49 protein-coding genes (1 of these 49 running past the window's edge) are annotated in these 57,671 nt (G+C 55.1%); 29 read left to right on the top strand and 20 right to left on the bottom strand.

The window, feature by feature from the left end:
• The 7 genes in view from GX466_05360 to GX466_05330 are tightly spaced (at most 34 nt apart) and all read left to right on the top strand, a layout consistent with a single transcriptional unit that may run on beyond the window.
• Positions 1–1,179: the 3' portion of a DHH family phosphoesterase gene (locus GX466_05360; protein NLH93633.1), read on the top strand. Its footprint begins 381 nt before the window's first position; only the last 1,179 of its 1,560 coding nucleotides appear in the window; the start codon falls outside the window, past its left edge; its stop codon occupies positions 1,177–1,179.
• Between the two features lie 18 nt (positions 1,180–1,197).
• Positions 1,198–1,803, top strand: a complete 606-nt coding sequence (locus GX466_05355; GenBank protein ID NLH93632.1) for a phosphatidate cytidylyltransferase — start codon at positions 1,198–1,200, stop codon at positions 1,801–1,803.
• 11 nt (positions 1,804–1,814) lie between these two features.
• Positions 1,815–2,771: a glycosyltransferase family 2 protein gene (locus tag GX466_05350; GenBank protein ID NLH93631.1), complete on the top strand. Its 957-nt coding sequence runs from the start codon at positions 1,815–1,817 to the stop codon at positions 2,769–2,771.
• Entirely contained in the window at positions 2,758–3,975 is a 1,218-nt protein-coding gene (locus GX466_05345; protein NLH93630.1) for an ABC transporter permease, read from the top strand. Before GX466_05350 ends, GX466_05345 begins: the two co-directional genes overlap by 14 nt.
• A 10-nt stretch (positions 3,976–3,985) precedes the next feature.
• Positions 3,986–4,651 carry an ABC transporter ATP-binding protein gene (locus tag GX466_05340; protein NLH93629.1) on the top strand — a complete coding sequence of 222 codons (666 nt, stop codon included), beginning with the start codon at positions 3,986–3,988 and terminating at the stop codon, positions 4,649–4,651.
• Between the two features lie 4 nt (positions 4,652–4,655).
• Entirely contained in the window at positions 4,656–8,735 is a 4,080-nt protein-coding gene (locus tag GX466_05335; GenBank protein NLH93628.1) for a hypothetical protein, read from the top strand.
• 34 nt (positions 8,736–8,769) lie between these two features.
• Positions 8,770–9,333, top strand: coding sequence for a hypothetical protein (locus tag GX466_05330; protein ID NLH93627.1), 564 nt, complete (start codon positions 8,770–8,772; stop codon positions 9,331–9,333).
• 315 nt (positions 9,334–9,648) lie between these two features.
• On the opposite strand, the gene GX466_05325 is transcribed toward GX466_05330, so the two are convergent.
• The 11 genes from GX466_05325 to GX466_05275 form a co-directional block, all read right to left on the bottom strand.
• Positions 9,649–10,341: a hemolysin III family protein gene (locus GX466_05325; protein ID NLH93626.1), complete on the bottom strand. Its 693-nt coding sequence runs from the start codon at positions 10,339–10,341 to the stop codon at positions 9,649–9,651.
• Positions 10,331–10,915 (bottom strand): nicotinate (nicotinamide) nucleotide adenylyltransferase, encoded by a 585-nt coding sequence (nadD, locus tag GX466_05320; protein NLH93625.1) that lies wholly within the window; start codon positions 10,913–10,915, stop codon positions 10,331–10,333. The genes GX466_05325 and nadD overlap by 11 nt, the downstream gene beginning before the upstream one ends.
• Complete coding sequence (gene bamD, locus GX466_05315) at positions 10,912–11,631, bottom strand: outer membrane protein assembly factor BamD (protein ID NLH93624.1); 720 nt, start codon at positions 11,629–11,631, stop codon at positions 10,912–10,914. Before bamD ends, nadD begins: the two co-directional genes overlap by 4 nt.
• Positions 11,632–11,640: 9 nt before the next feature.
• A complete protein-coding gene (locus GX466_05310; protein NLH93623.1) occupies positions 11,641–12,219 on the bottom strand; it encodes a hypothetical protein in 579 nt (192 codons plus the stop codon).
• Positions 12,220–12,227: 8 nt separating this feature from the next.
• On the bottom strand, positions 12,228–13,547 hold the full coding sequence (locus GX466_05305) for a tetratricopeptide repeat protein (GenBank protein ID NLH93622.1): 1,320 nt from the start codon (positions 13,545–13,547) through the stop codon (positions 12,228–12,230).
• 29 nt (positions 13,548–13,576) lie between these two features.
• Positions 13,577–14,995 carry an aminopeptidase gene (locus GX466_05300; protein ID NLH93621.1) on the bottom strand — a complete coding sequence of 473 codons (1,419 nt, stop codon included), beginning with the start codon at positions 14,993–14,995 and terminating at the stop codon, positions 13,577–13,579.
• 20 nt (positions 14,996–15,015) lie between these two features.
• Positions 15,016–15,495, bottom strand: coding sequence for a transcription elongation factor GreA (locus tag GX466_05295; protein NLH93620.1), 480 nt, complete (start codon positions 15,493–15,495; stop codon positions 15,016–15,018).
• Positions 15,496–16,305, bottom strand: coding sequence for a hypothetical protein (locus GX466_05290; GenBank protein ID NLH93619.1), 810 nt, complete (start codon positions 16,303–16,305; stop codon positions 15,496–15,498). It abuts the gene before it with no gap.
• Between the two features lie 374 nt (positions 16,306–16,679).
• Positions 16,680–18,575, bottom strand: a complete 1,896-nt coding sequence (locus tag GX466_05285) for an Omp28-related outer membrane protein (GenBank protein NLH93618.1) — start codon at positions 18,573–18,575, stop codon at positions 16,680–16,682.
• A 41-nt stretch (positions 18,576–18,616) separates the two neighbouring features.
• A complete protein-coding gene (locus GX466_05280; GenBank protein NLH93617.1) occupies positions 18,617–19,975 on the bottom strand; it encodes an SUMF1/EgtB/PvdO family nonheme iron enzyme in 1,359 nt (452 codons plus the stop codon).
• A 10-nt stretch (positions 19,976–19,985) separates the two neighbouring features.
• Positions 19,986–20,396, bottom strand: coding sequence for a T9SS type A sorting domain-containing protein (locus tag GX466_05275; protein ID NLH93616.1), 411 nt, complete (start codon positions 20,394–20,396; stop codon positions 19,986–19,988).
• Between the two features lie 378 nt (positions 20,397–20,774).
• On the opposite strand from GX466_05275, the gene rsxC reads away from it, so the two are divergent.
• The 20 genes from rsxC to GX466_05175 all read left to right on the top strand — a co-directional run bounded on the left by rsxC (position 20,775) and on the right by GX466_05175 (position 45,038).
• A complete protein-coding gene (gene rsxC / locus GX466_05270; protein ID NLH93615.1) occupies positions 20,775–22,097 on the top strand; it encodes an electron transport complex subunit RsxC in 1,323 nt (440 codons plus the stop codon).
• A gap of 10 nt (positions 22,098–22,107) precedes the next feature.
• Entirely contained in the window at positions 22,108–23,217 is a 1,110-nt protein-coding gene (locus tag GX466_05265) for an RnfABCDGE type electron transport complex subunit D (GenBank protein ID NLH93614.1), read from the top strand.
• Positions 23,214–23,780, top strand: a complete 567-nt coding sequence (locus GX466_05260; protein NLH93613.1) for an RnfABCDGE type electron transport complex subunit G — start codon at positions 23,214–23,216, stop codon at positions 23,778–23,780. The genes GX466_05265 and GX466_05260 overlap by 4 nt, the downstream gene beginning before the upstream one ends.
• On the top strand, positions 23,777–24,370 hold the full coding sequence (locus tag GX466_05255; protein ID NLH93612.1) for an electron transport complex subunit E: 594 nt from the start codon (positions 23,777–23,779) through the stop codon (positions 24,368–24,370). Before GX466_05260 ends, GX466_05255 begins: the two co-directional genes overlap by 4 nt.
• Positions 24,367–24,969 (top strand): RnfABCDGE type electron transport complex subunit A, encoded by a 603-nt coding sequence (locus GX466_05250; GenBank protein ID NLH93611.1) that lies wholly within the window; start codon positions 24,367–24,369, stop codon positions 24,967–24,969. Before GX466_05255 ends, GX466_05250 begins: the two co-directional genes overlap by 4 nt.
• A 19-nt stretch (positions 24,970–24,988) precedes the next feature.
• The gene (locus GX466_05245) at positions 24,989–26,011 is read left to right on the top strand and encodes an RnfABCDGE type electron transport complex subunit B (protein ID NLH93610.1); all 1,023 of its coding nucleotides are present in this window, start codon (positions 24,989–24,991) and stop codon (positions 26,009–26,011) included.
• 293 nt (positions 26,012–26,304) lie between these two features.
• Positions 26,305–27,654: an aminomethyl-transferring glycine dehydrogenase subunit GcvPA gene (locus GX466_05240; protein NLH93609.1), complete on the top strand. Its 1,350-nt coding sequence runs from the start codon at positions 26,305–26,307 to the stop codon at positions 27,652–27,654.
• Positions 27,647–29,101, top strand: a complete 1,455-nt coding sequence (locus GX466_05235) for an aminomethyl-transferring glycine dehydrogenase subunit GcvPB (GenBank protein ID NLH93608.1) — start codon at positions 27,647–27,649, stop codon at positions 29,099–29,101. Before GX466_05240 ends, GX466_05235 begins: the two co-directional genes overlap by 8 nt.
• Positions 29,102–29,131: 30 nt before the next feature.
• The gene (locus GX466_05230) at positions 29,132–29,746 is read left to right on the top strand and encodes an OmpH family outer membrane protein (GenBank protein ID NLH93607.1); all 615 of its coding nucleotides are present in this window, start codon (positions 29,132–29,134) and stop codon (positions 29,744–29,746) included.
• Positions 29,743–30,780 (top strand): UDP-3-O-(3-hydroxymyristoyl)glucosamine N-acyltransferase, encoded by a 1,038-nt coding sequence (lpxD, locus tag GX466_05225; protein ID NLH93606.1) that lies wholly within the window; start codon positions 29,743–29,745, stop codon positions 30,778–30,780. Before GX466_05230 ends, lpxD begins: the two co-directional genes overlap by 4 nt.
• A 3-nt stretch (positions 30,781–30,783) precedes the next feature.
• Positions 30,784–32,181 (top strand): bifunctional UDP-3-O-[3-hydroxymyristoyl] N-acetylglucosamine deacetylase/3-hydroxyacyl-ACP dehydratase, encoded by a 1,398-nt coding sequence (locus GX466_05220; GenBank protein NLH93605.1) that lies wholly within the window; start codon positions 30,784–30,786, stop codon positions 32,179–32,181.
• Positions 32,178–32,951: an acyl-ACP--UDP-N-acetylglucosamine O-acyltransferase gene (gene lpxA, locus GX466_05215; protein NLH93604.1), complete on the top strand. Its 774-nt coding sequence runs from the start codon at positions 32,178–32,180 to the stop codon at positions 32,949–32,951. Before GX466_05220 ends, lpxA begins: the two co-directional genes overlap by 4 nt.
• Positions 32,952–33,073: 122 nt before the next feature.
• Positions 33,074–34,177 carry an undecaprenyl/decaprenyl-phosphate alpha-N-acetylglucosaminyl 1-phosphate transferase gene (locus tag GX466_05210; protein NLH93603.1) on the top strand — a complete coding sequence of 368 codons (1,104 nt, stop codon included), beginning with the start codon at positions 33,074–33,076 and terminating at the stop codon, positions 34,175–34,177.
• 53 nt (positions 34,178–34,230) lie between these two features.
• Positions 34,231–35,637 carry a hypothetical protein gene (locus GX466_05205; protein NLH93602.1) on the top strand — a complete coding sequence of 469 codons (1,407 nt, stop codon included), beginning with the start codon at positions 34,231–34,233 and terminating at the stop codon, positions 35,635–35,637.
• Between the two features lie 2 nt (positions 35,638–35,639).
• Complete coding sequence (locus GX466_05200) at positions 35,640–36,224, top strand: hypothetical protein (protein NLH93601.1); 585 nt, start codon at positions 35,640–35,642, stop codon at positions 36,222–36,224.
• Between the two features lie 10 nt (positions 36,225–36,234).
• Complete coding sequence (locus GX466_05195; protein ID NLH93600.1) at positions 36,235–36,669, top strand: hypothetical protein; 435 nt, start codon at positions 36,235–36,237, stop codon at positions 36,667–36,669.
• 6 nt (positions 36,670–36,675) lie between these two features.
• Positions 36,676–38,874, top strand: a complete 2,199-nt coding sequence (locus tag GX466_05190; protein ID NLH93599.1) for a UvrD-helicase domain-containing protein — start codon at positions 36,676–36,678, stop codon at positions 38,872–38,874.
• 7 nt (positions 38,875–38,881) lie between these two features.
• Entirely contained in the window at positions 38,882–42,277 is a 3,396-nt protein-coding gene (gene mfd / locus GX466_05185; GenBank protein NLH93598.1) for a transcription-repair coupling factor, read from the top strand.
• A 107-nt stretch (positions 42,278–42,384) separates the two neighbouring features.
• Complete coding sequence (locus GX466_05180; GenBank protein NLH93597.1) at positions 42,385–43,749, top strand: TldD/PmbA family protein; 1,365 nt, start codon at positions 42,385–42,387, stop codon at positions 43,747–43,749.
• Positions 43,749–45,038 carry a TldD/PmbA family protein gene (locus GX466_05175; protein ID NLH93596.1) on the top strand — a complete coding sequence of 430 codons (1,290 nt, stop codon included), beginning with the start codon at positions 43,749–43,751 and terminating at the stop codon, positions 45,036–45,038. The genes GX466_05180 and GX466_05175 overlap by 1 nt, the downstream gene beginning before the upstream one ends.
• 45 nt (positions 45,039–45,083) lie before the next feature.
• On the opposite strand, the gene GX466_05170 is transcribed toward GX466_05175, so the two are convergent.
• The 4 genes from GX466_05170 to GX466_05155 form a co-directional block, all read right to left on the bottom strand.
• Positions 45,084–45,773, bottom strand: coding sequence for a gamma-glutamyl-gamma-aminobutyrate hydrolase family protein (locus GX466_05170; GenBank protein NLH93595.1), 690 nt, complete (start codon positions 45,771–45,773; stop codon positions 45,084–45,086).
• 516 nt (positions 45,774–46,289) lie between these two features.
• Entirely contained in the window at positions 46,290–47,210 is a 921-nt protein-coding gene (locus GX466_05165) for an iron ABC transporter permease (protein ID NLH93594.1), read from the bottom strand.
• Entirely contained in the window at positions 47,211–48,065 is an 855-nt protein-coding gene (locus GX466_05160) for a cobalamin-binding protein (protein NLH93593.1), read from the bottom strand.
• Complete coding sequence (locus GX466_05155; protein NLH93592.1) at positions 48,062–48,571, bottom strand: L,D-transpeptidase; 510 nt, start codon at positions 48,569–48,571, stop codon at positions 48,062–48,064. Before GX466_05155 ends, GX466_05160 begins: the two co-directional genes overlap by 4 nt.
• Before the next feature lie 421 nt (positions 48,572–48,992).
• On the opposite strand from GX466_05155, the gene GX466_05150 reads away from it, so the two are divergent.
• Positions 48,993–50,765: a hypothetical protein gene (locus tag GX466_05150; GenBank protein NLH93591.1), complete on the top strand. Its 1,773-nt coding sequence runs from the start codon at positions 48,993–48,995 to the stop codon at positions 50,763–50,765.
• Between the two features lie 528 nt (positions 50,766–51,293).
• Here the strand turns inward: GX466_05150 and GX466_05145 are convergent.
• The 5 genes from GX466_05145 to GX466_05125 all read right to left on the bottom strand — a co-directional run bounded on the left by GX466_05145 (position 51,294) and on the right by GX466_05125 (position 56,218).
• A complete protein-coding gene (locus GX466_05145) occupies positions 51,294–52,193 on the bottom strand; it encodes a cation transporter (GenBank protein ID NLH93590.1) in 900 nt (299 codons plus the stop codon).
• Positions 52,190–53,221: a hypothetical protein gene (locus tag GX466_05140; GenBank protein NLH93589.1), complete on the bottom strand. Its 1,032-nt coding sequence runs from the start codon at positions 53,219–53,221 to the stop codon at positions 52,190–52,192. The genes GX466_05145 and GX466_05140 overlap by 4 nt, the downstream gene beginning before the upstream one ends.
• A 13-nt stretch (positions 53,222–53,234) precedes the next feature.
• A complete protein-coding gene (ablA, locus tag GX466_05135; GenBank protein NLH93588.1) occupies positions 53,235–54,482 on the bottom strand; it encodes a lysine 2,3-aminomutase in 1,248 nt (415 codons plus the stop codon).
• Between the two features lie 8 nt (positions 54,483–54,490).
• Positions 54,491–55,552 (bottom strand): zinc-binding dehydrogenase, encoded by a 1,062-nt coding sequence (locus GX466_05130; protein ID NLH93587.1) that lies wholly within the window; start codon positions 55,550–55,552, stop codon positions 54,491–54,493.
• A gap of 132 nt (positions 55,553–55,684) precedes the next feature.
• Entirely contained in the window at positions 55,685–56,218 is a 534-nt protein-coding gene (locus GX466_05125; protein ID NLH93586.1) for a hypothetical protein, read from the bottom strand.
• 695 nt (positions 56,219–56,913) lie between these two features.
• Here GX466_05125 and GX466_05120 point away from each other — a divergent pair.
• Positions 56,914–57,671 (top strand): SUMF1/EgtB/PvdO family nonheme iron enzyme (locus GX466_05120; GenBank protein NLH93585.1); only part of this gene is annotated, 758 nt, incomplete at its 3' end.

Genomic DNA, 57,671 nt, shown 5'->3' with positions numbered 1-57,671 from the left:
TCCAGCTATGGGGGGGTGGAAAAGCTGAACGCTCTTGGTTGTGAGGTGGTGATTACGGATCACCATCTTGTCCAGCCGGAAACCCTGCCCAATGCTTATGCCATCCTCAATCCGCAATTGCCAGGCTGCCAATATCCTTTCAAACCCCTAGCCGGGGTAGGGGTCGCCCTGATGCTTGCCAGGTGGCTGGGACGCTCTCTGGAGCATCAAGTGCCGCTATCCTCCTATTTTTGGACGGCGGTGGGCTCGATAGCGGATAAAGTTCCGATGACCGGTGTGAACAGGACCATAGTCCGGCATGTGATCAATCATTGGGACGATATGAACGATCCCAGCGTGGATTTTCTGATGCGTAACCATAAACGCATAGAAAACGACATGGATGTGTTCAATTTTATGCAATACACTTCCCGGCTGATAGCAAACGGCCGAGAGAGTGGAGGGCAGCACACCGCGATGCGTTTTCTTTTGCAGATGGGAGACGCCAAAGCCGAGCTTTTTCAAGCAATGGAAGCCAAACAGAAGAAATGGGAGGGTGAACTGAACCGTGTTTTCAACATTCTGGATAGTGTCACCGCCGGCTTCTCCAGCAACGCCTTCATCTATTTCGATGACGAAGGCGTGATTCCTTATCCCTTGCTGGGAACAGGCGCCACCTACGTTCTGGACAAACTGGGGATTCCCGCCATCCTGCTCAAGCAGCACAATGGCGATATAGTTTGTGAGGGACGCTGCGGAGAGGGATTCAACATGGCGGAGGCTTTCGCTTCCTGTAAGGAACACATGAAACAGTTCGGCGGCCACGCCAAGGCGGCTGGTTTCACCCTGGAACCCCACAATTACGACGCTTTTCTGGAATGCTACAACCATTATCTGGCCGGAAACCTGAGCCACAATACAGAGCCAATTCAGGAAGAACCTGATGCCTGCCTGACACTGGATCAGTTCACACCCGACAACTGGCGGAGCTTGGAATTGCTGCTTCCTTTCGGTCAGCAGCATCCGGAACCACGCATCCTTGTGGAAAACGTCCGGCTTGAGGAGTTGCAGAAGCTCTTCATGCTCGAACACGGCAGCGTTTCCCTTCCTCTTGGCCAAACGGGCAAGGCGCTGCTGCACTGGAGAAGTCCCAAGCAGGTGAGGGTCCTTTCTTTTGAACCAGCAAATTCCACCGCGTGAGGCAGCGCGGAAAAAACAATGCTCAAGGTAAAGGAAACCCTGCGCAAAAGCATTCACCTGTCTTCCCTGGTGATACCTTACGGTTACCGGTTTATCCTGAAGGACAACCGCAAGCTTATGTTTTATGTTATGCTCGCGGCTTTCGCCATTATGCTGGTAGTTGAGTTTTACCGCTTCTGGCAGAAAAGCTTTCGCAAAACTTTCTGGTGGATATTCGGTTTGGTGCTGCGCCGCCATGAATTGCGCGACTTCACTGGTGCGACCTATCTGCTTTTCTCAGCCATGCTTTGTGTGGCCTTTTTCGAGCCTGTGATAGTGTTCTTTGCCTTGTCATTCCTGGCGTTGGGGGATACTTTTGCCGCGATGGTGGGCATCAATTTCGGTAGACGCAAGATTGGCAAAGGGAATAAGTCGCTGGAGGGGAGCCTGGCCTGCTTCGCAGTCTGTTTCAGCTACGCCCTCCTCTTTGGTTTGCATCCTGATTTCTATTTGCATCCAGTTGTGGCGTTCACCGGGGCTCTGGCAGCCACTTTGGCCGAGATGAGCGGGCTGCCGGTTGACGATAATGTGGAAATGCCGCTCGTGTCGGCTCTGGCGATGGCCCTCGCCAAGATCATTTTCTAAAAGGTTTGAACATGTTGCTATCTTTTGTGATCCCGGTTTTGAACGAAGAGGATTCCCTGCTCCGGCTCACCGCTGAGATTGTGGCCAACTGCAAGCCCCACGCCCATGAGATTATTTTCATTGACGACGGCAGCAGGGATAAAAGCTTCTCCATAATGGAGGAATTGGCCAAAGCTGATCCCCAAATCCGGATTGTGAAGTTTCGCCGCAATTTTGGCAAGGCGGCAGCCCTGCAATACGGTTTCAGGCTGGCCCGGGGAGAGGTCGTGTTCACTCTGGACGCCGATTTGCAGGATAATCCTGTGGAGATTCCGAGATTCCTGGCCAAGCTGGATGAAGGCTGGGACCTCGTTTCCGGCTGGAAGCAGAAACGCCACGACCCTCTGCACAAAGTGGTTCCCTCCCGTTTCTTCAATTTCGTCACCGCCCGCGCCTTCCGCCTCAAGCTAAAGGATTACAACTGTGGTTTCAAAGCCTATCGCAGCGAGGTGGTGAAAGAGCTGAACCTCTATGGTGAAATGCACCGTTACATCCCGGCTCTGGCTAATTCTCTCGGCTACCGCATCACAGAGATCCCCGTTGAACACCGCAAACGTGAGTTCGGACGTTCCAAATACGGCTTGGAACGCTATCTGCGTGGCTTTTTCGATCTGCTCACAGTGAAGATGGTGACCCAATACGTGAAAAGCCCGCTCTACCTCTTTGGCCGTGCCGGGCTGCTTTCCGCCCTGCTGGGTGCGGCGATCATGCTCTGGATGGCCGCTTTGAAGATCTTTTACGGCCAGCCGATTTCCAACCGCCTGCCCCTCTTTCTGGGCATAACCCTGATCCTGGGTGGCTTGCAGTTCATCTCTCTGGGCTTGGTTTCGGAACTCATCATCAACCGAATTTCACCTCTGAGAGAATTGCCCGTGTCGGTGGAAAAAACTGTCAACATCAGCGCGGAGGAACTGAGTGAATCCTGCTGAACGGCTCTTCATAGAACGCTATATTAGCGATCCGAAGAGAAACCTGCTGCGTTTCAGCTTTTTGTTCATGATCCTGGGGATTGTGATCTCGGTTGGCATCCTCACAGCGGCTTTGAACCTTTTTGAGGGTTATGAAAGAGCCCTGAAATCCGTCCTGCTCGATTCTTTCGCCCATATCAGGGTTTACGGGGCCGGGGCTGGATCATTGCCGGATTCGCTGGCTGAAGCTACTCTGAACAGGCTTACTGCCTTCCCGGAAATAAAATCGGCCGTGCCGGTGCTTAACAGCAGTCTTATGGCCCAGAATGGCTCCAAAGCCAGAAGTGGTTTGATGCAAGCCTACGCCAAGGGAATCGGGGAAGAGGCGATCCATGCCAAATATGTGACTCAAGGCTCCGCGCAAGTTGCCGCGGGGCAGGTGATTGTGGGGCATTATCTGGCCCGGGACCTCGGCCTGGCCCTCGGCGACACGATGCTGGTTTCATTTCCCCGCCTCGATCTGATCACCCCTCTGGGCTTGTATCCAAACCAACGCTCTCTGAAGGTGACCGGCATCTACAACTCAGGTTTTTACGAATATGACCGCAGCCTGATGATCGGCAGCCTGGCTGATTTGCGGGCTCTTTCAGGATTGGCATCCGGTTTCAGCAACATCGAATTGCGCCTGCAAAACGCCTATGCCGATGACGCCCAGAACCTGGCAGCGAAATATGACCATCTGCTTGGCCCCTATGTTTATGCAGCACCGGTGGTGAACACCACCCTGCTGAGCATGGTCAAGATGCAGAAATGGCTGATCTTCATCGTGTTCAGCTTTCTGGTGCCGATCGCCGGGATCAACGTGATCAGCGGCGTGCTGACCCAGATCCTGGATAAAAGAAACGAGATAGCGGTCCTCAAGGCACTTGGCGCCGCGCCTGGCACGGTGCGCAACATCCTGGGCTCCCAAATCACACTGGTCTGCCTTGCCTCGGTTATACTGGGCCAGTTGTTCGGCTTTCTGCTCTCCTGGCTGATTGTGAAACAAAATGTTTACAAACTCAAGGGCGACGTCTATTTCATCGACCGCCTCGAGCTATATGTATCGCCGTTCAACCAAGCCCTGATCTTTGTTGTAGCCGCCCTGCTTATTCTACTCTGCGTTCGCATCCCCCTGCGCAGGATTGACCGGATGCGCACCATCGACCTGTTGCGTAATACTTAGGAGGTGAGAATTGATCTGTTTAGCCGGCCATTCGCTGTATAAAACCTATGCCGATAAAGGCCAGAACATCCGCGTGTTGATTGATGCCTCACTGGAAGTGGAGGATGGCGAACTGGTCTGCATCACGGGGAAATCGGGCTGCGGCAAAAGCACTCTGCTCCACATTTTGGGGCTTCTGGATGATCCCGACAGCGGCAAGGTGTTCATCAACGGCACCGAAGTCTCCGCCCGTCACGTCAACGCCCATCAGATCCGCAACCGGGATATCGGCTTTGTTTTTCAATTCCATTACCTTATCGAAGACCTCACTGCCAGGGAAAACGTGGCCCTTCCGATGCTTATCGCCGGAACTGGTAGGCAAAAAGCTTTGGCTGAAGCTGACAACTTTCTGGTTACCTTGAGGTTATCGGAACGCGGCAACCACTATCCGAACCAACTCAGCGGTGGTGAACAGCAGCGCCTGGCCCTGGCCCGGGCTCTTATAAACCGTCCCCGTATCGTCTTGGCGGACGAGCCCACGGGCAACCTGGATCCCCAACACAGCGCCGAGGTCTGGGACCTTTTCTTACAGCTAAACCGCGATTTGAAGCAGACCTTTGTGATCGTAACCCACGATCGGGAACTGGCCAGGCAAAGTCCCAAAACTTATGAACTGAGGGACGGCAAACTGTTCTGACGCCATGCGACGCTCCCGCAAATTCCTGAGCTTCATAGTTGTCCTACTGGCCATCAACACCTTGTTTTTTGTGTCCTGGTATGTCTTTGACGTTCAGGGCAGGGTGAAGGGGATAGCGGAAAACGAGGCCGGGAAAGCTCTGAAGGGAGAGTTCCGGATCGGATTCTTCACCATCAGCAGCCAGCAGGTTTACGCGGAAAAGATCAGTTTCGCGGCGGCGGATAGCTTGCTGAATTTTACGGTGGACAATGCCCGGGTGCGTTTTAATCTGCTGCGCTTCATCTTCTCCGGGTTCAAGATGCGCAATTTGATGGACCACATCGAGATAGACAAAGCGGATGTTCAGCTGGCCGTGGTGCCCAAAGCCAAAAAAGCCAAAAAGAAATTCGAAATCCCGGACCTCAAACCCATTTTCAACAAGCTGACCATCACTAATTCCAGCTTCAAGGCGGATGTGAAGGTGCCGCTCAAATTGGGTGAAGAAGGGCTGCTGACCGCGATGGAGGAACTCAGCCAGATCGATTTGACCATACATAACACAAACGTTTCCAATATCGGCCTATCCTCAACCACTTCAAGCGGCGGGACCCTGAATCTGAACGGGATTCTGGATAAGGGGCGGATTGCCTCTTCCCGGGTTGAATTGAGGAATTATGAACCCCTCTACCTTAGCCATCCCCAAATCCGCGATTTCCGCGGCAACCTAGACCTGGCAGCCAATGTTTCTCAGCCGAAGAAAGGCTCGGATCCGGTCCTGAACGCCCATCTGGTGCTGAAGGACGCTTCCGCCTTTGTTTGGCAGCAATATCCGGTGAACATACCCCTGCTGGATATCACCTCAGACGGCAGCAAGCTGAATGCCAGCCTAGCCCAAAGCACAGTTGGCTCCAGCAGCATCAGCGGCGACATCCGCGCCCGCGACCTTTTCGGCGACCTCATCATCGATTCCGGCCAAGTGGACCTGCGGGTCGATTTGTCCATGCTGGGCGCCAATTTCAGTGGCTGGGTGGATGGCACCCTGAACGCGGAGGGGAAACTTTTGGACCCCGTGTTGCAACTGGCGGCGGCTTCGAACAAGCTTTCCTTCTCCGGGCAAACCGTGGAAAACGTTGACCTTATTGCTACTTACAAATTCAAAGAGGTCGACCTGGCCTTGCGGGACCTAATTTGGCAAAACCAGCGGGTGGACCTCACTGGCTCGTTCAGCACAGAAGAACGCAAACTGACCGCCAAGCTGGACACAGAGCCGATACGGCGGGGCATTGCTGACCTCAAAGTGACTGCCTCAGCCGATGTGGAACTGGATTTTTACAGCGCGGTGCCGGAGATTCGGGCCCTGATCCACGGTCTGGATTTCGCCCAGAACAAACTTGATTATCGGGGGCTCTCCGGCTATGCGAACCTGGTTCCGCTCATCACAGATAACGGCCAGAACTACCTGGTGGACGCGGAACTCAGATCGCCGCTGGGCATCGAGCTCAGCCTGGTGGGAGATATCAATGACCGCAATTTCCTGCTGGAAGGCGATTTAAACTCGGTTCAGCTTGCCTCCGTCTATCCTGACAAAAGCATCGAGCAATTCAGGCCGTTGCTGAGCGGCGGGATTTCCGCCTTCCTCGCCGGGTCCAAAGCCGTGCTGTCTGCTGCTTTGTCGGTCGATTTGACCAAGGACTTGAATATCGGTGCAGACATCGACTTGATCGCGTCTTACGACCTCAAAACAAAACAAGGCGATTTGGTTCTGGACACACCATACTTTACTATCAACGGAGAGCCCCTCACCTTGGGGCTGGTGGCTGGTATCCAAGACCAGGAGCTTAAAATCAGCTCTTTTAACCTGAACAAGCAGATCATGGCCAGTGGAGGACTGGACCTCAAAGATATCCAGGACATGCAATTCCAAGTGGTTTTGGCCGACATTGGCAGCGAGATGCTCCAGTCTTATTTCCCGAACCTGCAATTGCCCCAGATCAACGGAGTGAACCTCACTGCCAGCTATTCCAGCAGTGGCACCGATTTCCTGGATGCTGTGCTGAGCGTCGCGGAGGTCAATATCCCCGGTTTGAAGCCCATGTCGGCTGAACTGACGCTGCTGGGGGACCCGAGACAGGTAAACATTCAGGGCGCGATCAGAAATGAATCCACCCAACTGGTAGATCTGGTCGGAGATGCCGTGCTGGACAAGGGCTGGAATCTGCGCCTGAACGCCCTGGCCACCGAACTGAACACAGCAGAGCTGATGTATTCGCCGCCGGTGGAAGGCTCGGTATCCGGAAACATAGGGCTTTTCATTGCTGACGTGCTGACCGGGGAGCGTGAGTTCTCTTTCGACGCCAGACTACTGTCTTCGCGGCTTTCGATCCCCAACGTCGCGGATCTGGATGATGTGCTTGTCTCTGTGGCCCAAACCAAAAACCTGCTGATCGTGGACACACTCTCCGTGCGCAGCAGCGAGTTCGGCAGCTTAAGCGGTTCCGGCGCTTTGGATTACAATATCCTGAACCGCACCATTTTCGAAGGTAACCACACCCTCAACCTTCGCGCTGAAGGAATGCTGTTCGAATGGCTGGACAAAGAATATGAGTATGTTCGCGAAGCCAGCGGCAAAGCCAACCTGGAATGCAACATCAGGACCCTCGATGACCAGTTGATGGTGCAGAGCGGGGTTCTTCGGATCAGCGAAGGCAGGCTGGTTCTGGATGACCAGCCTGAGGATATCCGCAACATCGAGCTTTCAGCGGACATCGAAGAAAACCGCGTGACGATCAGGAACCTCACCGCCCAGATGGGTAACGGGGTGCTGCACGCCATCAACCACTTCGACGGCGATCCCGAATCTCATCTCAAAGCCGCCATGCTCGATCTGGGCACCCTGCTGGTAAAGGTGGACGAGCCCGGCGCGCTGCTTTACGTGCCGGACATCACCGCTCCCCGTAGCCGCGCACGAATCGTTTTGCGTGGGCAAAATGCTGAATACGCGACGGTTACAGGGCCTTTCGACGACATGATGATAACGGCTGAGGCTTTGGTGAGCGAAGCCAGCATCGTTTATCCGCCCCGCACCAACAACCTGTTGAACCTGATTTACAGCTTACGCGGTTCTTTGGGCATGGATTCCGAGCCCAAGCGCGAAGCCATACCCCTGCCTTTCAACCTGGACCTCAAAGTGTTTGTGCAGGACAACGTTAAATACGCCACTTATCCCACCAACTTCATGATCATGCCCGGTGGTTACATGCACATCCTTTTCGATGGCAGCGTCTGGCATCCCCAGGAATCCAGCATCACTTCCGAGCAGGGCAGCATGGATTTCTTCGGCACCAAGTTCGCCATGAAAGAGCTGAACTTCAGCATCACCGGAGCCCAGAAAATGGTGACCATCGAAGGCACCCTCACCCATGAAACAGCCGACGGCACCATTGTCACCCTCAACATCAACACGGACAAGGAAAACCCGGATCAGTCCATCTTAAAGCGTGTCAACTTCACTCTCGACAGCGACAATCCTGACGACAACAACGCTGCCAGCATCCTCAGCCGCATGCGCTACAACGCCAGTTCCGAACAGCTTTCCGCCACCCAACAGGGCAACCTGCTGCAGGACGAGGCTCTGGGGCTGATTTCCGAAAACCTGAACACCTCGCTGCTCTCACCTCTGCTCTACCCTCTGGAAAACAACATCCGCCGCCTGCTGAGGATAGACGACTTCAGCATCCGCGCCGGATTCATCGAAAACCTCTTCACCAAATACACCACCAATCCCAACCAACTGACCGGATATACGGACCTGAACCAGTTTGTGGGTAACGTGTCCCAATTCAGTTCTTCCATCCTGCTCAACAACCTTTCCATCTACATGAGCAAATACCTGGGCCGCAAATTCTTCCTCGACTACACCCTGGGCCTGCAAGAAGCCACCGACCTCCAAAACCGTACCCAGATCGTGGTCTCCCACGAAGCCTCTTTGCGCTGGTATCTTCCGGCGAAGTTCCGCCTTGCCTACACCTTCAAATATGTGCCATGGGACGAACAGATTTCCCACGAACTCATGCTCCAGAGGTCATTCAAATTTTGGGGATTGTAACAAAAGCTTTGACAAAATATGCCGTCTGGAAATAATGCAAAAAACGATAATCATTAGGGAGGAAACCATGCCCGATAACGAGATCAAAGATAAACAGGCCGAAGCCACCAAACCCGCTCCGAAACCAGAGCGCAAGCCCCAGCCTCCACAGGCGGAAAACGAGAAACCACGCAACAAACTGGGCCTCGTGGAAATACTGATGTTCCTGCTGCTGGCAGGGGTGGTCTTCATCTTCATCTTTGGAATGCAGCAGCAAAAACGCGACAAAGAACTGGAACTGGCCATGCAGCAGAAAGTTGAGGAACTGAAGCCGATCTTCATGGATATCGCCAAAAGCGCAAAAGAGTACAAAGCCAATGATCCCTTTGGCGATTGGCCCCTCACCGTCGATGAACTTAACATTGACACGACCAATCTAAAAACCGAAGAATACGCTTTCGAGTGGTTGGATAGCGGCACAGTCGTGCTGACCACCACCGAAAAATTCGGCAAAGAGGGCGTCAAGATCAGCTACGACGTGGAAGGCGATTCCTACTCCATCGAAGACCCAGATGCCGGTTCCCGGCCGCAAATCAAGGAAAACTGGTTCAACCAGTAAAAACCGAATCCAATCCCATGATTTAAAACCCGCCCGCAAAGGCGGGTTATTTTGTGTCTTTAAACGGACGCGCGGATATTATTACAGCTCCGGGGGAAGTTTGTTACTCATTATGTTGAAAAGGGTTATGTCGCAAGCAACCGGAAACATCCTGCCAAAACGCGGATAGGCCCTTTGCCCCTTCCAACTCACATCCCATACACTTCCCGTGGACTTCCCGCCTGCCAAACGGGAACTCAGCGGGAGGCGAAAAGGAGGCGGATTGGAAGGGGCTAAGGACGGGTCAAGCCCAAGTTTGGCAGCAGGCATGTTCTTTCATGCCACCAGGTTAAGCATCGCGAAAAAGTGGCAGATGCTGCCTCCCAGCACGAAGAGGTGCCAGACGCTGTGGGCGAAGGGCAGTTTTTTCAGCACAAAGAAAATTATGCCGAGGGTGTAGCAGGCCCCGCCGACGAACAGCCAGATGAGGGAAGCGGGTTCCAGATAGCTCAGAAGCGGCTTCACGGCAATAACGATCATCCACCCCATCAGCAGATAAATGAGAAGGGAGAGCTTTTTCCTGCGGTCGAGAGCGAAGATTTTCAGGTTGATGCCAACGATCGCCAGAGCCCAGATAACGCCAAACAGCGTCCAGCCCCAGGCTCCGCGCATCACACCGATGGTCACGGGGGTGTAAGTGCCCGCTATCAAAAGAAATATGGAGCAGTGGTCGAGAACACGGAAAAAGCGCTTGAGGCCGGGATGGGTGATGGCGTGATAGAGGGTGGATGCGAGGTAAAGGATGATCAGAGTGGCGCCGTAAACGCTGAAGGAGGCGATCTTCCAGGTATCTCCCTTCCGGGCGGCAAACACGACCAGAATCACCAGAGCGGCGATGCTGAGCCCGACTCCGGTGCCGTGGGTGATGCTGTTGGCGATTTCCTCGCCCAAACTTTGTTTGGTGGGCAGGGGTATCCGGTCAAGCCAGCTGGAGCCCTTTGGTTTGCGGGGCTTGTTTTTAGCGGGCATGGCCGGTCAGAAGCGGCTTGTACAGTCTCAGCACGCGTTTCGCGATCCGCTCCGGAACCAGGTCCGTGATGGGCTCTCCGGCCTTGATCCGGTCGCGGACAAGGGTGGAGGACACCTCACTGGGGCTGATCTTCAAGGTGTTGCGGCGGATGCGCTTGAGGATTTTTTCGTCGGCGGAATGGCCCGGGCGGGGAATGATTAGAAACCGCGCGTTGGCTTTGAGCCATTGGAAGTCATACCAGCGGGGCAGTCCAGCGATGTTGTCGGAACCGATCACCCAGAGGAAAACGTGGTCCGGATGCTTCTGGTAAAGGTGTTTGAGCAGGTCGGCAGTATAGCCGCTGCCTTGGGCGTCGTCATCCCAAACTTCCATGCCCGGTTCCAGCACGGCGGCCACCAGTTCGCGGCGGCGCCGGTAGTCAAGCAACACGCTGTCCCGCTTGAAGTTGTGTCTGGCATTGGGCAGGAAGACAACAGTCTGGGCGATGCCGCTCCGCAAGATTTCCCTGGCGATGTGCAGATGTCCGTTGTGAACGGGGTCGAAGCTGCCTCCGAGCAAGGCCTGGCAAATCATTTGAAGTACTTGGCCAGTTTTTTTGCTTCCTTCGAATCGGGGTATTTGGTTTTCAGACGGTCATATTCGACCGCGGCCTGGTCTTTCAGTTTCTGTTTATAGAGCAAAAGGGCAGAATAATAAAGGGATTCGCGGTCGAGGCGGTCTGTGTTGCCAAGTTCGGCCACTTCCTTGAAATACATCAGGGCGGAGCTGTAATCTTTCATCTTATAGTAGATGTAGCCGGTTCTAAACCTCTTCTCTATCAGCTTGTACTGCGCTTTTTGGATGTAATCGATGGCATCGGCGTAGAGTTCGCTTTTTGGATACTTTTCCAGGAAGCGGCGAAAGGCATCGATGGACTGGATGGTCTCGGTCTGGTCGTACTGAGGGCCGAGGGATTCCTCAAAAAGGCAGACAGCGTAACGGAAAACAGCAGTGGATACCTCGGCATGGGTGGGGAAGGAATCCGAAAATTCCTGATAAAGGAGCCGGGCTTCGGCGAATTTGTTGGCCTTGAAGAGGCAATCGGCCTGGCGCAGCAGGGCGCGGGCAGAGGAAGCGGACTGGCGCTCGAAGTAAACATCGCCATAGAGGTCCGCGGCGCGGGTGTATTTTCCCAGTTCGTAAAGTTCGTCGGCCTTGGCCAGTTTTTCCTCGGTGGTGAGGGTGCTCCGGTTCTGCGCGCAGGCAGAGAGCAACAGGATCAGGATAATCAGGATCAGGGGATATTTCATGCGGATTCCTTATTCGATCGTCCAAAGCAGGAAGATCAGCGAGGCCAGGGCGGTGGTGGCCAATACGGGTTCAAACCATTTGAGGCTGGATATAGAGGTTCCGCTGGATACGAGTTCACGGTCGGTGAAGCTCAGTTCGTCGATACGGAGCAGTTTGTAGCCCGGCAGGCTGATTTGCTTCACCTGGAAGGTGTAGAGCGGAAAGCGTTCACTTCGGTAGGAAAGAAAGTTTTTATGCTCGACAGTGGTGCCGCCGAGTTCCAGGCCAATGCTGACCAGATTGAGGCTTTGCAGCGCGTAGGGGGCAAGGTCAGCCAGGCTGTCCCCCTCCGCTGCTGAAAATGCCAAACCCGACAAAGGGTCGGCTTCACGCAGGTCGGCTCCTTTGGAGAGCAACAGCCCACGGATGAGAAAATCCAGCCGGGGAGTGAGGTCCCCGGCTTGAATATTCAGGATTAGCGGGCGTGAAACGTCGATCAATTCAACGATCTGCTCGCTGATTATTTCCGGCTCCGCGCTGGCGGATTGAGCCTCAGCCGCAAGGCCAAGGCTCATCAGAGCCAATAGCAGGACCAGAAGTTTTTTCATTAGGGTGTTCAGATTCTCTTCAGATACTTATCCACTATCTTCATCTGAGGATAGCCGGGATTGTAGTTTTTGATTACCATCAGTTCGTTGTAAGTGGATTCATAGTCCTGCATCTGGAAATAGGTAAGGCCGATCTTCAACTGGGCGTCCCAAGCCTTGTCGTGGCCCTGATAGCGGTCCACCACTTCCTGGAACTGGCGTAGCGCTTTGGGGTAGTTGCCGGCGCTGTAATAATTCTCGCCGATCCAGTAGTAGGCGTTGGGGCTGAGTTCACAATCGGGATTGGCTTTCAGGAATTCCTCAAAGAGCACGATGGAGTTTTCGTGCCGGCCTCTGTTGTATTCTGCAAGGGCTGCCTTGTACTGCTTGTTAATGGCTTCCAGGCGGCGTTTTTCTGCCGCGGTCCGTTCTTTCGTGATCACAGACTGCAGGTCGGTGGTGAGGCTGGTGAGGTCGCTGTTGACGGCATAGACCCGTTCGCGTAATTCGCTCATCTCGGTCATCACTTGCGTTCTGTCTTTTTTGAGTCCTTCCACGTCGGAACTCAGGGTCTGGCGGATGGCGGTAAGCTCGTTTTGGGATTTGGTGAGTTCACCGCGGATACGGGTGATTTCGGTCCAAATTGCTTCTTTTTCCTGGGCGGCGCTCTTTTGCTGGTCTTCGGTAAGGGTAGTCTGTGAGGCTTGTAACTCAGCCATGGCCTCTTTTTCGAGGTTGATGCCCTCGTTGAAGGCAGCCTGGTTTTCAGCGAATTCACCCAGTTGCTCCAGAATGGCGTCCTGCTCGTCCATAAAGAGGGCGATGGATTCGACTTCGGCGGTCAAGTCATCCAAAACTTGGGCAAGCCTGGTGCTTTCCTCTGTCAATTGGGCTACTTCTTCTTTGGTGGCAAAGCCGGACTGGGAGTCCTTCATCTGTTTGAGGTAATCAGAATAGGCGTCGAAGGTCTCGTTGGTATCGGTGGTGAGGGCGGTGAGTTTCTGCTCCAGCTTGGCGTTGGCCGCGATGGCCTCGTTTAGCTGGCCGCTGATGGCTGCCACTTCACCCTGGAGGTTCACCAGAGCCGTGGCTGAGTTCACGATTTCGTCCTGCATCGGTTCCAGCACCTGCAACTGCTCGTCCACGCTGTTTAGCCTGATGATCAGTTGGTCGAGCTTCTCCCTATTATTGATGATATCTTTGCGCGCCATTTCCAGTTCGGCGTCCTGATTGTTCTGCCGGGCCTCCATGATCTGGACCTTGGCTTGTTGCGCCTTGAAAGTCTTGTTGCTTACGCAGGCTGACAATGCCAGCATCACGATCAGCAGCGCGAATAACGTTTTTCTCATCTTTTCCTCCTTACTTTTAGATAGTTGATCTATTTAGCAATCAGAAATGCTTTGTATCCTGCGAAAGTGGAATACAGGTCGGCTTTGCTGCACAGCTCGTAAAGCGAATGCATGCCCATCAGGCCTGTGCCGCAGTCTATCACTTCTGCGCCCAGGTTGGCCAAAATGTAAGCGATGGTGCCGCCACCGCCTTCATCCACCTTGCCCAGTTCGCCCATCTGCCAGAAAACCCCGGCCGTGTCAAAGATGCGAATAACTTTGGCGGTGAATTCAGCGTTGGCGTCGTTGCAGCTGTATTTGCCGTTACTGCCGGTGAATTTGGAGATGCCGACGCCGTGGTTGAAAAGCACAGCGTTCTGGCGCTCGTGCACGTTTGGATAGTTGGGATCCACGGCCGCGGTCACGTCCCCGGAGAGGATCATGGAGTTCATAAAGGTCTGGCGCAGGTTCGAACTGCTGTCATTTTCGCCGTTGTGCCGGAGAAGGGAGGCTACGAAATCCTGGATGAAGACGGACTGGGCTCCGGTGTTGCCCTGGCTTCCAACTTCCTCCTTATCAGAGAAATAGACCACCATGGTGCGTTTGGGTTTGGCGTCCAGATTGGCCAGCATGGCCTGCAACCCGGCGTAGGCGCAGATGCGGTCGTCTTGGCCATAGCCCACCACCATCGAGGCGTCAAAGCCAGCGTCCCGGGCCGGAGTAGCCGGCACCAACTGCAGTTCGGCGGAGATGAAGTCCTGCTCGACAATTCCGTACTTCTTGTTCAAAAGCTTGAGGGCATAGGCTTTGAGGGCTTCTTTTTCCTCTTTGTCCGGTTCCTGCATGCCGCTGAAGATCAGGTTCATCCTCGAGGCGTCGATGGCGTCTGCCAGATTCTTGGTGTACTGTTCCTTGCGGGCCAGATGGGGCAGCAGGTCCGGAATGATAAAGACCGGGTCGCCTTCATCTTCGCCGATGCAGACATTCAGCAACGAGCCATCGGCTTTCACGATGACGCCGTGCAGCGCCAGCGGTGTGGATACCCACTGGTATTTCTTGATTCCGCCGTAATAGTGGGTGCGCATGCAGGCCATGTCGCTGTTTTTATCCTCGTAGAGCGGGTTTTGCTTGAGGTCCACCCTGGGTGCGTCAACGTGCGCGGCAACCATGTTCACTCCGTGGCTAACGGGCTCGCTGCCGATCACGGCCATGGCGATGGTCTTGCCGCGAAAGATGGAATAGACGCGTTTTCCGGCCTTGGCGGCGGTCAGGGGTTGAAACTTGTTCGCCTTGAGCAGGGCTTCCGTCCAGAGTACGGTTTCGCGCTCGGTCTTGGCTTTGTTCAGAAATTCCTTGTAAGGCCCTGCGAATGCCTGGGCTTCTCTGATTTTCGCGGCGGAAGCTTCTTTCCAGAAGTTTTTCCGCTCATACGTTAGAGTGTTTTTGGCTTTGTTTTTGGTTGCTTTCATTTATTCTCCATTTATGCTTATCAGGATATATTCAGGATTTCAAGGGTCCGTTCGCCCATAGGTGCTTTCACCACGGCGATTTCGCCGGCCTTTTTGCCAAGCAGGGCGTTTCCGATGGGCGACAGCACGGAAACCGGCTGGATGCCTTCTCGGTTGTGGAAGTTAAGCTCATCCACACCCACGATCTGGAAGGTGATTTCCTCGCCGTTGGCAGTGTCGCGGGTTTGGCAAACGCAGCCGAAGCGGGCTTTGTCTTTGGGGATGGAGTCGATGTCGATAACTTTCAGGTGCGAACAGCGACGGCGCAAATGGTCGATTTCACCGTCGATTTGGCGCTGTTTTTCACGCGCAGCCTTGTATTCTGCGTTCTCGCTCAAATCGCCGAATTCGCGGGCGACCATCACGGCCTTCACCACTTCGGGGCGTTCGCCCATCAGCTTTTGTATGCGGCGCTGAATTGCTTCCATGCCAGCGGGGGTTATCAGAATGCTGAGGTCCATTCAGGCAGGCTTCTTCTTTAGCAGGATGCGTTGGGCGGCCACGGCGGCCTTTTTGAGCCGGGCGTTGCCGCTTTTGGTCCAGTTCTCGACGGTCTCCTCGATTTCCGGATGATAGCTTTGCAAGGAGGCGCAGAGGATTTCAGCGCTTTGGGGATCGCGGCTCTGGTCATGTTGGCGCCAGACGTCCAGATAAAGCTCCCAGTCCAGCTTTTGAACCGCCTTGAGCAGGGTCACGTGGTTGGAGGCAAGATCGTCGAGAGGTTGCAGCCACTGGTTAACGAAGTGCTGCACCACCTCTCCGCTCAGTTCCGGGTTCCTTTTCAATAGCTTTATCAAAAGGTTCACGGCTTGTTTGCGCACCAGTTCCTTGCCGCTGCGGGTCCAGTCGTAGGCATAACTGAGGTATTCTTCCGGTTGCTTGCGCAGCAGCGGCAGCATCACTTTTTCAAAAATCGATGCCAGATCGGCATCATGGGCGTTGTTCACGGCTTTTTGCACCATGGGCAGGTACACCGCCGGTTTTTTCTGCACTAGCTTGGCCATGATGGCGATGAACGCGGTTCTGCCGGTTTCGCCTTTTTTATCCCAAAGGTGTTTGTAAAAATGCAGGTATTTCTCGTGATTCTTGCCCAGCTTCTTAACGATGCTATTGGCCACGTGCACAATCACTTGGGGAGGTATCTTTCCATTGACCCGTTCGGGATAGGCGATGAAGATTATTTCAAAGTCAAAGTCGTTTTGGGGCAGCTTCTTCTGCAGATACTCGATCGTGTCCTTTCTGAGCCTTTCCTTCCAGTCGATGGTAAGCATCTTTTCTCCTTTTCAATGGTTTTCTTCTCAAAATGCCAAAGGCAATCAGGGCAGGAAAATGTCAAGGGAAAATCGTTCGGTTCTCATACAAATCAGGTGGTTTTACCCGGGATGCTGAACACGATGGTGGGACTGTGTATTGGTTAGTGACCCTTTGGAGGAATGAAGCGAGGCGGTCTGGCCGTTAAGGCCCTGTCCAGTGGATCTAATACGCCTCCCGCATAATGCCCGCATTTGATGCGAGTATCTTGCGGGAGGCGGGGGAGAGGGCTGGTTGAAAGCGCTCAGGACCTGACAGGCAGGGCCTCTTGGCGGCTAAACATTTCTATCTAAAGAATCAAGTGGGTGCTCAATCAGAAAGCGGCCCGCAAGACTTACCTGATAAGGACGACGCGGCCGGTCCTGAACCTGCCGGCGCTGGACATCCGGTATTGGTAAACACCGCTGTTCACAGGGCTGCCTTGGGCATCAGTTCCGTCCCAGGTGAAGCCTGCCTTTCCTGCATTGTCCGCGGTGAGGTTCACGTTTTTCACCAACTGGCCGCGGATGTTGTAAATGGCAAATTCCACTCTGGCCCCGGCTTCGCTTTTGATGCTTATCCCGGTGCCGCCGTGGAAGGGATTTGGGGAAACCCTCACCCCAACTTCCACGGGGGCCAGCTGGTCGTCTGTGGCCACGCTGACCATCACGGAGACAGTGTTGGACGGGCCGGAAAGCATCGGGGGATCGTCAAAGACCGAGCGGACCCAGTATTCATGGGTGCCGAGGGAAACCCCGGTGTCGCTGAAAGAGAGGATGCCCGGATCTGAGAGGCTGGAGATGCTGTTGCTGTCACGGTAAATGCGGTAGCCTGCCAGGCCTCTTAAGCCAAAATGTTGGGGCGTTTCCCAGCTTAGCTGCACGGTGTCGGGCGGGATGCAGGTCCCCTGCAGGTTTTGAGGTGGCGGCAGCACCTCGATGGGAAGGGTGGGAGGGCTCATTACCGGCATTCCAGCCATTCCGTTTTCGTCCACCGGGGTCACCTGGATGGCTATGGGATAGCCCAAATCTTCATTCACGGCCCTGTAAACCACCTCGTTCGCGTTGGCAATGGCCTGGGGAATATCATTTATGAACCTGTACCACTGATAAGCGGTGTTGCCTTCGGCATCACCGTCCGCGTCGATGAAATCATAGCTGGCAAACTGCTGTTGATACAGAACCGGTGGCCCCGTGACCTGGAGGTTTTCAACAGTCGGGGCCAGGTTGGAATATCCAGTCCCGGAAAGTGTAACGCTGAGGTTTGGGTGGTTGTGGAGGTTACTGCTGACGGTGAGGTTCCCTGCGTAGGTTTGAACTGCGGCGGGGGTGAAAGTAACGGTGGCAGTGAGGGATGAAGAACCGGGGATGCTGAAGTTCGTCACGCTGCAGGTAAAGACCGGATTGTCGCTGGTGATTGTGCCGGAAACCGGGGTGTCAAGGTAGTTCGTGATCGTCAGCGGAAGGGTGGCCGCTCCGGAAAGGTAGGTGTCCGGAAAGTCCAGGGTGTTGGTGGAAAGCGGATAGTAGCCCGCCAGGTCAGCCAGGGGGTACTTCACTGCCTGGAGGATTTCCTTGGAATTCATGTTCTGCAAGAAGAAGATCATCTCGCAATTGGCCAGTTGCCAGGCTGGATTCGGGGTGAAGCTGAGGTTGATGGTGGTGGAGCCTCCGGTGCTGAGGTTGATGTCTGTTCCGTTCTGATCCGGCAACATGAGCCGGTTGACGTTTTCCAGCGTTGTCTGGTTTTGCCAGGGGAAAGCGATGTTGGATTCTGTGAGGACGGCGTGCAGCTTCACGTTTGTATTGCTGTCCGTCTCCGGCTTGGTAACCGTCACGGACAAATGGACTTGGGGTCCCTCCTGAGTGCCCTGGGCACTGATCGTGAAGTGGGAAGGCACGCCCAGCCGGGCTGTCACCCTGGGCAGGTATGTGGTGTAGAGGGATTGGGTGGCGCTGCCTCCGGAACTTGGGTTCAGGCCGTCAAACCAGGCTGTGGGGACTCCGGTGGGGTTGTAAAAGTTGTTGCGGGCCTCGGAATACTGGTTGGTGAAGGCGTCGCCGGTGTGGTTCTTGATGACGGCAACCGGATGCCCGTTTTGCAACAGGTCGTGGCAGGCCATGGCGGCGCCGGGGCAATACTGGCACCAGGTCCCCGTGACAACCTCCACCACCACCAGTTCGCGGGGTAGTGCACACAAAGCTGGCAGCAGCCCCAGCAAAGCCAGGAAAAGCAGGGTTGTTTTACGCATTTGGACCTCCTTTCAGGCAGAACAGCGGGAAAACAGGAATATCACATACCAGACCGGGCGAGGCGGAAACCGAGGTAGAAGACGGGGTCGTGAACGAAACTGCTGTAGCGCTTCGAGACGCGGCACCAAGCCGGGCTATTCAGAAAGAAGCCGCTGCGGATGATTCTGGTATCCCCGGCGGCAGGTCCGGTGGGGTTGGTCTGGGCTGTGCCAGAGTAATCGCCATTCCAGTCCCAGCACCATTCCCAGACGTTGCCGCTCATGTCATAAGCGCCGATGCCGTTGGGGGCTTTGGTCCCGACAGGATGGGTGTTTTCAGCCGAGTTTGATAAATACCAGGCCACGGAATTGATATCATCCGAACCCGCGTAGAGATAGTCTGGGCTGTTAGTTCCGCCGCGGGCGGCATATTCCCATTCTGCCTCTGTGGGCAGGCGGTAGCCGTTGGCGGTCCAGTCGCAGACCGCGGCGTTCCAGTTGTCATCCCAGCTGGAGGGAACGTTGCCCCAGTTGGCTGGATTGGTGGAGTCGAGGATTGTATAGACCGGGGTGAGGCCTTCAGCCATGCTGAGCAAGTTGCAGAATTTCAGGGTGGAGTACCAGGAGATGCTGTAAACTGGATAATTGGCTCCCACCCCGTAGCCGCTGGCGGGGTTGGAACCCATCACTGCTTGCCATTCGCCTTGGGTTACCTCATACTTGCCGATGTAGAAAGGACTTAGAATCACGCTGTGGGTGGGAAGTTCGTCGGTGGTTCCCTCTCCTCTGGTGTCGCCCATTGTGAACGAACCGCCTGAAAGATAGATCATATTTGAAGGGGCGATGGTGTATTCCGCGCTGCTCACCGCGCTGGGAGTCCAGCCTGACTTGAAGCCCTGTGCTTTCAGGGTGGTGGTCTCGTCGATGTGGATAGGGGTTGAATATATCTCAGACTCGGAGCCAGGCTCACTGCCGTCTGTGGTGTAGCGGATGGTGGCTCCACTTGTGGGGCAGGTGATGGTCACGTTTTGCGCGTTTTCGTAGGACCCAGCGGGGGGATTGAAGACTGGCGCTGCCACTTCTCCAGCTCCGTCATCGGCTATCACTTTTACGCGATAGTTTTTGCCGCTGCCTACTCCATCAGAAATGTAATTCCAGTTGATCTGATACTGGGCGCCAGAGGCCGTGGTAGAAATGGTTCCAACATCTCCGCTGAGGGCAGTGGGAAAGATGGTGTAGCTGGCTCCACCGTCATTGGAAACCTGCACTGAGATTTCACAGGGCAAGTTGTCCGGATGGGCCAGATGGTAGTTGATCAGGACCTGGTCGTACAACTGCCCGGCCGTAATGTTTGTCAGCACTGGGGCTGCCGATAACAGGCCGGCTGTAAGGAACAGGATGAAAATCGCGAGCTTGTTCATTTCGCCTCCCTCATTTGATCAGCACCAGTTTGGCGCTGGAATTGTGGCTGGGGGATTTGAGCCGGATTAGATAGATTCCGCTGGCGCAGGGCTCGCCTGAGAGGTCATGTCCGTTCCAAACGAAATTATGGTTGCCTGGAGCGTAGGTCTGGGAGCGCACTAACTGCCCGGATAGATTGTAGATGCCGCAGGTGGCTGTTTCCCCTGCTTTGACGGTAAGGCTCACACAGGCTTTCCCACCGCTGCGGAAGGGATTGGGACTGGCAGGCTGCATACCGGTGAACAGTGTGGCTGGAGGCAGAAGGGATTCATCCACCGATGTTGCTATGATCTCAAAAATGTTGGATTCGCCCTCCGCGATGAACGCGGACAAATTCCCTACCAAAACGAAAAGCGCGAACAGGGTCAGCAGCTTGTTCATGCTATGCTCCTTGTGTTTTGTTTATAGGTTGGTTCTGCGCGAGAAAGCGCGCTCTGGACTGGAACGGCGCGGCACAGGACAGCACTCAGCGACATTCCTAATCATAACATTGACGTTTGACGAAGTTTTGCATAGTTCCTCTCCCTGTCAAGATTTATTTTGTACTCACATCCCTGTTTTGAGACAGGATATTCTTGAGCTTACATTTATTGTTGTAGTCGATGCTCGTTTCTTGCTCGGCTCCAGCTTCTCGGCTTTGGAAACGTAGCATGAATTGATAGAAGCCAGCCCGAAAAAAAAGCTTGCCTAAATTCCTTGAACAAGATTTATGGAACACAAAAATGTTTTGGCTCGATTTGAGCTGCAATGGGAGCGTCAATGAGGTTAAAGACCTTTCCCGGGGGAGTTCATCCCCACGATAACAAGCGTTTTTCCGCCTCCGCCCCGATCGAGGAGATGCCCCTGCCCCAGCGGGTGGTTATCCCCATGTCCCAGCACATCGGAGCGCCTTCCGTGCCGATCGTCAAGGTGGGCGACGAGGTGAAAGCAGGGCAGAAGATCGCGGACGCTGGAGGATTCGTATCCATTCCCCAGCATGCCTCGATCAGCGGCAAAGTTACCAAGATCGACACTTTTCCCCATCCATCGGGCGCTTCGGCCCTGGCCATCGAAATCACGGGCGACGGAACCGACAACTGGATTGAGTTTGCTGATGACCCTAATTTCCTGGACCTGTCTGCCGATGAGATGAAAAAACGCATCGGCGACGCCGGAATCTGCGGCATGGGCGGAGCAGGCTTCCCCACCTTAGTGAAGCTTTCACCCCCGACGGACAAACCCATCGACACCGTTATCCTGAACGGTGTGGAGTGTGAACCATACCTCACCGCTGACGACCGGCTGATGCTGGAAAAAACGCAGGAAGTGGTGAACGGGCTGAAGATCCTGATGAAGGTCCTGGGCGCAAAGCAAGGCATCATCGGTATCGAAGCCAACAAACCAGACGACATCGCCGCCATGAAAAAGATAATGGCCTCCGAAAGCCGATTTAGGGTGGTGCCGCTCAAACTTCAGTACCCCCAGGGCGCGGAAAAGCAGCTTATCTACGCCGTGACGCGCAGAAAAGTGCCCGTTGGAGGATTGCCAATGGCTGTGGGCGTGGTGGTGCAGAACGTGGGCACTGCCTTTGCTATTTATGAGGCGGTGCGCTATCAAAAGCCTCTGGTGGAGCGGATAATATCCGTTACCGGCAGCGTGGTGGCGCATCCCAAAAACCTCAAAGCCCGGATTGGGACTTCCTTTTCTGATCTGGTGGAGTTTTGCGGCGGCGTGAGCTCGGACCCGGGAAAGATCATTTCCGGCGGCCCGATGATGGGTTTCGCCCTGCCCTCGCTGGCGGCGCCGATGGCCAAAGGCAGCTCCGGCCTTGTGCTGATGAGCGAAAAAGAGAGCAAAACGCTTGAAGAACGCAATTGCCTCCGCTGCGCGCGCTGCGTGGATGTTTGCCCGATGAACCTGCTGCCCTGCCAGATCGCCCAGGCTGTTAAAGCCGGGGCGCTGGACCTCGCTCTTAAAGCGGGACTGGAAGACTGCATGAAATGCGGAAGTTGCGCCTACGTTTGCCCAGCGCACATCCGCCTGGTGCAGTGGATAGACACCGGCAAGATCCAGCACGCGGAAGCCCTGCGCGGCAAGAAATAGAGGTTATGCCATGAAAGAAAGATATACAGTTTCACCCGCGCCCCATCTCCATGACAACAGCAGCATCCCCAACGTGATGTGGAACGTGGTGCTGGCCTTGCTGCCGGCGCTGGGTTTCGCGGTTTACTACTGGGGCTGGCGTTCGCTCTGGCTCACCCTGCTGGGCATTTCGGCCGCCGTGGGCGCCGAAGCCCTGATCCAGTGGCTGCGCAAGGTTCCCGTCAGGGTTTCCGATGGTTCGGCAGTGCTCACCGGCATGCTGCTGACCTACAACATTTCGCCTTCATCACCCTGGTGGCTGCCCGTGGTGGGAGCGGTTTTCGCCATCGCCATCGGCAAGCAGGTCTTTGGCGGACTGGGCAACAACCCGGTGAACCCGGCTCTGCTGGGACGCGCCTTTTTGCTGGCTTCCTGGCCCGCGCTGATGACTGGAATCCAAACTTGGAAGCAGCCGGGAACGGCCATCTCCATGAGCGGCATCGACCCCCGCATCATCGATCCTAACCTCCAGGCCGTTTCCGGCAAAGCTTATGAACTCGTGACCGGCGCCACACCCCTGAACCTGGCCCAGACCCTGCGCGACAGCACATTCGTGAACTCCCTCGCTGCCACCAGGGATGCCAGCCTGGACCTCAGCAACAGGATATTCAACGGCATGCTCGACCTCGGCACCCTCAAAAACCTGTTCTGGGGCCAAATCGGCGGCTGCATCGGCGAAGTTTCGGTGTTCGCGCTGCTGCTGGGCGCCGTTTATCTGCTCTGGCGCAGGATCATAGAGTGGCGCATCCCCTTCTTCTACCTGCTGACGGTGTTTGTGCTCACTTTCCTGTTCGGCGGGTTGCCCGGAACTGGCTATTCGCTTACCCTGCCGATCTTTCACCTTTTCTCCGGCGGACTGCTGCTGGGCGCTTTCTTCATGGCGACGGACTACACCACCAGCCCAATAACCAAAAACGGCAGGGTGGTTTATGCCATCGGTTGCGGCTTGCTCACTGTGATAATCCGTTTGGTGGGTGGATATCCTGAAGGGGTCTCCTACTCCATTCTGTTCATGAATGTTATGACCCCCCTCATCGACATTCTCACCCATCCCAAAGCCTTCGGGAGGTCCAAGAAATGAAAATGTTCCTCAAACTCGGCCTCATCCTGCTGGCGTTCTGCGTTGTGGCCACGGCTCTTCTGGCCTATGTGAATTCGGTAACCAAACCCAAAATCGACGAACTGAAGGTAAAAGAAGCCGAGGAAGCCAGAAGTTCGCTGATCCCGGGCTCGACCTTTGAAGAGCAATCCTTCAAAGCCGGGGAGGAATCCCACACCTATTACGTGGCCAAAGACACTACAACCGGCCAGATCAAAGGCTACACCTTCACCGCTGCCAAAAACGGATATTCAAGCAACGTGAAGACAATGGCCGCCATCGACCCTGATTTTAAGCTGATCGCCATCAAGGTGATAGAGCAGGCAGAAACCCCCGGCCTCGGCGCGAACAGCACCCAAAGCTTCTTCACAGACCAGTTCAAAGGTCTGGCAGCCGACCAGTTGCTGGTGGACAAGGACGGCGGACCGATCAAGGCGCTGACAGGTGCCACCATCACTTCCCGCGCGGTAGCGAACTCGCTGAAGGAGCAGATAACCTTGCTGCGCGCAGACATTGAATCCCGGCAAGGGGAGGCGCAACCATGAGCTTCATAAAAGAACTTACTAAGGGGATCATCAAAGAAAACCCTACCTTCGTGATCGTGCTGGGTATGTGCCCCACCCTGGCGACATCGACTTCGGTGAACAACGCAGTCGGGATGGGCGTCGCGGCCACTTTCGTGCTGGTTTGCTCGAACATCATGATCTCGCTGATAAAGAACATCACGCCGGACAAAATCCGCATCCCCGTCTATGTGGTCGTGATAGCGGCCTTCGTGTCAGTCGTGGACATGGCGATGGCGGCTTTCATTCCGGACCTGCACAAGTCCCTGGGCTTGTTCATACCTCTTATAGTGGTGAACTGCATCATCCTGGGCCGCGCTGAAGCCTTCGCCAACAAGAACAACGTTTTGAACTCCATGGCCGACGGAATCGGCATGGGGCTGGGCTTCACCCTTTCTCTCTCGGTGATGGCCACGTTCCGCGAAATCCTGGGCAACGGCACCTGGGCCGGGATGAGGGTAATGCCTCATAGCTACAATCCAATGCTGATAGCCATTCTCGCGCCTGGAGCCTTTTTCACCCTGGGCCTGCTGATGGCGACGATCAATCTGCTGAAGGGGAGGAAACAATGAACTTTCTGGGCCAACTTTTCGTGATGGCGGTGAGCGCCATCTTCATCCAGAACTTCGTGCTGTCTCGGTTTTTGGGACTCTGCCCCTATCTGGGAGTTTCCAAGAAAATGGATTCCGCCTTCGGTATGGGCATGGCCGTTATCTTTGTGATGACCATGGCTTCGGCCATCTGTTTCCTGATTTACAAATACCTGCTGGTGCCGTATGGGCTCACCTATCTGAGCACGCTGGCCTTCATCCTCACCATCGCAGCCCTGGTGCAGTTCGTGGAAATGGTCATCCAGAAAAACGCCCCCGCCCTCTACAAAGCTCTGGGCGTCTATCTGCCTCTGATCACAACCAACTGCGCCGTGCTGGGAGTGGCTATCCTGAACATCACCCCGCTTGCAGACGGCTCCACCTACAATTTCCTCTTTGCCACCCTGAACGGATTCCTTTCGGGCGTGGGCTTCACCTTTGTCCTGCTGGCAATGGCCGGCATCCGCCAGCGTCTGGAACTGGTAGACATGCCAAAAAGCATGGAAGGTTTCGCCAGCGGCATGATTCTGGCCGGAACCATGGCCCTGGCCTTCTACGGCTTCATGGGGCTGAAAATCTGAGGAAGGGAAAATGACGCCAATGACACCGTTCATCATCCTCACCGCCTCCATGACATCCCAGATAGTGACCCCAGTCATCATTTTAGGCGCCATGGGCCTGATCTTTGGGCTCGTCCTGGCTTTCGCCGCCAAGGTTTTCACCGTGACTGTTGACCCCCGGGTGGAGCAAATCATTTCCGTGCTTCCCGGCGCCAACTGCGGTGCCTGCGGATCCGCAGGTTGCTCTGGCTATGCCGATTCCGTGGTTAACGGAGGAGCGCCCTGCAACCTTTGCGCCCCTGGAGGCGCCGCTGTCGCCAAGGCCATAGCCGGCATCATGGGCACGGAAGCCGGCGCGGTGGAGAAAAAAGTCGCGGTGATCCACTGCAGTTCCGGTGGCCGCGACAATACGAAGTGGAAATATGCCTACAAGGGCATCGAAAGCTGCCTTTCTGCGGCCAGCATTGCCGGCGGTCCGAACTCCTGTTCCTGGGGCTGCATTGGCTTCAACGACTGCGTTAAAGCCTGCATGTTTGGCGCCATCAGCATTGATGAAAGCGGAATGCGCGTGATAGACCCGGAAAAATGCACCGCCTGCGGAGCCTGCGTTAAAGCCTGCCCCCGCAAGCTGATAGAGTTGGTTCCGCTTAAAAACTCCGTTCATATCAAATGCTCCTCCCAAGACAAGGGCCCCCTTGCCAGGCAAAGCTGCGGCAACGAAAAACCCTGCCTCGGCTGCGGAATCTGTTCACGCAAATGCCCGGTGCAGGCCATCACCATCGAAAACAACCTCGCCCGCATCGACTATGCGAAATGTGTCAACTGCGGCATCTGCGCTACAGCCTGCCCCAGCGGTGCTATTCTTGACCTGCTTGGCGGGCGCCGCAAGAAAGCTGAAATCAACGGTGGACTCTGCATCGGCTGCACCATCTGCGCGAAAAGCTGTCCCGTGGAAGCCATCAGCGGAGAAGTGAAACAGGCGCATAAGATTGACAGAGGCAAATGCGTCGGCTGTGAAGTATGTGTGGGCAAATGCCCCAAGCAAGCCATCAAAATGACATAATTCCAAGCCGATACCTTTCTCAAGGCGGGAGCGAATCCCGCCTTTTCTTTATTCCTCCTTAACTCCCGAAGCCTTGCCTGACGCACGCCCCTTGAAGGATTCCCGCATATACTGCGGGAGGCGACACGAAGCCGGATTATAGACCGTTAAGGCTGTGATGGCCGCGGATGGTTCCCCATCCTGAAACCGCCTCCCTGCCGCCCGGTAAGGTGTCCATGATTTTTGCGATTGACACAAACCGCCCATTCAAATTTATAGATAAAATCAGAATTTCAGACAGCTATGGAGAGATAATGCCCTATATTTCCAATACTGAAGCCGAACGGCGCCAGATGCTCGAGCGGATCGGAGCGGAATCATTTGAAGAACTGATTTCGGCGATTCCCAAGCATTTGCGCCTGCAAGGCCTTTTGAAGCTGGAAGCCCCGCTTTCAGAGCTTGAAATGACCCGGCGCATCCAGGAACGCACCTGCGGAAACGTTTGCGCGCAAAAGGCCAGTTCCTTTTTGGGGGCGGGGGTTTACGACCATTTCATCCCCGCCGCGGTTGACAGCATTGTGTCCCGACCGGAGTTTTTCACCGCCTACACGCCCTACCAGGCTGAAGTCAGCCAGGGCACTTTGCAGTTCATATATGAATACCAGACAATGATATGCGAACTCACCGGCATGGAGGTGGCCAACGCCTCCATGTATGACGGGGCTTCGGCAGCGGCGGAAGCCATCCTGATGGCGGTGCGCAAGAACGGCCTCAAAAAAGCCATCCTCCCCGCCAGCCTTCATCCCGAATATGTGAAAGTGATAAAATCCTACACAGAAGGAATCGGGGTGGAACTCATTACCTGCAAAGCCAAGGCCGGCGTGATGGATATTGACGATTTGACGGCAAAAATGGACGCCAGCGTTGGCAGCGTGGTTATCCAGACCCCCAACTTCTGGGGCAACATAGAGCCGCTTGCTGACCTGGAAAAGGTGGTCCACAGCAATCCCAAAGCTTTGCTGATCGTAGCCGCTGACCCCATCTCCCTGGCGATTCTGAAAGCGCCGGGGGCATTGGGCGCGGACATCGTTGTGGGCGAAGGACAGGCTCTGGGCAACAGCATGTACATGGGCGGCCCCCTGTTTGGATTTTTCGCCACCAAGCTGAACATGGCCCGTTCCATGCCGGGCCGCATCGTTGGAGGAACCCTGGACAAGGACGGAAAGCGGGCTTACGCCCTCACCCTCCAGGCCAGGGAACAGCACATCCGGCGCGCCAAGGCCACCTCGAACATCTGTTCCAACGAATCGCTCTGCACTTTGGCGGCAACCGTCTATCTGAGCCTGATGGGAAGCGACGGGCTGGCTGAAGTGGCCACCCAATCCACCCAACTGACACATTACATGGCCCAGAAAATCGCCTCCGTGCCCGGATTTTCCCTCGTCTGGCCTAACGCTGCTTTCTTCAAGGAATTCGTGGTGAACTGCCCCGTGCCGGCCAGTCAGGTGATTGCCGACCTGCTCGACCACGGCATCTACGCCGGTGTGGACCTGGGCACCTTCGGCCAGGACAGCCGCCAGCTTCTGATAGCCGTCACGGAAAAGAAAACGGTGGCTGAAATCGACGACTACATCGAAACCCTGCGGGAGCTGAATTATGAGTAAGACCATTTTTGAACACAGCGTTGCCGGCCGCAAGGGGGTAACCCTTCCCCGGCGGGAACTGAACACGGAAGTGAAAGACTTTTTTCCTTCCGAATATCTGCGCGAAACGGCTCCCCGGCTGCCCCAGGTGAGCGAATTGGACGTAATGCGCCACTACATAAAGCTTTCGCACCGGAACCACTTCATCGAGAAAGGGCTCTACCCTCTGGGAAGCTGCACCATGAAATACAATCCCAAGTCCCACGAAGCCCTGGTGCGCCATTCCTGTTTCAACAACATCCACCCCTGCCAGCCTGAATCCACCCTGCAAGGCTCGCTGGAAATCCTTTACGAGCTTCAGCAGGACCTGGCCGAGATTTCCGGCATGCACAAAGTCACGCTGCAGCCTGTGGCTGGGGCTCAGGGCGAATTCACCGGTATCAAAGTGATCGCCGCCTATCACCGGGCCAAAGGCAATCACCACAAGACGAAAATCATCATCCCGGATTCAGCGCATGGAACCAACCCCGCCACCTGTTCCCTGGTGGGTTATGATGTGGTGGAACTGAAATCTGATGCCCGCGGGCGCTGCGATATGGAGCACCTGAAAAGCATAGTTGATGACAGCATCGCCGGCTTTATGCTCACCAATCCCAATACGCTGGGCCTTTTTGAAGATCAGATCGAAGAAATCGCAGACATCATCCACAGCGTGGACGGCCTCATCTACATGGACGGGGCAAACCTGAATGCGCTGCTGGGCATTGTGCAGCCCGGCAAGATCGGCTTCGACGTGATGCACTTCAACCTGCACAAGACTTTCGCCACGCCCCACGGAGGCGGCGGGCCGGGCAGCGGTCCAGTTGGCGTTGTTGAAAAACTCGCACCCTATCTGCCTGTGCCAACCATCGGCCACAGCGAGGATGGCTATTTCTTCGACTTTGGGCATGCAGAGACCTCCATCGGCAAGGTACACACCTTCCACGGCAACTTTGCAGTGCTGCTGCGCGCCTATATCTATATCAAGATGCTGGGCGCGGAGGGCCTGAAACGGGTGTCCGAAAACGCTGTGGTCAATGCCAATTATCTGATGGTCCTGCTGAAAGACCATTACCACATCCAGCACACGGAACACTGCATGCACGAGTTCGTGGCGGATTCGATGTGGCAGAAAAAGGAATTTGGAGTGACCACTCTGGACATTGCCAAGAGGTTGCTGGACAAAGGATTCCACGCGCCCACGGTCTATTTCCCGCTGATCGTTCCCGAAGCCATGATGATAGAACCAACGGAGACCGAAAGCAAGGAATCCCTGGACGCTTTCGCCGCCGCGATGATAGAAATCGCGCAGGAATGTCACGACAACCCGGAATTACTTCATGAAGCTCCGCTCACCACACCGGTGCGCAGGGTTGACGACGTGCGCGCCGTCAAATTCCTCGACGTGGCCTTTTCCCCGGGGGAATGAACCCACGAGACTATTTGGAGATAAGATAAAATGAAGAGAACACTGATCTTGCTGACCTGCCTGGTGCTGGTATCGATCGTTTTTGCCGCCGATGTCAAGCTGGGCTATGTGAACACGGACCGCCTTCTGCTGGAAAGTAACGAAGCGGCCGAAATCTCCCGCCTGTTCAATCTGGACAAGCAAAACTGGACCAACCAGGTCAAGAAGCTTGACGATGAAATCAAGCAGATGGAACGCAACTTTGAAATCGACAAGCTTACCAAGACCGAAGCCGCCAAACGCGACGCCCAAGCCAAGATCGACGCCAAAAAAGCCGAGGCGGGACGCCTGCTGGAAGAATACTTCGGCGAAGGTGGAAAGGCGGAACAGCGTTACCGCGAACTGATCGATCCCCTCACCCTGAAAATCCACAACCTCATCGTGAAAACCGCCGAAGACGAGAAATACACCATGATCTTCGACGTTAGCATGGGCACGGTGCTTTACGCCCTTCCGGCTCTGGACCTCACAGAACAGATTCTGCTGGAACTGAACAAAGACACCCAGCCTCCCGCTGATGGAGGCTTGCTGCAAAATGAGGTTGAGTCCGAGGATCCCTTTAAGACCGAAGAACCGAAAGAAGAGTTCCCCGACTTCAAGCCATGAGGAAATTCGCTTCTGCCCTTTCCGGAGCAGAAATCCAGGCAATCTGCGGAGGCGAATTCCGGGGCGATGACAAACTGCAGGCTTCCAGCGTGGCTGACCCCGCCGAAGCCACAGCAGACAGCGTTGTTTACTTTGAACAAAGCCGTCTTTTTGAAGCTGTAAGGGAATCCCAGGCAGGGCTGGTTATCTGTATGCCGGACCAGGCAAATCTGCTGCCGGGGCGGAACCTATTGCTGCATCCCAGGCCGGGATTCGCCATGATGAAGCTGGTGAGCTGTTGGCTTTCGCATGAGGCTGAAAAGCCTGCACCGGGCATTCATCCCAGCGCGGAGGTCCATACCAGCGTTGTTTTGGGCGAAGACATACACATCGGCCCGGGCTGCGTTATCGGCAAGGGTTGCCGGATCGAAAGCGGAGCGGTGATAGAATCGCATTGCGTGATCGGCGCCGAATGCGCCATCGGAAAAAACACCCGGCTACATCCCCGGGTTACACTCTACCCATTCAGCTTCATCGGCTCTGAATGCATCATCCACAGCGGAGTGGTGATCGGAGCGGATGGGTTTGGATTCGTTCTGGAGGATGGGGTCCAGCTAAAAATCCCCCAGGTGGGCAATGTGCAAATCGGCGACCACGTCGAAATCGGTGCCAATTCCACTGTGGACTGCGGAACCCTTGGTCCCACCAGCATCGGTGACGGCACCAAAATCGACAACCTCGTGCAAATCGGCCATAATTGCCGGATCGGCAAACACTGCATCCTTTGCGCGCAGGTGGGCCTCGCAGGCAGCACGGTATTGGGTGATTACGTTTACTTGGCTGGCAAAGCTGGGGCCGCCGGGCATTTGAGCATTGGTGACCGTGCCATGGTTGGCGCCCAGGGCGGAGTTACCCACGACCTTGCCCCCGACGGGCTTTATTGGGGCACGCCGGCTATTGACGCCAACGCCTACAAACGCATTCTGGCTATCCAGAGAAAATTGCCCGAAATCTATGGGCACTACCGCAACCAGTTGAAACATAAAGAGGACTGAGCAATGGCAGAGTTTAAACATACCATTAAATCGGAAGTAAGCTACACCGGGGTCGGCCTTCATTCAGGAGAGATTTCCACCATCCGCTTCAAGCCGGCCGGAAAGGATGAGGGCATCGTCTTCATTCGCACCGACTTGCCGGACAAACCGGAAATCCCGGCAGATATCGATCACGTTGTGGATATATCCAGAGGGACAACCATAGGCTTGAAAGGCGTGACCGTTGGAACCATAGAGCATGTTCTGGCCGCTGTAAAGGGCCTCATGATAGACAACATCCGCATCGAGATAGACGGTCCGGAAGTGCCTGTGGGAGATGGTTCCCCCCTGGTTTTCGTGAATCTGCTGAAACAGGCAGGCTACGAAGAGCAGGATTCGGAACGGGTCTATTTCGAATTTGACGAGGCGATAAGCTATTCCTGCCCTGATGATAACGTCGATGTGGTTGTGGTACCGTCGAACGAATTGAAGGTGACCTTCATGATCGACTACAAGCACCCCCATCTGGGCACTCAGTACACCTTTCTGCCGAACCTTAGGCACTTTGAGCGGGATTTTGCAGGAGCGCGCACCTTCTGCTTCATTAAAGAAATCCTCCAGCTAAAGGAACAAGGCCTCATCAAAGGCGGTTCGCTGGATAACGCCCTGGTGATAGCGGAACCGGACATGAGCACGGCAGAACTTGAGCATCTGCGCGAAGTCTTTAACTATCACAAGCCCATCACGGTTTCCCCCGAAGGCATTCTGGAAAGCCATCCGCTGAGGTATTCAAACGAGTTTGTGCGCCACAAGGTTGTGGACCTGATCGGTGACATGGCCCTCTTGGGCATGCCCATCCGCGGCCACATCCTCGCCGCCCGCAGCGGCCATAAAACCAATGTGGAACTTGTGAAGAAGCTTCGCCAAATCCAACTGAAGCACGAATTGAAAAAGAAATACCAAAAAGACCACAACAAGGACCTTGTCTTTGATATCAACGCCATCATGAGGATCATCCCCCACCGTTATCCTTTCCTGCTGGTGGACAAGATCATCGACCTGAAACCGGGCGAATCTATCACCGGCATTAAAAACGTAACCATCAATGAACCTTTCTTCCAGGGGCATTTTCCCGGCCATCCCATCATGCCCGGCGTGTTGATCGTGGAGGGAATGGCCCAGACCGGCGGCATCATCCTGATGCGCCAGATGGACGATCCTGCCGAGTGGGTGGCCTATTTCGCCTCCATCGACAACGTGAAGTTCCGTAAACCCGTATTGCCGGGCGACACCCTGCGCTACGAACTGAAAGTCATCTCGCTGAAACGCAGTCTTTCCAAGATGCACGGCGAGGCCTATGTGGGCGATGAGAAAGTTGCCGAGGGCGATTTTCTGGCCATGCTGCAGAAAAGAGATTCATGAGCCTGATCCATCCCACCGCCATCATCTACCCCGGAGCCGTGATTGGTGAAGACTGCGAAATCGGCCCCCATTGCCAGATCGGGGCGGAAGTGGTTTTGGGCAGAAGAAACAAGCTTCACTCCCATGTTATCCTTATGGGTGAGGCTCACATCGGCGACGGCAACCAGATATTCTCTTACGCAGTGATTGGAACCGATCCCCAAGACCTTAAATACCGCGGAGAAAAGACCGGCCTCAGCATCGGCAACCGCAACGTGATCCGTGAATTCGTAACGATAAACCGCAGCAACTGCAGCAGCGAACTCACCAGCGTTGGTGACGGCAACCTGCTGATGGAGTATGTGCATGTGGGCCATAATTGCCAAATCGGCTCCGGGTGCGTGATAGCCAACACAGTGCAGATGGCGGGGCATCTGGTGATAGAAGATTATGTTAGCATCGGCGGACTTACCGCCATACACCAGTTCGTGCATATAGGCACCCACGCTTTTGTGGGTGGGGCTTCCGCAGTGAAAAAGGACATCCCGCCCTACACCCGGGGCATGGGCAATCCTTATAAAACCTCCGGCCTGAACAGCGTGGGTTTGCAGCGCAGAGGCTTTTCCAGCGAAAGCCTAGACTCCATCAAAGAGATTTACCGTGTCTTTTACCGCCAGGGGCTGAACGTCTCCCAAGCGTTGGAAATCGTTGAATCCTGGCCAACCCTCACTCCCGAGCAACGGATTTTCCTGGAATTCGTACGCTCTTCAGAGAGAGGCCTCTCGAACTGACATCCGAAGCTTCCTCATCGGAGTCATCGGGAGCAGACAGGACAGGATGATTACCGGCTTTTTGCATTGACAAAAAACAGCATGCCAAGATTATTGAGTAATATTATAGATGGAGTATGAACATGGAAAATAGGACATGGGAATACGTGAGCGTGTTCATTATGTCCTGGTTGCTCGTTTACGGACTCACGCCTTTTATCATCAAGCTTGCCAAGGCGCTGAACTTCGTGGACAAACCCGAAGCCAGAAAGATACATCTCACCAGCGTCCCATACATGGGCGGGCTGAGTGTGTTCATTGGTTTTTTCCTGCTCTGCATCTATGATGTGACCATATCCGCAAACCGCAGCTTCGATCCCGCGATGCTGGGCTACCTGGGTGGTTCCCTGCTGATCATGCTGATCGGCCTCATTGATGACCGCTTCGGCATGAACCCCATCATCAAACTGATCGGACAAATCACTGTAAGCCTGCTTTTCATTCTCACGAACTTCCAGTTTTCGGAATTACGGGACATGTTTGGGTCGGTCTATATCTCCCTTCCGGTGATGGTTCTTTGGATGGTTGGCCTGATGAACGCTCTGAATTTCCTGGACAACATGGACGGCATCCTGAGCGGAATCGCGGGAATCCTTGGCTTGGGATTTTTTGCCTTCAGCTTGGCCAACACCACTGGCTCGAATGGAGCGGAGATGGCTTTCATCGGCTTGATATCGTTGAGTTTCGCGGGCAGCGTTTTGGGCTTTCTGCCCTACAACTTTAACCCCGCCAAAATCTTCCTGGGCGACGCGGGATCTATGTTCATCGGCTATTTTCTGTCCTCGATGGGCACCCTCATGGCCCGCTATGCTGTGCTGACCAGGGAAAACAACGTTTTCTACCTATTGCCCGTTCTGCTGCTCAGCTACGCCATTTTCGACATCTCCCTGGTGAGCTACACCCGCAAGCGCGATGGGCGCCACGTGATGCAGGGCGGCAGGGACCATTCCACCCACCGCATAAACACTGCGCTTGGCTCCATCAAGATCACCGCCCTGATCATCTATGCCATCAACATCCTCATCGTGCTCACCACTATCATTATATTCATCACCGGGAACCAAGTGCTGCTGCTGGTTTCCACTGTGATGCTGGCTACTTTTTTCATAGTCTTTGGACGCAAACTGGACCAGATACCGATCGTGGTGCCAAGCAACCAAAAAAAAAGCAATAAAGTGGAAAAATGAGCCGTCCTATCAGAACTGGAAACAAGGGTTCTCGCAACAGGCTTGGAGAGTTTGTGAACAACCGTTTGCCGATCCTGTTCACTGCACTTCTCCTCGTGTTTGCAAGCGCCTGCGAAATAAACAAATACAATAGTGCTGAAGACCATTACAACAATCGGCGCTATGCCGCGGCGATCCAGGAACTGGATAATTACATCAAAACCGGGCAAAACGGCGCCTTGATCACCCGCGGAGAAATTCTGCGCGGTCAGTGCTATTATGAGTTGGGATTGCTAGCCCTGCAACGCGAAAGCTACGATTTGGCGATAAAGTTTTTAAAGCTCTCCAATTCGCAAGAAGCGGACCAAGCTCTTGGCCGTATTTACCGTGACATGGCTGACAAAGCTTTGGCCCAGGGAAACAAGCGGCTTTCGCTGGATTTCGTGAACGCCATCCTGCGTGAGATTCCCGGTTCAGAACTCTCAGCGGAAATGCTCAACCGCCGAATCGGCTTCCGGCTGGACACCTTCATCGACCATGAAGGCGCCTGGCAGGACTACATGGACCTCTTCGACAATTATCCAAACAACGCCTTCGAAGTAGCCGCCCGCAAACAAATCTTGCGCATTATCCCTGCTAAGGTGGACCAAGCCCGTCAGCTTTACAACACCGGCTACTACAGCGAAGGCTTGCGCATCCTCTTTGAACTGGGCAAATACCCGGTGGTGGAAAGCTCCGCCAACAACCAGATGATCGCCGAAGCCTACATCGGCCAGGCGGAAAGCTATCTGAAGGGACAAAACTATCTGGAGGCCGACCGCTTCTTTCGCATCGCAGTGCAGTATGATCCGGGTAAAAAAGCCCAGGTGGACAGGCGTCTGGAGCAAGTAGCCTCGCTCTTCATCAACCGTGGCAATGAACTTGTAGCCCAGCGCGATTTCGAGAACGCCCTGATCCACTATCAGAAAACCTACGACATCATACCGGATTATGCTCTGGCCAACCAGGCCATCGCCCGGATGAACACTATCAGAGAAAACGTCGCACGGGCCAGGGAAATACAGGCGCAGGCCGAAAAAGCCGAGCTTTCCGGAAAATATTCAGAGGCGTTGAACCTCTACCGCCAGGCTAACAATCTGGATAGTCAGCAGGAGTTCAGTGCCAAGATTTCCCAGATGCAAAACCTCATTGCCGCTCAGGCGGATCCCGCCGCTTTTGCCAGACGCGTGATCAACGAATACCGCGGCGGAATCCTCAACATCCGCATCCAAAGGCAAAAACAGGAATTGCTGCGGGCTTACAACCCAAACGAAATTCGCGACTCAGGCTGGAAGTTCATGATCTCTTCCAGCCAGTTCAAGTATGAAGCCCGCTACGACCTTGTAACCCCTACCATATCATATTATTACGTTTGGCAAGTGAATCTGAGGGACCGCTCTATCACCCCCCTGAACAAGCTTTCCGAAAAACTGATGGAGTAAGCATGCGCAAGACGGTTTTCACTCTGTTCTTTCTGATCCTGGCATCATGTCTGCTTGCCCAGATCCAGTTCGACATCGAGTCTTTTGCCGACAGCACCAAATACGGCTGGCAGGATTGGCGCGGACGCGCGGCTTACCGTGAAGACTTGCTCAACCGTCAGGAAATGCTGCAGCTCTACGAGATGGAATCCAGCTCGATAGGTGCCGCCATTCTCAAATCTGCTCTGGTGCCGGGTTTTGGCCAGATTACCAGCAAGGCCGGGACCAAGGGAACCATCTTCCTGGGCGCAGAACTGCTCTCCTTGGGGGTGTCACTCTACCTCTACGACCGAAGCAATTACTATTACAATCAATATCTCACCGCCACCCAGATAGACGATATTCAGCAGTATTACAGCCTGGCCCAGACGCCCAGGTATTACTCCATGCTCTTTTTGGCGCTGGGTGTGGTGATTTGGGGTTATAACATTTACGACGTGATCCTCACTACGGACAACTACAATGCCCAAGTCTGGCAGGATATCCTGCAAAAGCATTCCAAAAAGGCCGTCAGCCTTGGCCCGGAGGGGATCCGGGTGCGTTTTTAGGATGGCTCCTATGAAAACCAAGCTTATTCTTGCCGCCCTGGTCCTGCTGCTCACAGCGGCCTGCCTCAAGCACAATAACCCTCTCGACCCCTATGATAATCCGGATATCATCGTGCCGGATCAGGTGAGCGGGGTGCAATGCTTTGCCTCCCAAGCGGGTTCGGCAAATAAATATGTCGAGGTGCGCTGGATCGCTAACCCGGCCCTGAACACCGATGGCTACTACGTTTTTCGGGGACTGGCCTACAATTCTGACTACGCTGTGGTGGACACCGTGGCCACCAACTTCTGCAACCACGGCTCTGAAGCGTGGCATTCGGTTTTGCCCGGTGATTACTGGTACAAGGTTTCCGCGTTCAGGGATGTTTACGACGGTAACGGCAACTTTCTGGGCAAGCTGGAAGGACGGCGCAGCGAACCCCGCTTCATCAGAGTTCCGGCATAATAGGGCATGTGTGCAGATTTTTCCAAGGAGCTGAACCCTCAGCAGCTCGCGGTCGTTACCGATACTGAAGGCCCGCTTTTGGTTCTGGCGGGCGCTGGCAGTGGCAAGACACGCTCTATCATCTACCGTTGCGCCTGGCTGCTAAAGGAAAAACAGGTTCCGCCCTGGAACATTCTGGTGGTCACGTTTACTAACAAAGCCGCCCGCGAACTGCAGGAGCGCCTGCAGAATCTGCTTGGTTTTCCCGTCCGTTCGCTCTGGGTGGGCACTTTCCACCACGTTTGTTCGCGCATTCTGCGCAGCGAAGCAGCTTCTCTGCCATTCGGGTCGAACTTTTCCATCTACGATCAGGATGACCAGGCTTCGCTACTAAAAAAAATCTATAAAGAGCATAACCTCGACAGGCAGAAATTCCCCATCCAGCGTGTTCTGACCCGCATCGGACGCTACAAGAACCGCCTTCTTCTGCCAGAAGACCTAAGCTCCACCCATACTGTGGACAGCCGTGGAAAAGGCTGGCAGGATGATGTTGAAAACGCCGTCCTGCGCATCTATGGCCTCTATCAGCAAAAGTTGCTGCTCAACCAAGCACTGGATTTCGATGACATCCTTCTATACACTGCCAAACTGCTGCAAGACAACTCCGCTGTTCGAGCTAAATACAGCCAGATGTTCCGCTACGTGATGATCGACGAGTATCAGGACACGAACCAGGCCCAATTTGAAATCGTGTACCAGATCGCCAAAGACCATCAGCGCGTCTGCGTTGTGGGCGACGATGACCAGGCGATTTACAGCTTCCGGGGCGCCACCATCCGCAACATCCTGGAATTTGAGCAGGATTACAGCAATGTCCGCTCCATCCGCCTGGAACAGAATTACCGCAGCACCACCGGCATTCTGGACCTCGCCAACGCTATCATTCGCCACAACCGCCGCCGCCACCGCAAGGACCTCTGGTCGGACCTCGGCAAGGGCGAAAAACCCCAACTGCTGAACCATCAGAACGAGACGGAAGAAGCTAACCAGACCGCCAAAATGGTTGTCAGACTGCATGCAAAGGGCGTTCCCTACGGCCAGATAGCAGTTCTTTACCGCACCAATGCCCAGTCTAGGGTGTTCGAATACGCCTTTCTGCAGGAGGAAATCCCCCACGCTATCGTTGGCAGTCTCCATTTTTACCAGCGCAAGGAAATCCGTGACCTGCTGGCCTATTTGGCTGTGCTTTCCAATCCCTCGGACGCAGAAAGCCTACTCCGCATCATCAACGAGCCGCCCCGGGGCATCGGTCAGACCACTGTGAATCGCCTTCTTGCCCATGCCGCCAAAACCCGCGGCACTCTTTACCAGGCCTTGCAGAACTCAGCCTCCATCGAAGAAATTGGTCCCAGTCTCAAAAAGAAACTGGTTGAATTCTCCGAGAAACTGGATGACTGGCGCAAGCTGGCCCGCGAAGCTCCGGTACTCGATTTGGTGAAAGAGCTGATGGACTACCTCGACTTGGTGAACCTCTACAAACAGAGCAAAGACCCCAAAGACATTTCCCGGGTGGAAAACCTTATAGAGTTTGTCGGTTCCGTGAGCGAATTTTCGGAACGTTGGGCCGAAGAGCACGACACACCGCCCCGCCTGGACGATTTCCTGCCCTTTGTGGCCCTGCAGACAGACATGGACAGGATGGACAGCGGCGCTGACTCCGTGAGGCTGATGACCCTGCACAACGCCAAGGGCCTGGAATTCGGCTGCGTTTTCATCGTAGGCTTGGAGGACGAGTTGCTTCCCCACCGCATGAGCTTGGACAGCCACGAAGCCATTGAGGAGGAGCGCCGGCTATTCTATGTGGGGGTGACCCGCGCCAAAACCAGACTGTTCCTAAGCTACGCCAAATGCCGTCGCCTCTACGACACCTTTTACTACACCAAGCCCAGCCAGTTTTTGCAGGAACTCGACGAATCACTTTTTGCCGGGAGCAACGACCAAACAGATTTCACCCCCGCCCCGAGGCATCGCCCCAAAACGCGCCACCGGATCACGGAAAAAGACAAACAGTTCCGCATCGGACAACAGGTCTGGCACTCCGAATACGGTAAAGGAATGATACTCAGCGTGGATGGGATCGGTTCTTCCGCTCGCCTTACGGTATCCTTCGTTTCGGGCAAGCTGGCCAAGATCATCGGCACCTTTGTGAGCACGGAGCCCCTCTGAAACAGGTATGACGCTCTACGAAAGAATCCTCCCCAGGCTGGAACGCTCGCCCTTCTTTCAGGAACTGGCAACCCTCCCCCAAAGCCCAGAACGCCACCAGCTCCACCATCTGAATCAAAGTGCCCGCGCCCTTGCTGCGGCCCATCTTTGGGCAAAAACCGGCAAAAACATCCTGATCGTTTCGCAAGATGACATCATCGCTGAGGACATCTGGGACGACCTCTGCACCCTAATTGGAACAGCCAGTGCTCATTACTTGCCGGATTATGAGATTTTGCCGTACGAGGAACGCTCGCCCCACTATTCCATCCGCGCTGCCAGGATGATGTGCCTCCACAGAGTCATCGAGGGAAAACCCGCTGTTTACAGCCTCTCCATCCGTGCTCTGATGCGCTTCTTGCCGTCTCTGGAAAACATCGCTCGCCACGTGAAAACCCTGCGCCCGGGCATGGAGTATCCACCCGAGGAATTGATGCGGAACCTTGTTTTCATGGGTTACGAAGTGGAGTATCAGGTGAACAAGGTCTTCCAAGCTGCCCGTCGCGGTGGCATTTTGGATATCTTCAGTCCCCCGGCACTCAAGCCTGTGCGCGTGGAATACTTTGGCGACGAAATCATAACCATGCGCTATTTTTCGCCGAATACCCAGCGTTCCGAACCCGGCGAGGTTCCCTCCTACACGGTAATTCCTGCCCGCGAATTCTGCCTTGACGATGTTCGCGCCACTTCCCCCCTGATGGCAAAGGTCAAACACACAGGCTTCTGGGAGGGCATCGAAAACCAATACAGCCTGCTGTTGGACAGCTTGGTCACTTTCGCCGATTATTTTGCCCCGGGGGAAAGGCTGCTGCTTTTCTCGAACTATCTTTACATCCAGGAGGAGTTTGAACAACTGGCCGAACAGGTGAACAGCCAATACCGGCGCGAGCTGAAAAACACCACCAAAGCCAAGCTCAGCCCTCCGGACAGGGTTTTGGCAGGCGAGGAAAAACTGCTGGAGCTTTGCCGCCCCGGAAGCGCAGTCTTCCTTTCCCAAAGCGAGTTCATCCTGCCTTTCCCTGTCCGTGGCCACAAAGCCCCCTGCGAGCCTCAACCCGGCCTGAACGGCGATCTGGCCCTGCTGGCCTCCTCCCTGAAGAGGATGGGCGCCGAGGACGTCGACCCAGTTTTGCTCTTCGACAACCCCAGCCAGGCCAAGCGCATGCACGAACTCCTAGCTGATTTTGGCGCCGCCCCAGACAGTCACATCGGCCTGCTGCACGAAGGCTTCACTTTGCTGGATTGCGGTCTGGCCCTTTGGACCGACCATGAGATTTTCAACCGCTACCGCCGCAAGCGCTATGCCCCCAGATTCTCTCCCGGGGAGGAGATAATCGATTACGAAAGCCTCAGGCCCGGCGACTACGTTGTCCACATTGACCACGGTATCGGCATCTTCGAGGGCTTGCAAATCATCCAGCTCGACGGACAGGCTACCGAATGCCTAACCCTGCGCTACGCCGGCGACGACCGGGTTTATGTTCCCACCTGGCAGCTCAAGCTTGTCACCAAATACGTGGCGGAGGAAAGTGCCGCCCCCACCCTCAGCCGCATCGGCAGCGCCAAATGGCAAAACATCAAACGCAAGGCCACTGAGCAAATCGAGCTTGTTGCCGCGGACATCGTGAAGCTCTACGCGGAACGCAGTTCCCAGGTGGGAATTGCCCACCAGCCTGATACCGACTGGCAGAGGGACCTCGAGGAATCTTTCATTTACGACGACACGCCGGACCAGGTGCGCTCCACCAACGAAATCAAGGCTGATATGGAAAGCCCTGCCCCGATGGAACGCCTGCTTTGCGGCGACGTGGGCTTTGGCAAGACCGAGGTGGCGATTCGCGCCGCTTTCAAGGCCGTCTGCTCCGGTTACCAGGTGGCAGTGCTGGTCCCCACCACCCTTTTGGCAGAACAGCATTGTCGCATTTTCCGTGATCGCCTGGCTCAATATCCCGTTCGGGTTGCGATGCTGAGCCGCTTCCGTAGCAACGCACAAATCCAAGATGACATATCCGGCATCATCTCCGGAAAGGTGGACATCGCCATCGGCACCCACAGATTGCTTTCCAGGGACATCAGCTTTCCCCGCCTCGGCCTGCTCATCATCGACGAGGAGCACCGCTTCGGGGTGCGCCACAAGGAACGCCTGCGCAAGCTGCAATCCAACGTTGACACCCTCTATATGAGCGCCACGCCCATCCCCAGAACCATGAACATGGCCCTCGCCCGCCTCAAGGAAATTTCCCTGATGCAGACTTCCCCCAAGGAACGCCTGCCCATACGCACCATCATCACCCCTCGGGACAGCGAGGTCATCCGCGATGCCATCCGGCGCGAAATTGACCGTGGCGGCCAGGCTTTCTTCATCCACAACCGTGTTCAGACCATCGAAACGGTCGCTGAGGAGCTGCGTGGGCTGATGCCTGAGGTCAAGTTCGCCGTTGGCCACGCCCAGATGCCCGAACGCATTCTGGAAGAGGTGATGGACGCCTTTATCAAGCGCGAATTCCAGGTGCTGATTTCCACCACCATTGTGGAAAACGGCATCGACATCCCCAACGCCAACACTATCCTTGTTGACCGCGCCGACACCTTTGGCCTCGCCCAGCTTTACCAGATGCGCGGACGCGTTGGCCGCTCCAACCGTCGGGCTTACGCCTACCTGCTCATCCCCCGTGGAACCACAGACGTGGCCCGCAAACGCCTTGAAGCCCTCACCCAATACGATTATCTGGGCGCCGGGTTCCAGGTTGCCCTGCGGGATTTGGAACTGCGCGGAGCCGGAACCATCCTCGGCACCAAGCAGAGCGGCATCATCCAATCCATCGGATTCAACTATTACAACAGCCTCTTGGAGCGCGCCATCACCGCCGTTGAGGCAGGGAAAAGCATCTCTCGCGAACTGGAAACCCCGCCCACCCGGCGCAAACTCACCACGGAAATCGACCTCTACTTCCCACCGGAATATATCACCGACGACGAGCAGCGCCTCTCCATCTACCGCCGCCTGAGCGGATTTGAAAGCCTTGCCGACATCGCAGATTTTGAGGCGGAACTGGTTGACCGCTTCGGCCCCCTGCCCGAAAAGGCTGGCTGGCTGCTGATGTATTTCAAGCTGAACATTCTCGCGAAACAAGCCGACCTGCTCAACTGCCACGTCCGCAACCACACCCTCACTATGGAATTCAAGCCCGAACTGCTGCCCCCGCGCGAAAAGGTGCTCCGCTTCAGCTCCCAAGTTAAACAGGAACTGCGTTTTGATGCTGCCAAAGGCCTCAGGGTGACCATCAGCCTGAATAAGGAAATGGCTTACCATGACCAGTTCGAAGAGGCCCTGCGCCTTCTTGAGCTCTATGTCCAGTCCTGATTTCCCTTCTGCCAGACAGATTTGGATAGAGGGCTGAATCTCCCGGCCTTTCGCCGAGTGTTTCAGCCGATGAATTAAACAACCGCTTACAAACACAAGGAGTTGCCGTGATTGAGAAAATGAAGGAGATACTTGGCAAGGTCGAAGCCGATTACGCAGACCTGCGCTACGAGACCAAGCAGGTCGCTCGCGTGACGCTCAGCAAGAAAGAGGTCCGTAATTACGGTTCCACCACCGGCGACGGCTATGTGCTGAGGGTGTTGCGCCGGGGCGGCCTCGCCACGGTCTGCTTCACCAAGCCGGAGCAGGCAGACCAGGCTGTCCGCAGGGCTGTGGAAAACGCTGATGTCCTCAGCGCGCACCAAAAAGAGAAGAAGCATATCGCTCCTGCCGAAGTGGTCCGCGCGACCGTGAAAGCCCCTCTGCTTGAGGACCCGCGCCAGATTTCCCTGCAGGAAAAGCTGGCCCTGGTGAAGCACTATTCCGACCTTCTCTTTGCCCAGCCGGATATCGCCAACGTGGAATTGTATTACAATGACGTCTATCGTGACAAATATTTCGTCAACACCGAAGGCAGTGAAATCAACGAAGAACTGGTAACCACCAAGCTTGTCGGTGCCATCATCAGCCAGGTTGGGGAACTCACTCAGACCGCGCGAATGGCTTTTGGTGGCAGCGACGGCTTTCAGAGGGTGCGAAACCGCGAAGAGGAGGCTTTGCGGCAGGCGAAGATCGCTTCCGATCTCCTGAAGGCGGAGCCCGTGAAAGCCGGCGCTTACAACATGGTGCTCAATCCCGATATCGCGGGAGTCTTTACCCATGAGGCTTTCGGCCATTTTTCCGAAGCCGACATCATCCGCGACCTTCCCGCCATGAAGGAAAAGATGAAGCTGGGAACGAAACTCGGAACGGATATCCTGAACATCACCGACAACGCCACCATGCCCGGCCAACTGGGATATTACAAATACGACGACGAGGGAGTCGCTGTCCGCAAGGTGAAGCTTATGACCGCGGGCGTGCTCACCGGCAGGCTGCATGACCGTTTCACCGCTGCCGAACTGGGCGAGCCCATCACAGGCCACGCCATTGCAGAGGATTACCGCTACCCACCGATCGTGCGCATGGGCAATATCTTCATCGAACCTGGCTCCGCCAGCTTGGAAGAGCTGCTTTCCGCCCTCGGCGACGGCCTCTACATCTGTGACGCGATGGGAGGACAAACCTCCGGCGAAAACTTCACTTTCGGCGCCAGTTACGGCTACGTGGTCAAAAACGGAAAACTGGCCGGCATGATCCGCGACATCAACATCATGGGCAACCTTTACCACACCCTGAACAGCGTGAAGCTGGTCGGAAGTGACTTCGAGCTGAGTGAATCCGGCGGCTGCGGCAAAGGCCAGACCAACATCCGCTCCTGCCTGGGCGGGCCCAGCGTCCTTTTTGAAAATCTCACCGTGGGAGGAAGATGATGGAAAAGCTGCTAAAACTCGCTACCCAGGCCGCGGACCAGGCCGAAATCTTTTACAACGAAAAAACCATGGACGAACTTGCCTTCAGCGACGGCAAGCTCGTCAACTGTGACAGTTCCCTGAGTTCCGGCATCGCGCTGCGCGTGATCAAAAACGGCAGGATGGGCCTCGCCCACACCTGTAACCTGCTGGACAGGGAGGACTTTCTCCGGCAAGCCTTGCTCAGCGCGGAAAACGGAATGGAGGTGGATTTCACCCTGCCCCATACCCGGGACCTGCCCCGGCTCGAGCTCTACAACCCCGCCGTCGAGGACGTGAGCAAGGAAAGCCTTATCGCCGCGGGCAACCGGATCATCAGTTACATCCGCGACCGGGTGGATGCCCAGGTCAACGTAAGTTTCGGCTACAGCACCGGTAGCGTTGGAATCCTCAACAGCGCAGGAACCGACCTGCACGAAAGGGGATCCGGTTTTTTCACCCAGGCCATGCTGGTTTTCCCCGGCACCGGTAGCGGGCTTTTAACCTTTAAAACCGGACGCTGCCCGCTGGACCTTGAAGATGCCGACTTGGACGAACTTGTCGAGCTTTTCCGCCTCAGCAAAATCGAGATTGTTCCGCCCACCAAGAGGCTGCCTGTGATTTTCGCCCCCCTTTCGCTCTACGCGCTGCTCTCAAGGTTCGAGGCCGCGTGGTCGCCAGTGAACATCCACAACGGGGTTTCGCCCCTCTGCGGCAAGCTGGGGGAGAGGATCGTCTCCGAGAAGATCAGCCTCACCCGCGAGCCTTTCGACCTCGAGCTGGACTCCGCCTCCGCTTTCGACGCCGAGGGCACCCCCACCCGCCGGCTGACGCTGATTGACAAAGGTGTTTTCAGCGCCTTCCCCACCGACCTGAATTATGCCGCCAAACTGAATCTGGAGCCCAACGGTTGCGCGGTGCGCCAGTCATTGGAATGGCTCCCCACGGCAAATGCCGTCAATCTGGTGCTGGATCCCGGCGACGTTTCCCTGGAGGACATGGTTTCCGGCATTAAGGAGGGCATCCTGGCCCAGTTCCTGATGGGAGCGCATTCCGGCAACGTCCTCAACGGCGATTATTCTGTCGGCGTCTCCACCGGTTTCATGATAGAAAACGGCCGCATCACTGGCCGGGTGAAGGACTGCATGCTATCCGGAAACGTTTACGAAACCCTCTCCAACGTGGAGGCGGTGGAAAACAAGGCCCTGAACCTCGGTATCCACAAGCTTCCCGCCCTGCTTTGCAAGGACGTGAGCGTGGCGGGCAAATAAGACTATAACTGCATTCCCTGAAGGGGCGCCAAACCGGTGCCCCTTCTATGTTTTGGCGAGTTTTACCAGAAACCTGAACACCGCCCCACCCAGCGCTGAATCGGCCATCCTTTCCGGATGCCATTGGATGCCCAGGACCATCTGTTCTGAATCGTGCTCAAGCGCTTCCACCATCCCGTCTTCAGCCCGCGCCACGACTTTCAGGCCTGCCCCGATTCGATTGGGGTCGGCAGCCTGATGGTGGTTTGAATTCACCATGATCCTGCCTTCGCCGTAAATCCGCGGCAGCCAGCGTCCGCCCAGGATTTCCACCGGATGCTGTTTTTCCCCGTAATGGATGTCCAGTTCGGGGATGTGCTGGACCAGGGCGCCGCCGAAAAAGACGTTGAGAAGCTGCATCCCGGCACAGATGCCCAGCAGCGGTTTCTCCAGTTCCAGAGCGGTTTCCAGAAGGGCGAAGTCTCCCTTCACGCGGCGCTCGTGAGCCAGCTCCGTTTTGGGGTGGAGCGCCTCGCCGTAAAGTTCCGGCGGGTAATCCAGACCGCCTATCACGATAACCGCGCCCAAAGGCTCCAAATACTGGCGCAGCGCGGCTTTGTCGTCCGTGCAGGGCAAGGGACAGGGCAGCGCGCCCGCGGCAAAAACCGCGTCTATGTATTTGTCCCGCACATGGAACTGTTGATGGCTGCCCAGCCTCATGTAGTTCATGCTCAGGCCTATTCGGGGTTTTGGCATGGGATACCTCGGGTTCGTTTATTAAAACATTCATACCAGCGGACGGGCCTAAGCTGTCAAGCTGATTCTGGCATGTCCTTGCCTCAAAAAGGAGTTGGGCCTCATTTCTCCTCCATCACTTGTTCTATCTTTCCATTTGGCTCTCTATAAAATCGGACGGGAAACGCCCTCCGGACCGCTTTCTGTTTGAGTAACCGCAGCCAATCGGTATAAAAGAGAGTTAGAAATGTTAACCCGATATAAGGTCCTGTCAGTCAGGCCCTGAGCGCTTGAGCCCGTCCCTCTCTCACGCCTCTTGCAAAATACTCGCATCAAATGCGGGTATTATACGGGAGGCGCACCTGATACACAGGACAAGGCCTTAACGGCCAGCAGGCATCGCTTCACTCCTGCGAGGGGATTGATTTCTGTCGCCTACTGGGTTGTAAGACACTGAGTTTCAGCTACTAGATTTGAAAGAAAGCCAAATGGTCTGATTGAACTGGATGGATGGTAATTAGAGTCTGTCAGGTTGCGCTATTTCCGCAGCATCAGCCAGACGAAGAAGGGGCAGCCGACTGCCGCTGTGACCACGCCCACGGGTAGTTCTATGGCGGCGATGTTTTTGGCGACCAGGTCTCCCAGCAGCAGAAATATGCCCCCAGCGGCGAGTGACCAGAGATAGACCCTTTTTTGCCCGGATGGCACGAAAAAGCGCACTACATGAGGTATGATGAGGCCCACAAAACCGATGATGCCGGCATAGGAAACCGTGATGCCGATTAGCAGCGAAGTGAGGACGAAAATCTCCTTGCGCACGCGGAAAACGTTGATGCCCACACTGCCGGCGTAAATATCGCCTCCGCTCATTATATCCAGAGCCGGAGCACGAAACCAGAGCCAAGCCAGGATCAGCAGCGAAACACCCATCAGCACGAGGAAAAAAGACCATTCGCCCCGGGTGAAAACGTGACCCAGATTGCCCATCAGGGTGCCCAGGATGATCATGGTGTCCTTTTGGAAAAGATACATCACCAGCGAAATCCCCGCCGCGAAAAACATTCCGGCGATCACCCCCGCGATCAGCAGCCGGCTGCGATCGAAACTGCCTTTTTTCTGGGCCAGCCGCCAGACCAGCAGCAGTGTTGCCACCGCGCCGATGAAACCGCCCAAAGGCATCAGTAGGGTGAGCCCCAGCACTCCGAAAAGGATGGAGCCGAAAGCCGAGCCGGAGGAGATGCCCAGAATGTAAGGCTCAGCCAGAGGATTGGCCAGCATCAGTTGATATACGGAACCGATCCCGGCCAGGGTCATGCCGGTAAAGACTGTCAGGATCAGCCGCGGCAGGCGCAGTTCCGTTACGATATTGGCATCCACTCCGCCGCCAAAGAGATAGAAGGCCACCACCAATCCGCCGGCCAGCACCAGCAGTAGCGTGAAGATCCGGTTTCGCTTCATCTATTCTTCTGATGGGAAAAACAGCTTGTATAAGCGCCGCATCCCTTCCAGGGTGCGCGGGGTGGCTTGTTGGATGAGGTCGGGATCGATATCGGTTTCGAAATACACTCTCCGGCTGCGGACGGCGGGAATATCCTGCCAGCCTTTGCGGGCCAGGATGGATTCCAGGCTGTCTCGGGAATAGCAGATAATGATGTCTGGCTGTGCCTTAACTACGGCTTCAGGGCTAACGCGGGCGTAATCCCGCTCGAGGGTGCTGAAAATGTTGTCGCCCCCGGCGGCTTCTATTATTTCGCCCACGAAGGAGTCGTCGGATACGCTCATCAGGGGATCGCGGTAAATCTCCAGATATACTTTGGGGCGGGTTTTGCCGGCTGTCTGGTCCCGCATGGCCGCTATGCCGCTGCTGAGGCTGTCGGCCAGAATTTTCGCCTCCTCCGTTTTGCCGATAAGCTCTCCGATTTGCAGGATCACGCGGGGCAGGTCGTCAAGCTTTTTGGGATAGATCTGCTTCACGGTGAGTCCCATTTTGGCAAGGTCGGTGGTGAGGGCATCCTGCTCCAGAGCGGAGGTGAACACCAAGTCCGGTTTCAGGGCCAGGACGGCTTCCCTGCTCACGGCCCCGAAATTGCCCACTTTCTTTATCCTGGCAAGTTCGGGCGGATATTTGCATTCCTGGGTTACGCCAACCAAAAGAGATGTCCCTCCAAGCGAGGCTATGATTTCCGCCACTTCCGGAGAGAGGGCTACAATCCGGGTTTGCCCTTGCGTATCCTTCCTATCGCCACAGGCGCCCGTGATCAGGATTGCCAGCAGCAACAGGGTTACGATTAAGCCAGAAACAGTTTTTTTCATTTCAGGATGTCCACCCGGATCTGAGAAGTATTGTCCAGCCAGGCGACCTCTTCCCTGATCTCGGTTATGTCTTTGCTATATAGGCGGATGCATCCGTGGGATACGGATTTGCCGATGGAGGAGGGGCTGCTGGTGCCGTGAATGCCGATCCCGGTCCAGCTTTTGCCGGAGAAGGCGCCGGATTGGGTGTTCAAGACAAAGAACCAGGGTCCGTAAACCCCAGGCTTGCTTTGCCTTCCGGTTTTCGGACAGATATAACGACTTTTGATGGAAGCGTTGATGGAAGCAACATTGAAATGGCCTTCCGGGGTGGCAAGGTCGCCAACACTGGATTTGTCCTTCTTATTCCTGCCAGTGGCCACGGGATAGGTCTTCAGCAGCACGCCGTCTTTATACAGATGAAGTTTGTGTTTGGTTTTATTGACGATAATGTAGTAGCCTTCAGTGGCGTTCCTTGGCTGCCGGTTTTCCCAGGCTTGGAGGCTGTCCGTACCGGCAGGAAGCACCTTGAGGGCGCCATCTTTGGTAACATTGCCACTCTGCGTCTGGGCCGCAACGGCTGTTTCCGACTTTCCAGCAGACTGGGCTGACTTGCCCCACGCCAATGCCGAAAACAATAACAAAAGCAACAGGGTCGCGATGATCTTGCTGCCGGTCTGTCGATTCAATTTAACCTCTCATACTCGGAATTAGTTACAGGCCCGATCTCCTAATCTGATAGGGTCAGATAAAGCCGACAAGGATATTTGTCAACTGCTTTTTATACCCCATTCCAAAGGGATTCCTGCGTTATCTTTTGCTCGCGAAGCGCATAAAGGCCAGCGGCAGAAATGGATTTTTCGGTTGACGTAATCCGGAGAGCCAAATTTACAGGGAACAGACACTAATAATGGTATATACAAGGCAATAGATATTTCAGGAGATCAGATGAAACGACTGATTTTGCTGGTGCTTGCGCTCACGGCCGCTTTCCTGAGCGCCAAGGACCCAGATCCCAAGGCTGTTGTCGGCAAAATCGACAACAAAACTTATACTTACTCGGAATACAACAAGATTCTGGACAACTATTACAAGTACCACCAGAACCAGAAAGGCAGCACCCTCACCAAAGAAGAGAAAGCCGACCTGAACAACCGCTGCTGGGAAGAACTGGTGGGCCGCTATATCTACGACAAAGCCATCAAAGCCGGTAAAATCAAGATCACCCAGCAGGAACTTCTGCGCGAGGCGAAGAAGAATCCGCCTGCCGCGGTGAAACAGATCCCGGACCTTAAGACCAATGGAAAGTTCGACAAAAAGAAGTATGAAAAGGCTCTCACGGAAGCCAAGGAGTTTCGCAATGCCGTACTGGATGAGGTGAAAAACCTATACCAATACAGCAAGCTGCTGGAGACGATCCGCTCCGAGGCCGTGGTGGTGGAAGACAGCGTTAGGGCCCAGTGGGAACGGGACACCGAGGTGGTGGACGCGAAGATCATCTTTTTCGATGCCAACCGCCAACCCAACGTTGTGGCAAGCGAAGACGAAGCCCGCGATTACTTTGAGGCACGCAAAGAAGAATTCCGCAAGGACGACTGCCGCCGATACCGCTTTGTGAAGTTTGCCATAGCCCCTTCCGCGGCAGATTCTCTGGCTGTTCACGAAGAGGCGCTGCGAATCTACCGTGAACTTCAATCTGGGGCTGATTTTGCTGAATTGGCCAGGGAATTTTCCGATGACCCCGGTTCCGGCTCGAAAGGCGGAGACCTCGGCTGGTTCGGACGGAACAGGATGGTTAAAGTGTTTGAAGACACAGCCTTCAGCACTCCGGTAGGTGAGATATCCGAACCGGTGCTTTCCCAATTTGGCTGGCACATCATCCAAACCCAGGACCGGCGCGGCACCGAAGACAACGAAGAGGTTATGGCCCGGCATATCCTGATTAAGATGGAACCCAGTATGGCCACCCAACAGGCCATGAAAGCTCAGAGCGCGCAAGTTTTCGAGCTGGCCAAACAAAATGGCCTGATAGCCGCGGCGGCTGAGATGAACCTGAAGGTGGAGGAAAGCTCGGTTTTCCAAGCCAAGGACGCCTTCATCCCCGGCATCGGCAGGGATGCTGGCCTGGTGAGTTTCGCCTTCGACAATCCCGAAGGCGCTTTGGCCGACATGTTCACTTCACCCTCCGGGGACATTTTCGTCTGCGAGGTTTCAGGCGTTTATCCGGTCTGGTACCCCACTTTCGAAGACGAGCGCAGCCGGGTGATGAGCAGTGCCACCAGCTCCAAGCGCGGATACACCATGAACGCCAGAGTGCAGGAGTTTGTCAGAAACATAAAACCTGAGCATTACCTGAGCGAAGCTGAACGCGACAGCATCTTGGTGGTGGAGATCAGCGGCCACAAAAAAGGCGACAACATCAGCTCCATCGGCAAAGTCCAGGCCATTGAAGATGCCCTGTTCAGCACTCCGGAAGGCACTTTCGCGCCCTTGATCAGTGAGGCGATGCGCTGGTTTTTGGTGAAGGTTGACCGCCATCAGGTACCAGATCCGGCCGAATGGGAAAAGGACAAAAAGAAGCTGCTTTCAGAAGCCAAAGACAAAGCCCGGCAGGAACACCTGAACGAATGGTACCGCGATGAACGCCAGAAAGTAAACTTAATCGACAACCGGCGTGACTTTTATGACCTCAATACCCCCGGCAGGGTGATCCAGCTCTAGAGCTCGAACGCTTCGCCCCAGCCAATTGGGGCGGTCGGCTGAAGACATTATAGGGACCAACGGCCAGAAATGGCTCTTGGTCCCTTTTTCATGGATCGGATTTATGGAAGCGTCAACATGAGCGACGGCAAGAAGAGTTTGTCCCTCTTTCAAATCGGATGGGTAAGGCTTTGGGTCTGAATACAATAGCGGGGGGGGTAAGTGACTTGGGAGAAGCGATGCCGTCAGGCTGTTAAGGCCCTTGTTTGTGTTCCAGACACGCCTCCCGCACGATACCCGCATTTGATGCGAGAATCATGCGCGGGGCGTGAGAGAGGGGTGGACTCAAGCGTTCAGGACCGAACTGGCAGGATATTGCGGTGGGTAAACAGATACAACTCTATTAACAAACAAGTTGGTGCGGACGCTCAAATAAAAAGCTGTCTGTTGGTCTTTATCTGCCTGGCTTGAAAGAGAGTTCCTTTATGCGGGTGGATTCTTAGGACGGGTCAGCGGGAAAAGCTCGCGGACATGGGAAAGAGAGGTATGTCACTCAAAGTGAGAGTGTTGCGTTTCCGGATGGAAATGGATCATCACCCGGCGCAGGCCGCCTTCATAGCTCTCCAGCAGTTTTTCCTCCACCCGGTGGGCAATGGCATTGCCTTCTTCCACGGTGATGGAGCCATCCACACAGATGGTCATTTCGATGGTGAAAAAGGGGCCAAAACGGTGCACGCCCATATCTTCGATGCAGCGCACGCCCTCCACGGAAAGCGCTATCTTTCTGACGGTATCGCCGAAATCCTTGTCCGGAACGGCGTCCATCAGTTCAGCCGACGATTCCATGAGGATGCTCACCCCGGTTTTGAAGATGAACAGCGCGACGATGGCACCGGCTGCCGGGTCCATCCAGGGCAGTCCCAGACGGGCGGCGACCACGCCAACGATCACGGCCCCGGAAGCCATGATGTCGTTCAGATGGTCGTTAGCCAGGGCTTTGAGGGTGGGGTTGCCTGTCTTGCTGTAGTTTACGCGGGTGAAGGCGAGCAGATAGATCTTGGTCAGCAGGGTGGCAGCGGCTATCACCAGCACCCACAGTGAGCTTGGCGCTCTGGAAGCGGTGGTGGCCAGGTCGTAAACCTTGTTGATGGATTCAAAGAAGATGGCAATGCCAGTGGTGATGATGAACGCGCCTACCACGATGGCTGAAATGCTTTCCAACTGGCGGTGCCCGTAGGGATGTTCAGGATCGGCAGGTTTGTTGGCCTGACGCATGAAAATCTTCACCGCCACGTAGTAAACCACATCTGATGTGGAGTTTATGCCATCAGCCAAGAGGGCCTGCGAATGGCCAATAATACCGATCAGGGATTTCAGCACAGCCAGGACCACGTTTGTGAACAGGCCAAAATTGACAGTGCGGTTGGTGATCTTGTCTCTGTCGCTCATGACGTTAGCTCCCTTATATCAGGCAGGTCAAGCTGCGGAAAAGCCTCTCGCAGCCGGGCACGAAAGTCCGCTGCATCGACAGCCACATTGCCAACGGAAGCCGTGTTCACTGTCCAGGACCGGATTCGGAAGGGAATCAGCACTCGCGGTTGAAGCTCCTCAACCAAGCGTTCCAAGCGTGTCAGCCCCAGTTTTAGGCACTCCGGATGGCGGAAAATGATGTTTGCCTTCAGCGCTGCCAAAGGTTCCCGCAAAGCAGGAAACCCGGCATCAGTCAACGCCCCGGGGATGTAAATGGCTTCATGACCCTGTTCCAACAGCTTTTTCAGTTCCTTCTCATTTCCCAGCAGGGAATGCAGGTCGCTTCCAGTCCAGCATCCGTCTTTTTTCAGAAGGATTTGCTCCGAACCGAGCAACTTTGCAAATTCCTGTTGTCCGAGCTTCGCCTCAGGAAGAGAATTGAGAAATTCCAGACGCCTGATTTCAGTGATGACGGAAGACACGCTGCCAAAGCTGGCGCCGATCACCACGGCGACGGCATCGACAGCTTCAGACAGGGCTATCGATTTGCGGTCCAGCGAACCGTCGATCAGCACTTTTTCCGCTCCCTGTTCCCTCATAGCCTGCAGCACGGAAATTTGCTCGGATACTGAACCGGGGCTGGTGATCTCAGTTTGCAGGTGCACCAGGCTGCGCGCCAGCCACAAAGGACGGGCCGCAGAACTGCCCCGGACTTTTTCCAGCACTTTGACACCGCTGCCCAAAGCGTCCAGATTGGCAGTGTCGCAACAGAATACTGTGTCCGGTTCCAGTTTGACCGCGGGTTTGGGCACCCGGAAAACGCTGTCGCGTTCCTCTCCGTCGATCCCGGTGCTGAAAACACCCCATACTCCTTTTTTGCGCAGGGATAGAAGGTGATTGAGCAGGGTGGTCTTCCCGGCGTTTTTGCAAATGCCGACGATGGCCACAGCGCGCGGTTCCGCGGCCTGGATCCAGTCAAAGGGTCCGGGCCGCGCTCCGTGTTTCATCTTTTGGCGCCGGTTATTTGGTGCGGCGTTGGTTGCGGCGGGTGTCTGCCGGCCCTATGGACACCTTTTTGCCCCGCAGCAGGGTCATCACGCCCTCTATGGACTGGCGTTCAGGCGCGCAGCGGGACTGGTATTTGCTTTCGTCCTGGGGCGCGAATTCCGGTTCCGTGTAGGCGGAGATGAAGCCTTCATAGTTGCGCAGCACAACGCGTCCTGGCATCTGGGAGATAATATAATTGGGCATCACGGGGATCTTTCCGCCGCCGCCGGGGGCATCCACAACGAAAGTGGGAATGCAAAGTCCGGAGGTGTGCCCGCGCAGGGATTCAATGATTTCGATGCCTTTGGAAATCGGGGTGCGGAAATGGGAAATGCCTTCAGAAAGGTCGCACTGATAGATGTAATAAGGCCTCACGCGGTTGCGCACCAGGGCGTGCACCAGGGATTTCATCACATCCACGTGGTCGTTCACGCCTTTTAGCAACACGGATTGGTTGCCAAGCAACACACCCGCTTCCGCCAGTTTGGCTAGGGCGGCAGCGGAATCCGGGGTTACCTCATGGGGATGGTTGAAATGGGTGTTCAGCCAGACGAACTTGTACTTTTTCAGCACGGTTATCAGTTCGTCGGTGATCCTCTGCGGCATCACCACAGGGGTTCTGGTGCCGATGCGGACGATATCAACGTGGTCGATTTTGGCCAGACGAACCAAAACCTCATCGATACGGGCGTCGCTCATGGTGAGGGGATCGCCTCCGGAGAGGATAACGTCGCGAACTTCCTTGTGCTCTTCAATGTACTTGATGGCCTTGTCCACATTTTCCTTCGGCATGGGGGCGTCATACTCCCCGGCTTTGCGGCGTCTGGTGCAGTGGCGGCAGTACATTGAGCACTGGTCCGTGAGCAGCAGCAGCACGCGGTCCGGATAGCGGTGGGTCATGCCTGGCACAGGCGCGTCGGCATCCTCGTTCAGGGGATCGGCCATATCGGAAGGACCGGTAACGCTTTCCGCGATGCGGGGTATGGCTTGCAGGCGCACAGGATCGTTGGGGTTTTTGTGATCGATCAGGCTAAGGTAATAAGGCGTGATCGCCATGCGGAAAGAAAAACTATCGGAGCTGGCGACGGCCTCTTCCTCCGGCTGAAGCTCTATGTATTTTTTAAGGGTCTCAAAATCGGTGATGCGGTTGCGGATTTGCCAGCGCCAGTCGTTCCATTCCTGTTCGGTGGCAATGCTGCGGATGTCTGTCAGTTCTGCCATTCAGCACCTCACTTGTCAGTGTATCTTTCCTGGAAAAGCTTCATCAGCACAGGGTTCCGGCGCAGCAGATCGAGGGAGATGGCGGCATGGTGGCGCGCGTAACCGTTGCCGAGAATCATATCCACGTCAGCGCCGATGCCTTCAGCGCCGAGGGCGGCTTTGGTGAAAGATGTGGCCATGGAAAAGAAATAGACCAGACCGCGTTCCCTGCAAGCCATGATGGAGGGCAGTTCCGTGCCTTCGATGTTTACCACGTTTATCACCACGTCGGCCATCCGGCCATTGGTGAGGCGTGCCACTTCTTTCTGGATGGTGATGGCGTCGGTGGCGCTGGCGAGGATAACCTCGTGGCAGCCGGTGTTTTTGCAGGTTTCGATGTAGGCTGGATTGCGCACGATGCCGATCACTTTTCCGGAAACGCCAACCCGCTCGCGGGCAATGGCGTTGCAGAGTATTCCGCTCTTGCCGTTGGCGCCCAGGACAACCACCGTGTCGCCGGGCCTGGCCAAACGTTCCACTTGGGCTGGAGCGCCCGCAACGTCCAGAACCGACAGGGCCAGGTTTTCGTCCATGTCGTCCGGCAGTTTGGCATAGATGCCGCTGCTGAAGAGGATTGCCTGGCCTTCGATTTCCACCTGGTCCTTGTCCAGCAGCACCCGCTTGACCTTGTTGATTTTCAGCGGCGTCAGCGAAAGCGAGACCATGCTGGCGATGGTGTCGCCTACGGCGATTTCGTCTTTCATCTCAAACTTGGGGCCGATCTGCGCCACCCGGCCGATTAGCATTCCGCCGGAGCCGGTGTCCTCGTTTTTGTGCTTGCCCGTGCGGTTAACCAAATCGATAGCGTGGTCCGCGAAGGCTTTTTCCAGGTCTGTGTGTCCCTGGGCGATAAGTTTGTTCTTGATCTGGTGGAAAGAGGCGGAATCCACATTGAGGCGGATCACGTCGATGAGCAGTTCATTATCCCAGATCTCGCTCATGTCATTGTTCAAAACTCTGGCAGGTTGGGGCAGTACGCCCTTGGGTTCGATAACCCTGTGTGTGCCGAAACGGCAGCCGCCGGTTTTCATATTCAACTCCTCTAAGATACTGATATCTATTTTGTTAATTATTCTTTATCGAGTAAGTCAGCTTTTCAGGCTGGCAGGATTTGTCAAGCACTATGGGATGCCCTAAGCCTGCCTGGATGAATTGGCTCCAAGTCAGCGGGCCTGGTTTTTTTCCTCCACATCCGGTTCCGCCGGTTCAGAGGGCTCTGGCTCTTTCTCGGTGCCGGGCAGAGCGAACAGTTCCGGGCAGGAAAAATCGTAATACATAACGCGAAGGTTCCCCTGCGGTGAATAGGAATAGCTGGCGGCCAGGTTTTCGTCGAAAATCCAGCTTACCGTCTCCCTGGCCTCATTCACCAACACGTTCTCCCCGTGCATCTTATGCATCATGTCGAGCACGTAACCATCCTGTTCCTGTGTGTTTTCGGCGTTGTAAACAACGCTCCATCCCCTCAGGATTTCCGTGGCGGGATCAACGTAGAGCACCACGAAATCGATCAGGGGATTGTAATCGGAGGTATAAATCACCCAACTGCTGATCACCTCGCGGGCGATGAAGCCCTGCTGCACCATCAGCGAATCCGCGAAGTTCAGATCGTCGCCGTAGGCAAGGCCAAACAGCCCTTCCTGGGCGCAGAGGCCGACGGCGGCAAGGGCCAGAATCATTATAACATACAGCTTTTTCATCGTTCACCTTTGTTCGGAGCATTGATTTCTCGCCAAGCCATGAAGTCAATAAAAATCCTGCCCGCCAATCCGGAAAGGATTTTCCCTGCGGAAACCGGATGCCACCTTAGCCCTTTAAGCAACGCAGGTAGTTCGCCTCCCGCACAATCCCCGTATCAAATGCGGCCATCCTCCGGGAGGCGTATGGGGAGGGGGTCTCAGAGGGCTAAGCACCAATGGGACTGGAAACCTGCCCCAGTGCCGGAATGACGGGAAATGGCGCTCGGATTTTGCCACAACCGAAAAATCTTCTTGACATATTATATTATTGGCGAATAAGTGAATTTCAGTGCAAGTCTTAAAAGGAACATATTGCTGAGCCATTGATGGATATGGGTTTGGCTTGCCAAACTGGCGATAACTCCAGTAAAAGGGAGCTTGGTATGAAAGGTATAGTTTTAGCGACTGGATTTTTGTTTTGCTGTTAGTTGGGCTGCGTGGAATCACTGGCGTGGAATATTCAGATACCTTTAAGTTACTGAGGAATCCAATCTTTCCCAGTATCAATTAAGAAATTTGGCCTCTGCCGATGAATGGCTTTGATACAATCCGTCCTACTGAGAGAATGGATATCATTTTAACAACCTTTTCAACAGAGAGATTGCCATTTATGGCTTTTAGCCTTGGTCAGTAAGATAATACCAAAGGAGTGTAACATGAAAGCGCGTTTTCTTCTTGTAGTCATGTTGACAGCCATTGTTTTTCTTTTATTCTTGTCTGGCTGCCACAAACCGACGGAGTTAGAGCAGGTGTCCAAGCCGGTCTTCAGTCCTCCCGGAGGCACTTATGATAGCGCGGTTGAAGTTGTCATCACCACCTCTACCCTTGGCACAACCATCCTTTACACCACCGACGGCAGCGATCCTGACTTGAATTCACCGGTTTACGCTGGTCCCATCCTGGTTTCAGAAACCATAACCTTGAAAGCCAAAGCTTATAGAACCGGCATGCAGGACAGCGCCATCGCCACAGCAAGCTACACCATTGAGCTGCCTCCACCCCCCGATCAGATGATCTATGTCCCCGGCGGCACCTTCACCATGGGTGATACAAGGGGATATGTGAATGAACTGCCAACCCATACGGTCACCCTGAACTCTTTTTACATCGGCAAATATGAGGTCACCCAGGCGGAGTATTCCCAGTATATGCAGCCGGGTTCAAGCTGGAGAAGCGATTATGGCCTCGGGGATAACTATCCCGCCTATTATGTTTCCTGGTACGCCATCCTCAAATACTGTAACCTGCGCAGCATGGCTGAGGGGCTGATTCCCTGCTACACTATAAACGGTAGCACCAATCCAGCCAACTGGGGCGCAGTACCCACAGACTACAACGACGCCTGGGACGCCGCGATTTGCGACTGGAACGCCAACGGCTACAGATTACCCACCGAAGCGGAATGGGAATACGC

The organism is Candidatus Cloacimonadota bacterium (assembly GCA_012516855.1).
In the GTDB taxonomy this organism is placed as follows: Bacteria; Cloacimonadota; Cloacimonadia; order Cloacimonadales; family Cloacimonadaceae; genus Syntrophosphaera.
The sequence above is the reverse complement of the archived record's forward strand: the minus strand, read 5'-3'. Positions and strand labels throughout refer to the sequence as shown.

Coding starts and splice junctions, on each gene's coding strand:
- GX466_05355 (NLH93632.1), top strand. CDS start 1,198: ATGCTCAAGGTAAAGGAAACCCTGCGCAAAAGCATTCACCTGTCTTCC.
- GX466_05350 (NLH93631.1), top strand. CDS start 1,815: ATGTTGCTATCTTTTGTGATCCCGGTTTTGAACGAAGAGGATTCCCTG.
- GX466_05335 (NLH93628.1), top strand. CDS start 4,656: ATGCGACGCTCCCGCAAATTCCTGAGCTTCATAGTTGTCCTACTGGCC.
- GX466_05330 (NLH93627.1), top strand. CDS start 8,770: ATGCAAAAAACGATAATCATTAGGGAGGAAACCATGCCCGATAACGAG.
- GX466_05325 (NLH93626.1), bottom strand. CDS start 10,341: ATGCCCGCTAAAAACAAGCCCCGCAAACCAAAGGGCTCCAGCTGGCTT.
- nadD (NLH93625.1), bottom strand. CDS start 10,915: ATGATTTGCCAGGCCTTGCTCGGAGGCAGCTTCGACCCCGTTCACAAC.
- bamD (NLH93624.1), bottom strand. CDS start 11,631: ATGAAATATCCCCTGATCCTGATTATCCTGATCCTGTTGCTCTCTGCC.
- GX466_05310 (NLH93623.1), bottom strand. CDS start 12,219: ATGAAAAAACTTCTGGTCCTGCTATTGGCTCTGATGAGCCTTGGCCTT.
- GX466_05305 (NLH93622.1), bottom strand. CDS start 13,547: ATGAGAAAAACGTTATTCGCGCTGCTGATCGTGATGCTGGCATTGTCA.
- GX466_05300 (NLH93621.1), bottom strand. CDS start 14,995: ATGAAAGCAACCAAAAACAAAGCCAAAAACACTCTAACGTATGAGCGG.
- GX466_05295 (NLH93620.1), bottom strand. CDS start 15,495: ATGGACCTCAGCATTCTGATAACCCCCGCTGGCATGGAAGCAATTCAG.
- GX466_05290 (NLH93619.1), bottom strand. CDS start 16,305: ATGCTTACCATCGACTGGAAGGAAAGGCTCAGAAAGGACACGATCGAG.
- GX466_05285 (NLH93618.1), bottom strand. CDS start 18,575: ATGCGTAAAACAACCCTGCTTTTCCTGGCTTTGCTGGGGCTGCTGCCA.
- GX466_05280 (NLH93617.1), bottom strand. CDS start 19,975: ATGAACAAGCTCGCGATTTTCATCCTGTTCCTTACAGCCGGCCTGTTA.
- GX466_05275 (NLH93616.1), bottom strand. CDS start 20,396: ATGAACAAGCTGCTGACCCTGTTCGCGCTTTTCGTTTTGGTAGGGAAT.
- rsxC (NLH93615.1), top strand. CDS start 20,775: ATGAGGTTAAAGACCTTTCCCGGGGGAGTTCATCCCCACGATAACAAG.
- GX466_05265 (NLH93614.1), top strand. CDS start 22,108: ATGAAAGAAAGATATACAGTTTCACCCGCGCCCCATCTCCATGACAAC.
- GX466_05260 (NLH93613.1), top strand. CDS start 23,214: ATGAAAATGTTCCTCAAACTCGGCCTCATCCTGCTGGCGTTCTGCGTT.
- GX466_05255 (NLH93612.1), top strand. CDS start 23,777: ATGAGCTTCATAAAAGAACTTACTAAGGGGATCATCAAAGAAAACCCT.
- GX466_05250 (NLH93611.1), top strand. CDS start 24,367: ATGAACTTTCTGGGCCAACTTTTCGTGATGGCGGTGAGCGCCATCTTC.
- GX466_05245 (NLH93610.1), top strand. CDS start 24,989: ATGACACCGTTCATCATCCTCACCGCCTCCATGACATCCCAGATAGTG.
- GX466_05240 (NLH93609.1), top strand. CDS start 26,305: ATGCCCTATATTTCCAATACTGAAGCCGAACGGCGCCAGATGCTCGAG.
- GX466_05235 (NLH93608.1), top strand. CDS start 27,647: ATGAGTAAGACCATTTTTGAACACAGCGTTGCCGGCCGCAAGGGGGTA.
- GX466_05230 (NLH93607.1), top strand. CDS start 29,132: ATGAAGAGAACACTGATCTTGCTGACCTGCCTGGTGCTGGTATCGATC.
- lpxD (NLH93606.1), top strand. CDS start 29,743: ATGAGGAAATTCGCTTCTGCCCTTTCCGGAGCAGAAATCCAGGCAATC.
- GX466_05220 (NLH93605.1), top strand. CDS start 30,784: ATGGCAGAGTTTAAACATACCATTAAATCGGAAGTAAGCTACACCGGG.
- lpxA (NLH93604.1), top strand. CDS start 32,178: ATGAGCCTGATCCATCCCACCGCCATCATCTACCCCGGAGCCGTGATT.
- GX466_05210 (NLH93603.1), top strand. CDS start 33,074: ATGGAAAATAGGACATGGGAATACGTGAGCGTGTTCATTATGTCCTGG.
- GX466_05200 (NLH93601.1), top strand. CDS start 35,640: ATGCGCAAGACGGTTTTCACTCTGTTCTTTCTGATCCTGGCATCATGT.
- GX466_05195 (NLH93600.1), top strand. CDS start 36,235: ATGAAAACCAAGCTTATTCTTGCCGCCCTGGTCCTGCTGCTCACAGCG.
- GX466_05190 (NLH93599.1), top strand. CDS start 36,676: ATGTGTGCAGATTTTTCCAAGGAGCTGAACCCTCAGCAGCTCGCGGTC.
- mfd (NLH93598.1), top strand. CDS start 38,882: ATGACGCTCTACGAAAGAATCCTCCCCAGGCTGGAACGCTCGCCCTTC.
- GX466_05175 (NLH93596.1), top strand. CDS start 43,749: ATGGAAAAGCTGCTAAAACTCGCTACCCAGGCCGCGGACCAGGCCGAA.
- GX466_05170 (NLH93595.1), bottom strand. CDS start 45,773: ATGCCAAAACCCCGAATAGGCCTGAGCATGAACTACATGAGGCTGGGC.
- GX466_05165 (NLH93594.1), bottom strand. CDS start 47,210: ATGAAGCGAAACCGGATCTTCACGCTACTGCTGGTGCTGGCCGGCGGA.
- GX466_05160 (NLH93593.1), bottom strand. CDS start 48,065: ATGAAAAAAACTGTTTCTGGCTTAATCGTAACCCTGTTGCTGCTGGCA.
- GX466_05150 (NLH93591.1), top strand. CDS start 48,993: ATGAAACGACTGATTTTGCTGGTGCTTGCGCTCACGGCCGCTTTCCTG.
- GX466_05145 (NLH93590.1), bottom strand. CDS start 52,193: ATGAGCGACAGAGACAAGATCACCAACCGCACTGTCAATTTTGGCCTG.
- GX466_05140 (NLH93589.1), bottom strand. CDS start 53,221: ATGAAACACGGAGCGCGGCCCGGACCCTTTGACTGGATCCAGGCCGCG.
- ablA (NLH93588.1), bottom strand. CDS start 54,482: ATGGCAGAACTGACAGACATCCGCAGCATTGCCACCGAACAGGAATGG.
- GX466_05130 (NLH93587.1), bottom strand. CDS start 55,552: ATGAAAACCGGCGGCTGCCGTTTCGGCACACACAGGGTTATCGAACCC.
- GX466_05125 (NLH93586.1), bottom strand. CDS start 56,218: ATGAAAAAGCTGTATGTTATAATGATTCTGGCCCTTGCCGCCGTCGGC.